The sequence below is a fragment of the Mycobacterium sp. SA01 genome (genome assembly GCF_041287105.1).
Taxonomy (GTDB): Bacteria; Actinomycetota; Actinomycetes; order Mycobacteriales; family Mycobacteriaceae; genus Mycobacterium.
The window spans coordinates 57,672-113,041 of the sequence record NZ_JBGGNO010000017.1 but is presented as its reverse complement, the minus strand read 5'-3'; the positions used below and the strand labels follow the sequence as shown (position 1 = coordinate 113,041).

At 68.1% G+C, this 55,370-nt stretch carries 58 protein-coding genes, 1 tRNA gene and 2 pseudogenes (2 of these 61 cut by a window edge); 25 read left to right on the top strand and 36 right to left on the bottom strand.

Annotated features, from left to right (window positions below):
• The 3 genes from AB4879_RS10620 to AB4879_RS10610 form a co-directional block, all read right to left on the bottom strand.
• A protein-coding gene (locus AB4879_RS10620; protein WP_370507559.1) for an SDR family NAD(P)-dependent oxidoreductase crosses the window boundary here: on the bottom strand, nt 1-462 show its 5' portion. It extends 249 nt beyond the left edge of the window; only the first 462 of its 711 coding nucleotides appear in the window; the start codon lies at nt 460-462; its stop codon lies off the left edge, out of view.
• Nucleotide 463: 1 nt separating this feature from the next.
• Nucleotides 464-1,297 (bottom strand): creatininase, encoded by an 834-nt coding sequence (locus AB4879_RS10615; RefSeq protein WP_370507558.1) that lies wholly within the window; start codon nt 1,295-1,297, stop codon nt 464-466.
• A gap of 106 nt (nt 1,298-1,403) precedes the next feature.
• A complete protein-coding gene (locus tag AB4879_RS10610; protein ID WP_370507557.1) occupies nt 1,404-2,375 on the bottom strand; it encodes a D-2-hydroxyacid dehydrogenase in 972 nt (323 codons plus the stop codon).
• Nucleotides 2,376-2,453: 78 nt separating this feature from the next.
• Between AB4879_RS10610 and AB4879_RS10605 the strand changes: the two genes are divergently transcribed.
• On the top strand, nt 2,454-3,200 hold the full coding sequence (locus tag AB4879_RS10605) for a class II aldolase/adducin family protein (protein ID WP_370507556.1): 747 nt from the start codon (nt 2,454-2,456) through the stop codon (nt 3,198-3,200).
• A gap of 3 nt (nt 3,201-3,203) precedes the next feature.
• Here the strand turns inward: AB4879_RS10605 and speB (AB4879_RS10600) are convergent, their stop codons facing one another.
• The 4 genes from speB (AB4879_RS10600) to AB4879_RS10585 are packed head-to-tail and all read right to left on the bottom strand — an operon-like array spanning nt 3,204 to nt 7,429.
• On the bottom strand, nt 3,204-4,154 hold the full coding sequence (speB, locus tag AB4879_RS10600) for an agmatinase (RefSeq protein WP_102808753.1): 951 nt from the start codon (nt 4,152-4,154) through the stop codon (nt 3,204-3,206).
• Nucleotides 4,154-5,248 carry an agmatinase gene (gene speB, locus AB4879_RS10595; protein WP_102808752.1) on the bottom strand — a complete coding sequence of 365 codons (1,095 nt, stop codon included), beginning with the start codon at nt 5,246-5,248 and terminating at the stop codon, nt 4,154-4,156. The genes speB (AB4879_RS10600) and speB (AB4879_RS10595) overlap by 1 nt, the downstream gene beginning before the upstream one ends.
• A 19-nt stretch (nt 5,249-5,267) precedes the next feature.
• Nucleotides 5,268-5,870 carry a TetR/AcrR family transcriptional regulator gene (locus AB4879_RS10590; RefSeq protein ID WP_102808751.1) on the bottom strand — a complete coding sequence of 201 codons (603 nt, stop codon included), beginning with the start codon at nt 5,868-5,870 and terminating at the stop codon, nt 5,268-5,270.
• Nucleotides 5,867-7,429 (bottom strand): ABC transporter substrate-binding protein, encoded by a 1,563-nt coding sequence (locus AB4879_RS10585; protein ID WP_370507555.1) that lies wholly within the window; start codon nt 7,427-7,429, stop codon nt 5,867-5,869. The genes AB4879_RS10590 and AB4879_RS10585 overlap by 4 nt, the downstream gene beginning before the upstream one ends.
• A 153-nt stretch (nt 7,430-7,582) precedes the next feature.
• Here AB4879_RS10585 and AB4879_RS10580 point away from each other — a divergent pair, with 153 nt between their 5' ends.
• Complete coding sequence (locus tag AB4879_RS10580; protein WP_370507554.1) at nt 7,583-8,377, top strand: SDR family NAD(P)-dependent oxidoreductase; 795 nt, start codon at nt 7,583-7,585, stop codon at nt 8,375-8,377.
• Here AB4879_RS10580 and AB4879_RS10575 read toward each other — a convergent pair.
• Both AB4879_RS10575 and AB4879_RS10570 read right to left on the bottom strand, forming a co-directional pair.
• Entirely contained in the window at nt 8,374-9,711 is a 1,338-nt protein-coding gene (locus AB4879_RS10575) for a HAMP domain-containing sensor histidine kinase (protein WP_102808748.1), read from the bottom strand. The genes AB4879_RS10580 and AB4879_RS10575 overlap by 4 nt on opposite strands.
• A gap of 7 nt (nt 9,712-9,718) precedes the next feature.
• Nucleotides 9,719-10,420: a response regulator transcription factor gene (locus tag AB4879_RS10570; RefSeq protein WP_036341235.1), complete on the bottom strand. Its 702-nt coding sequence runs from the start codon at nt 10,418-10,420 to the stop codon at nt 9,719-9,721.
• A 220-nt stretch (nt 10,421-10,640) separates the two neighbouring features.
• Between AB4879_RS10570 and AB4879_RS10565 the strand changes: the two genes are divergently transcribed.
• The 4 genes and pseudogenes from AB4879_RS10565 to AB4879_RS10550 form a co-directional block, all read left to right on the top strand.
• Nucleotides 10,641-12,578 carry an ABC transporter ATP-binding protein gene (locus AB4879_RS10565; RefSeq protein ID WP_370507553.1) on the top strand — a complete coding sequence of 646 codons (1,938 nt, stop codon included), beginning with the start codon at nt 10,641-10,643 and terminating at the stop codon, nt 12,576-12,578.
• Nucleotides 12,575-14,392 (top strand): ABC transporter ATP-binding protein, encoded by a 1,818-nt coding sequence (locus AB4879_RS10560; protein WP_370507552.1) that lies wholly within the window; start codon nt 12,575-12,577, stop codon nt 14,390-14,392. The genes AB4879_RS10565 and AB4879_RS10560 overlap by 4 nt, the downstream gene beginning before the upstream one ends.
• Nucleotides 14,389-15,396, top strand: a complete 1,008-nt coding sequence (locus AB4879_RS10555; RefSeq protein WP_370507551.1) for an alpha/beta hydrolase — start codon at nt 14,389-14,391, stop codon at nt 15,394-15,396. Before AB4879_RS10560 ends, AB4879_RS10555 begins: the two co-directional genes overlap by 4 nt.
• 33 nt (nt 15,397-15,429) lie before the next feature.
• A pseudogene (locus tag AB4879_RS10550) lies at nt 15,430-16,065 on the top strand (phosphoribosyltransferase); the annotation flags it as partial.
• A 53-nt stretch (nt 16,066-16,118) separates the two neighbouring features.
• Here the strand turns inward: AB4879_RS10550 and AB4879_RS10545 are convergent.
• Entirely contained in the window at nt 16,119-17,594 is a 1,476-nt protein-coding gene (locus AB4879_RS10545) for a carboxyl transferase domain-containing protein (protein WP_370507550.1), read from the bottom strand.
• Nucleotides 17,595-17,627: 33 nt separating this feature from the next.
• Here AB4879_RS10545 and AB4879_RS10540 point away from each other — a divergent pair, with 33 nt between their 5' ends.
• The 6 genes from AB4879_RS10540 to AB4879_RS10515 are packed head-to-tail and all read left to right on the top strand — an operon-like array spanning nt 17,628 to nt 24,131.
• On the top strand, nt 17,628-18,359 hold the full coding sequence (locus AB4879_RS10540; protein ID WP_102808743.1) for an enoyl-CoA hydratase: 732 nt from the start codon (nt 17,628-17,630) through the stop codon (nt 18,357-18,359).
• 1 nt (nt 18,360) lies between these two features.
• Entirely contained in the window at nt 18,361-19,467 is a 1,107-nt protein-coding gene (locus AB4879_RS10535; protein ID WP_370507549.1) for an MBL fold metallo-hydrolase, read from the top strand.
• An 18-nt stretch (nt 19,468-19,485) separates the two neighbouring features.
• Nucleotides 19,486-21,072, top strand: a complete 1,587-nt coding sequence (locus AB4879_RS10530; RefSeq protein ID WP_370507548.1) for a serine hydrolase — start codon at nt 19,486-19,488, stop codon at nt 21,070-21,072.
• Nucleotides 21,069-23,471 carry an HAD-IC family P-type ATPase gene (locus tag AB4879_RS10525; protein ID WP_370507547.1) on the top strand — a complete coding sequence of 801 codons (2,403 nt, stop codon included), beginning with the start codon at nt 21,069-21,071 and terminating at the stop codon, nt 23,469-23,471. The genes AB4879_RS10530 and AB4879_RS10525 overlap by 4 nt, the downstream gene beginning before the upstream one ends.
• Nucleotides 23,472-23,474: 3 nt before the next feature.
• A complete protein-coding gene (locus tag AB4879_RS10520) occupies nt 23,475-23,681 on the top strand; it encodes an antitoxin (protein ID WP_370507546.1) in 207 nt (68 codons plus the stop codon).
• A 3-nt stretch (nt 23,682-23,684) separates the two neighbouring features.
• Nucleotides 23,685-24,131, top strand: a complete 447-nt coding sequence (locus AB4879_RS10515) for an SRPBCC family protein (RefSeq protein ID WP_102808738.1) — start codon at nt 23,685-23,687, stop codon at nt 24,129-24,131.
• Between the two features lie 20 nt (nt 24,132-24,151).
• On the opposite strand, the gene AB4879_RS10510 is transcribed toward AB4879_RS10515, so the two are convergent.
• Complete coding sequence (locus tag AB4879_RS10510) at nt 24,152-24,532, bottom strand: hypothetical protein (protein WP_142391409.1); 381 nt, start codon at nt 24,530-24,532, stop codon at nt 24,152-24,154.
• Nucleotides 24,533-24,675: 143 nt separating this feature from the next.
• Here AB4879_RS10510 and AB4879_RS10505 point away from each other — a divergent pair, with 143 nt between their 5' ends.
• Nucleotides 24,676-24,900 (top strand): three-helix bundle dimerization domain-containing protein, encoded by a 225-nt coding sequence (locus AB4879_RS10505; RefSeq protein ID WP_232077486.1) that lies wholly within the window; start codon nt 24,676-24,678, stop codon nt 24,898-24,900.
• A gap of 1 nt (nt 24,901) precedes the next feature.
• On the opposite strand, the gene AB4879_RS10500 is transcribed toward AB4879_RS10505, so the two are convergent.
• Entirely contained in the window at nt 24,902-25,561 is a 660-nt protein-coding gene (locus tag AB4879_RS10500; RefSeq protein WP_370507545.1) for a response regulator, read from the bottom strand.
• Between the two features lie 90 nt (nt 25,562-25,651).
• Here AB4879_RS10500 and AB4879_RS10495 point away from each other — a divergent pair, with 90 nt between their 5' ends.
• Entirely contained in the window at nt 25,652-26,539 is an 888-nt protein-coding gene (locus AB4879_RS10495; RefSeq protein WP_370507544.1) for an amidohydrolase family protein, read from the top strand.
• Here AB4879_RS10495 and AB4879_RS10490 read toward each other — a convergent pair.
• On the bottom strand, nt 26,536-27,420 hold the full coding sequence (locus AB4879_RS10490) for a hypothetical protein (RefSeq protein WP_370507543.1): 885 nt from the start codon (nt 27,418-27,420) through the stop codon (nt 26,536-26,538). The genes AB4879_RS10495 and AB4879_RS10490 overlap by 4 nt on opposite strands.
• Before the next feature lie 17 nt (nt 27,421-27,437).
• Nucleotides 27,438-29,156 (bottom strand): NAD-binding protein, encoded by a 1,719-nt coding sequence (locus AB4879_RS10485; protein ID WP_370507542.1) that lies wholly within the window; start codon nt 29,154-29,156, stop codon nt 27,438-27,440.
• A 50-nt stretch (nt 29,157-29,206) separates the two neighbouring features.
• On the opposite strand from AB4879_RS10485, the gene AB4879_RS10480 reads away from it, so the two are divergent.
• Nucleotides 29,207-29,947, top strand: a complete 741-nt coding sequence (locus AB4879_RS10480) for a 3-keto-5-aminohexanoate cleavage protein (protein ID WP_370507880.1) — start codon at nt 29,207-29,209, stop codon at nt 29,945-29,947.
• On the opposite strand, the gene AB4879_RS10475 is transcribed toward AB4879_RS10480, so the two are convergent.
• Complete coding sequence (locus AB4879_RS10475) at nt 29,937-30,383, bottom strand: cupin domain-containing protein (protein ID WP_370507541.1); 447 nt, start codon at nt 30,381-30,383, stop codon at nt 29,937-29,939. The genes AB4879_RS10480 and AB4879_RS10475 overlap by 11 nt on opposite strands.
• 258 nt (nt 30,384-30,641) lie before the next feature.
• On the opposite strand from AB4879_RS10475, the pseudogene AB4879_RS10470 reads away from it, so the two are divergent.
• The 5 genes and pseudogenes from AB4879_RS10470 to AB4879_RS10450 form a co-directional block, all read left to right on the top strand.
• Nucleotides 30,642-30,995 (top strand): annotated as a pseudogene (locus tag AB4879_RS10470) (ATP-binding cassette domain-containing protein); the annotation flags it as partial.
• Nucleotides 30,987-32,114: an AAA family ATPase gene (locus AB4879_RS10465; protein WP_370507879.1), complete on the top strand. Its 1,128-nt coding sequence runs from the start codon at nt 30,987-30,989 to the stop codon at nt 32,112-32,114. The pseudogene AB4879_RS10470 and the gene AB4879_RS10465, both read left to right, overlap by 9 nt.
• A gap of 9 nt (nt 32,115-32,123) precedes the next feature.
• The gene (locus tag AB4879_RS10460; protein ID WP_370507540.1) at nt 32,124-32,546 is read left to right on the top strand and encodes a hypothetical protein; all 423 of its coding nucleotides are present in this window, start codon (nt 32,124-32,126) and stop codon (nt 32,544-32,546) included.
• Nucleotides 32,543-33,136, top strand: coding sequence for a GNAT family N-acetyltransferase (locus AB4879_RS10455; protein ID WP_370507539.1), 594 nt, complete (start codon nt 32,543-32,545; stop codon nt 33,134-33,136). The genes AB4879_RS10460 and AB4879_RS10455 overlap by 4 nt, the downstream gene beginning before the upstream one ends.
• 94 nt (nt 33,137-33,230) lie before the next feature.
• Nucleotides 33,231-34,514, top strand: a complete 1,284-nt coding sequence (locus AB4879_RS10450) for an EAL domain-containing protein (protein ID WP_370507538.1) — start codon at nt 33,231-33,233, stop codon at nt 34,512-34,514.
• 89 nt (nt 34,515-34,603) lie between these two features.
• Here the strand turns inward: AB4879_RS10450 and AB4879_RS10445 are convergent, their stop codons facing one another.
• Nucleotides 34,604-35,053, bottom strand: a complete 450-nt coding sequence (locus AB4879_RS10445) for an Hsp20/alpha crystallin family protein (protein ID WP_370507878.1) — start codon at nt 35,051-35,053, stop codon at nt 34,604-34,606.
• A gap of 155 nt (nt 35,054-35,208) precedes the next feature.
• Here AB4879_RS10445 and AB4879_RS10440 point away from each other — a divergent pair, with 155 nt between their 5' ends.
• The gene (locus tag AB4879_RS10440; protein WP_370507537.1) at nt 35,209-35,823 is read left to right on the top strand and encodes an LpqN/LpqT family lipoprotein; all 615 of its coding nucleotides are present in this window, start codon (nt 35,209-35,211) and stop codon (nt 35,821-35,823) included.
• Here AB4879_RS10440 and AB4879_RS10435 read toward each other — a convergent pair.
• The 3 genes from AB4879_RS10435 to AB4879_RS10425 form a co-directional block, all read right to left on the bottom strand.
• A complete protein-coding gene (locus tag AB4879_RS10435) occupies nt 35,816-36,703 on the bottom strand; it encodes a winged helix-turn-helix transcriptional regulator (RefSeq protein ID WP_370507877.1) in 888 nt (295 codons plus the stop codon). The two genes, AB4879_RS10440 and AB4879_RS10435, sit on opposite strands and share 8 nt — an antisense overlap.
• A gap of 68 nt (nt 36,704-36,771) precedes the next feature.
• A complete protein-coding gene (locus AB4879_RS10430) occupies nt 36,772-38,289 on the bottom strand; it encodes a carotenoid oxygenase family protein (protein ID WP_370507536.1) in 1,518 nt (505 codons plus the stop codon).
• Nucleotides 38,279-39,508 carry an acetyl-CoA acetyltransferase gene (locus tag AB4879_RS10425; protein ID WP_370507535.1) on the bottom strand — a complete coding sequence of 410 codons (1,230 nt, stop codon included), beginning with the start codon at nt 39,506-39,508 and terminating at the stop codon, nt 38,279-38,281. The genes AB4879_RS10430 and AB4879_RS10425 overlap by 11 nt, the downstream gene beginning before the upstream one ends.
• A gap of 228 nt (nt 39,509-39,736) precedes the next feature.
• On the opposite strand from AB4879_RS10425, the gene AB4879_RS10420 reads away from it, so the two are divergent.
• On the top strand, nt 39,737-40,420 hold the full coding sequence (locus AB4879_RS10420) for a GAF and ANTAR domain-containing protein (RefSeq protein ID WP_370507534.1): 684 nt from the start codon (nt 39,737-39,739) through the stop codon (nt 40,418-40,420).
• A gap of 123 nt (nt 40,421-40,543) precedes the next feature.
• Complete coding sequence (locus AB4879_RS10415) at nt 40,544-41,620, top strand: diguanylate cyclase domain-containing protein (RefSeq protein WP_370507533.1); 1,077 nt, start codon at nt 40,544-40,546, stop codon at nt 41,618-41,620.
• Nucleotides 41,621-41,630: 10 nt separating this feature from the next.
• On the opposite strand, the gene AB4879_RS10410 is transcribed toward AB4879_RS10415, so the two are convergent.
• From AB4879_RS10410 to AB4879_RS10395, 4 genes are all read right to left on the bottom strand, one after another.
• A tRNA-Arg gene (locus AB4879_RS10410) sits at nt 41,631-41,703 on the bottom strand.
• Between the two features lie 53 nt (nt 41,704-41,756).
• A complete protein-coding gene (locus AB4879_RS10405) occupies nt 41,757-41,867 on the bottom strand; it encodes a DUF3349 domain-containing protein (RefSeq protein WP_142391421.1) in 111 nt (36 codons plus the stop codon).
• On the bottom strand, nt 41,864-42,088 hold the full coding sequence (locus AB4879_RS10400) for a hypothetical protein (protein ID WP_102809132.1): 225 nt from the start codon (nt 42,086-42,088) through the stop codon (nt 41,864-41,866). Before AB4879_RS10400 ends, AB4879_RS10405 begins: the two co-directional genes overlap by 4 nt.
• A 106-nt stretch (nt 42,089-42,194) precedes the next feature.
• Nucleotides 42,195-43,028: an LLM class F420-dependent oxidoreductase gene (locus AB4879_RS10395; protein ID WP_370507532.1), complete on the bottom strand. Its 834-nt coding sequence runs from the start codon at nt 43,026-43,028 to the stop codon at nt 42,195-42,197.
• A 114-nt stretch (nt 43,029-43,142) separates the two neighbouring features.
• Here AB4879_RS10395 and AB4879_RS10390 point away from each other — a divergent pair, with 114 nt between their 5' ends.
• Nucleotides 43,143-44,237 carry a glutamate--cysteine ligase gene (locus AB4879_RS10390; protein ID WP_233209456.1) on the top strand — a complete coding sequence of 365 codons (1,095 nt, stop codon included), beginning with the start codon at nt 43,143-43,145 and terminating at the stop codon, nt 44,235-44,237.
• Here the strand turns inward: AB4879_RS10390 and AB4879_RS10385 are convergent.
• The 13 genes from AB4879_RS10385 to AB4879_RS10325 all read right to left on the bottom strand — a co-directional run bounded on the left by AB4879_RS10385 (nt 44,234) and on the right by AB4879_RS10325 (nt 55,201).
• Nucleotides 44,234-44,965 carry an anti-sigma factor domain-containing protein gene (locus AB4879_RS10385; protein WP_370507531.1) on the bottom strand — a complete coding sequence of 244 codons (732 nt, stop codon included), beginning with the start codon at nt 44,963-44,965 and terminating at the stop codon, nt 44,234-44,236. The genes AB4879_RS10390 and AB4879_RS10385 overlap by 4 nt on opposite strands.
• Nucleotides 44,962-45,531 carry a sigma-70 family RNA polymerase sigma factor gene (locus AB4879_RS10380; protein WP_370507530.1) on the bottom strand — a complete coding sequence of 190 codons (570 nt, stop codon included), beginning with the start codon at nt 45,529-45,531 and terminating at the stop codon, nt 44,962-44,964. The genes AB4879_RS10385 and AB4879_RS10380 overlap by 4 nt, the downstream gene beginning before the upstream one ends.
• Nucleotides 45,532-45,578: 47 nt before the next feature.
• Nucleotides 45,579-46,358: a DUF1365 family protein gene (locus AB4879_RS10375; protein WP_102809128.1), complete on the bottom strand. Its 780-nt coding sequence runs from the start codon at nt 46,356-46,358 to the stop codon at nt 45,579-45,581.
• 49 nt (nt 46,359-46,407) lie between these two features.
• Entirely contained in the window at nt 46,408-47,775 is a 1,368-nt protein-coding gene (locus tag AB4879_RS10370) for an aldehyde dehydrogenase family protein (protein ID WP_370507529.1), read from the bottom strand.
• A gap of 2 nt (nt 47,776-47,777) precedes the next feature.
• Entirely contained in the window at nt 47,778-48,869 is a 1,092-nt protein-coding gene (locus AB4879_RS10365) for a phenazine antibiotic biosynthesis protein (protein WP_370507528.1), read from the bottom strand.
• A 90-nt stretch (nt 48,870-48,959) separates the two neighbouring features.
• The gene (locus AB4879_RS10360) at nt 48,960-50,033 is read right to left on the bottom strand and encodes a poly-gamma-glutamate hydrolase family protein (protein WP_370507527.1); all 1,074 of its coding nucleotides are present in this window, start codon (nt 50,031-50,033) and stop codon (nt 48,960-48,962) included.
• A gap of 11 nt (nt 50,034-50,044) precedes the next feature.
• Complete coding sequence (locus AB4879_RS10355) at nt 50,045-51,268, bottom strand: Nramp family divalent metal transporter (RefSeq protein ID WP_370507876.1); 1,224 nt, start codon at nt 51,266-51,268, stop codon at nt 50,045-50,047.
• Between the two features lie 59 nt (nt 51,269-51,327).
• Complete coding sequence (locus AB4879_RS10350) at nt 51,328-51,570, bottom strand: hypothetical protein (RefSeq protein ID WP_370507526.1); 243 nt, start codon at nt 51,568-51,570, stop codon at nt 51,328-51,330.
• 30 nt (nt 51,571-51,600) lie between these two features.
• Entirely contained in the window at nt 51,601-51,927 is a 327-nt protein-coding gene (locus tag AB4879_RS10345) for a hypothetical protein (protein ID WP_199189998.1), read from the bottom strand.
• Nucleotides 51,928-51,965: 38 nt separating this feature from the next.
• Nucleotides 51,966-53,039, bottom strand: coding sequence for a diacylglycerol kinase (locus tag AB4879_RS10340; RefSeq protein WP_370507525.1), 1,074 nt, complete (start codon nt 53,037-53,039; stop codon nt 51,966-51,968).
• A 19-nt stretch (nt 53,040-53,058) separates the two neighbouring features.
• Nucleotides 53,059-53,850 carry an SDR family oxidoreductase gene (locus AB4879_RS10335; RefSeq protein WP_370507524.1) on the bottom strand — a complete coding sequence of 264 codons (792 nt, stop codon included), beginning with the start codon at nt 53,848-53,850 and terminating at the stop codon, nt 53,059-53,061.
• Nucleotides 53,851-53,989: 139 nt separating this feature from the next.
• Entirely contained in the window at nt 53,990-54,949 is a 960-nt protein-coding gene (locus tag AB4879_RS10330; RefSeq protein WP_370507523.1) for a Ku protein, read from the bottom strand.
• 36 nt (nt 54,950-54,985) lie between these two features.
• A complete protein-coding gene (locus AB4879_RS10325; RefSeq protein WP_370507875.1) occupies nt 54,986-55,201 on the bottom strand; it encodes a hypothetical protein in 216 nt (71 codons plus the stop codon).
• Nucleotides 55,202-55,245: 44 nt separating this feature from the next.
• Between AB4879_RS10325 and AB4879_RS10320 the strand changes: the two genes are divergently transcribed.
• Nucleotides 55,246-55,370, top strand: the beginning of a protein-coding gene (locus tag AB4879_RS10320) for an ATP-dependent DNA ligase (protein ID WP_370507522.1). 2,194 nt of this gene lie beyond the right edge of the window; the window shows 125 of its 2,319 coding nt (coding positions 1-125); the start codon lies at nt 55,246-55,248; the stop codon falls past the right edge of the window.

The following is a 55,370-nucleotide window of genomic DNA, read 5'->3' as shown; positions in this document are numbered from 1 at the left end:
CATGGCCGACTTCGCCGTCACGTACGGCACATGGTTCTCGTCGCCGAGCAGGGCCAGCTCCGAGGAGATCCCGACTATGGAGCCCCGTCGTCGCGCCCGCATCCGTGGCCCGACGGTCGCGATCACATTGGCGCAGCCGCCGAGCATCACCTCGAGGCTGCGGTGCCACAGGTCTTCGGTGACCTCCGCCAGCGGGACGTCGACGTCGAAACCCGCGCAGGCCACCGCGACGTCGATCGGGCCGAGATCAGACTCGACCGCGCAGACGAGTGCCTCGACGGCCCCGATGTCGGCGACGTCGGCCTCGTAGGCGATGCCGCCGATGTCGCCGGCGACCTGTTCGGCCTGGGCCGCGGAACCGAGATGGTCGATGGCCACCCGGTATCCGCGCGCGGCGAGCAGATACGCCGTGGCCCGGCCCATCCCGGTGGCGCCGCCGGTGACCAGGGCTGTGCCTGTCATGTCAGCTGTCCCGGTCGGCGGTCAGCAGCATCGCGTCGCGCTCGATCGGCTCGAACTCGGCGTCCAGGATGGACACGATGTGGTCGACGATCCGCTCGGCCAGCAACTCACCCTTGGCGGCAGTGGCCTGGGTCGCCGACGCGAGCACCCCGGTGGCGGTCGACATCGACTCCTCGATCGGCAGGACGTCCCACGGCACGTTTCTGGCCGGTGCGTCGTCGACGATGCGATCCATTCGCACGGTGGCGGGTCGGAGGTATTCGAACAGGGACGTCTCGATCACCGCGGCGTGTTCGAGCGCGAGGCCGGGAAAGCCGTCGGGGAACAGCACACCCAGGTCGGCCGCCCCGAACTCGGGCATCGCGTTCTCGACGACGACGATCTTCACGCCGGGGGAGCGGCCTGACACCAGGTAGGCCGGTTCGTAGACGAAGTTCGTGTTCTCGAAGTGCCAGTTGTACAACATGATTCGGCGGAATCCGGTGCGGATCAACTCGTCGAGCAGGTCTTCGATCATCGCGATGAAGGTGGTGGCGCGCAACGACAGCGTGCCGGGGAACTGCTGCCCGCCGCCGCTGGCCGGCCGGGACCGGTAGCCGAGCCGCAGTGCCGGGCCCACCACGAACGGACGTTTGGCCGCCGCCAGCCGAAGCAGCGTCTGTGGGATCACCCAGTCCGCGCTCACCGGCAGGTGCGGCCCGTGTTGTTCGGTGGAACCCACCGCGATGACGACCGGCGCGTCGGCGGCAGCGGCTGCCGCGATCTCGGGCCAGGTCATCCACTCGTATTCGGTGGTGCCCGCGCCGATGACGGGTCGCATCAGGTCGTCGATCATCGCTCACCTTTATTCATTCGGAGACGGACAATTGATAACACGACGGAGCGATACCGGCTGTTTCGATACATTATCGAAACAGCGGATTATCCCATCCGAAACACCGTCAGCCCCGCACGTATCCGACGCCCGGATCGACGATGTTGCGCAGCTCCTCGCCGCGCAGCCAGCGCCCGAGGTTGTCGACGAACACGTCCATCATGTCGATCTCGAACCCCACGTAATCGCCGGACATGTGGGGTGACACCAGGACGCCGGGCATCGACCACAGCGGCGAGTCCGCGGGCAGCGGCTCGACCTCGAACACGTCGAGCGCGGCCCCGGCGATGGCGCCCGTCCGCAACGCCTCGACGAGCTCGGCCTCGACCACGGTGGGTCCCCGCCCGACGTTGACCACGAAGCCGGCCGGCCCCAGCGCGGCCAGCACCTCCGCGTCGATCAGCCCGGTGGTGGCCGCGGTCAGCGGCACCGCGGCGACCAGGATGTCGACGTCGGCCGCCACCGCGCTCAGGTCGCCGGATCCGCGGATCGCGCCGAAGCGCGGGTCCTCACCCGAGGTGCGGCCGACCAGTGTCACCTCAACATCGAGCCTGCTCAGACGGTCGGCGATGGCTCGCCCGATCGAACCGCTGCCGATGACGGCGGCTCGCTTGCCGGCCAGCCGGCCGGTGGTGCGGTAGTGCCAGGTGTGCTCGCGCTGCAGCGCGAGCGTGTGCGGAAGGCCTTTGACGAAGCTGAGCACGGCGGCGAGCACCCACTCGGCAATCGAGGTGTCGAAGACGCCGCGCGAGCTGGTCAGCGTGACCTGGCTCTGGGCGAGCTCAGGGCAGATCAGCCGGTTGACCCCCACCGACGCGGCGTGCACCCAGCGCAGCCGGTCGGCGCCGCGCAACACCGGCGCCAGATCGGCGAAGCGGTGGTCCCACACGTACAGCACGTCGGCATCGGCGAGCTGTTCTGTAGTGGGTGTCCCGTGCACCTCGACGACGTCGACGTCGGGCGGGATCAGGGCGAGCGGCGGGGGTGGCAGCTCGGGGTCGGGTTCGGCGATGACCAGGACCAGCGGACGGCTCGACACACTCTGCTCCGTTCGGCTCACCGCGACGCCGGCGAACAATTTCGATATCGTATTTGGACACCATTGAACAGGACCATCGTGACTGACCCGAGCGATTTTCTCGACCCGTACGCCGGCGAACCGGTGATCACCGATCCCGTCGAATTGCGCGAGCACCGCAAGCGGCGTCTGGCGCTGGCGTACCGGGTGTTCGGCGCCATGGGCTGGGGTTCGCTGGGCGACGGCCACATCTCGGCTCGCGACCCGGAGCAGCCCGAGTCTTTCTGGCTCGGCCGCTACGGGGTGCCGTTCCGGTTCATGACCCCCGACGATCTGGTGCTGGTGCACGCCGACGGGACGGTCGACGGGGGCCAGATCAATGTGGCCGCCTACTACATCCACGCCCCGCTGCACGAGGCCCGCCCCGACGTCGTTGCCGCCGCGCATTGCCACACCCCTTACGGCACACCATTTTCCGCGGAAGTCACCAAGCTGACCCCGATCTCGCAGGAAGCCTGTGCGTTCTTCGACGATCACGAGATCTTCGACGACGAGGAGGTCAACATCGGCTCGACCGACGGGGGCAAGCGCATCGCCGCTGCCATCGGCGGCGCCCGGGCGGCGATTCTGCGCAACCACGGACTGCTGACCGTCGGCGGCAGCGTCGATGCGGCGGTCGGGTACTTCCTGATGATGGAGCGCAGCGCTGAGGTTCAGGTGAAGGCGCGCGACGCCAAGCCGATCGGGGCCGAGGCCGCCCGGCGGGTGCACGACATGTTCGACGAGGTCGCTGCCTGGCAGGTATTCCAGTGGGCGCAAAGAACTTACGTTCCAGACTTTGTTTGACGCTCAGCTGTTGGCGACGATCAGACTCAACAGATCGAAGACCACCGTCGCGGCGGCGATCGAGGTGATCTCGGCGTGGTCGTAGGCGGGTGCGACTTCCACGACATCCGCCCCGACCACGTTGATCCCGTTGAGACGGCGCAGCATTCGCAGGAGTTCGCGGGAGGTCAGCCCGCCGGATTCGGGAGTGCCGGTGCCGGGCGCGAAGGCGGGATCGAGGACATCGATGTCGATCGACAGGTACACCGGCAGGTCGTCGACACGCCGGGCGACGACGTCGACGGCAGTCTCGACGCCCATCACGTCGAGGTCGCCGGCCCGGATGATCCGGAATCCCATCCGGGCGTCGTCCTCGAGGTCCATCCGGTCATAGATCGGGCCGCGGATGCCGACGTGGATCGAGTGGTCCTCGATGAGCAGGCCCTCCTCGAACGCCCGGCGGAACGGGGTGCCGTGGGTGACCGGCGCCTTGAAGTAGGTGTCCCAGGTGTCGAGGTGGGCGTCGAAATGCACGAGTGCCAGCGGCCCGTGGACGGCGTGCAGCGCGCGAAGATTCGGCAGTGCGACGGTGTGGTCACCGCCGATCGCGACGAACCTGCGCTCCCGCCGGCCGATGATGTCGCGCATACCGTTCTCGATCTGCGTGCAGGCTTCCGCGATGTCGAACGGCGTGATCGTCACGTCTCCGGCGTCGACGATCTGCACCTCTTCCAGCGGGGCGACACCGAATTCGACGTGATAGCCGGGACGCAGGGTACGCGCCGCCTGGCGCACCGCCATCGGGCCGAACCGCGCCCCCGGCCGGTAGGAGGTGCCGCCGTCGAACGGCAGACCCACCACCGCGATGTCGTAGTCGGCCACCTCGCGGATGTCGGCGATCCGCGCGAAGGTGCCCTTGCCCGCGTAGCGGGGGACCTGGGTCGACGGCGTGGCGCCGACGGGTGTCTCGGACATCAGTGGTGGTGATGTGGTCGGGCCCCGCCGTCACCGCGGCGGCGAGCTTGCTCGCCCTCGGTGATCAGCCGGAGCTGTTCGTCCGCCTCGCGTCCGGCGAGCAGCGGTTGCATCGGATCCCAGGTGGTGCCGCTCGCCTTGTCCTTGCGGCGGCGGGCGATCGCGGAGATGACCTCCAGGACAACACGATTGCCGAGCAATGCGGTGATGTCGGCGTGGTCGTAGGGTGGCGCCACCTCCACCACGTCCACCCCGACGACGGGCAACTCGTAGCAGATGCGCCGAACGGCGTCGAGTAGTTCGCGGGCCGAGAAGCCGCCAGGCTCAGGTGTCCCCGTACCGGGGGCGTGGCCGGGATCGCACACGTCGATGTCGACGGAGATGAACACGCCCTCGCAGTCGGTGGTGGCGATCTCGAACGCCTCGGTCAGGCAGGGCTCCAGGCCCCGGGCGACGATCTCGGTCATCTCATAGGACCGCAGGCCGTTCGCGGCCATCCACTGCAGTACGGGCTCGTCTGGCCAGTATCCGCGCAATCCCAGCTGCAGGAACCGATCTCCCCGCAGCGCGCCGGATTCGATGAGCCTGCGCATCGGGGTGCCGTGGCCGACGAGAGAGCCGTTGAGAATGTCGCCGGTGTCGGCATGGGCGTCGAAATGGATCATCGAGACGTTGCCGAACCCGTAGTGGCGCGCGACCCCGGTATGGTCGGGCCAGGCGATGGTGTGGTCACCGCCGAGGACGATCGGAATCGCGCCTGCGGCGGTGATCTTGTAGACGTCCTCCTCGATCATCTTCACGGCCTGCTCGATGTCGCCGCTGTAGAGCATCACGTCGCCTGCGTCGTAGACGCGCAGGTCTTTGAGGCCGTCGACGCGCAGCGCGAGGCTGGGCCGGGAGCCGTCCTGCGGCAGGTAACACGCCTGGCGCAGCGCTGACGGGCCGAACCGGGCGCCGGAGCGGTAGCTGGTGCCGCCGTCCAGTGGGGCGCCGAGGATGACGATATCGGCGTCGGCATAACTGGATTCGTCGGTGAGGTCGCATCGGGGGACGCCGAGAAAGGTGATGTCCGGACCGAACAGGACGCCTGCCATAGGTGCTGCCTTTCGTTGCTCAGGTCTTGTGCAGTGCGATCACTGCAGTGAATACGTGGCGCAGGGTCGCCCGGATCCGGCGCTTGTCCACCGGGCCCAGCGGGCGGTAGAGGTTGTCGATCTCCAGGCCGGCCATCACCGCCATCACGGTGCGCGAGTCGAGTTCAGGTTGTCCCGAGCCGATGTCCCGGAAGAGCCTGCTGAGCGCGGGAATCATTGCCGCGTACCAGGCTTCGAACATCGGGCGCAGGCGCTCGTCGCGGCTGGCCTCGGTGACCAGTTCGTAGCGGGTGACGATCGCCCCGGGTGGCGAACTGAACCCGTCGATGATCATGTCGGCGACCAGATCGGCGAGCCGCTCGGCGGGCATGGACGGCTCGAGCCGCTCCGCGGTGGCGACGACCCGGTCGATCTCGCGGTCCGACAACTGGGCGAACGCCTGCGCGATCAGGTCGGACTTGTCGTCGAAGTAGTAGCTCAGCGCGCCCAGCGGGATCTGGGCCTGGTTGGCCACCAGGCGCATCGAGAGCCCGGCCAGGCCGACCTGTGCCATCACTTCGATTGCGGCGTCGATGATCTCGGTTCGGCGCGCCGCACCGCGAGCGGTGGTGCCAGCCGTCATCCCTGGTGCTTGAGGGTGGAGAAGTCGGTGTCCCACATCCAGGCCGGCTGGCTCTGCCACCCGGAGTAACCCTTGCGGGCGGCCACCGTGTTGTGCAGATCGGTCAGGTTGATCCAGCACAGCGAGTCGCGGTAGGCCTTGGCTGCCTCGACATACAGCGCCTGTGATTTCGCCGGGTCGGGTTCGGCGCTACCGGCGTCGAGGAGCTTGTCGGCCTCCGGCACCGAACAGCCCTGGATGTTCACCGGCGCGTTGGTGTACTGGTAGATGCGCGAGAAGGTATCGGGGTGCGCGGCATCAGGATTCCACGACTCCGCGAACAGGTCAGGGCGCTGGTCCGGGTTTTGGGGCAGTGCGAACAGCTGTGCCGACGGGAAGTCGCGGACCGTCGCCTTGAAGCCCGCGGTCTGCAGGATCACCTGGGTCTGGTTGGCCAGGTCCTGCAGGCTGCTGTCGCCGGACGGATAGCCGATCGAGACGTCACCGCCATTCTTGCCGAGTGCGGCCAGCTTCGACGGGTCGTAGACGTGCGTGTCGGGCACTGCCCCGTCCGGCATCATCCCGGTCGGGTAGAACTGCGTGGACGGCGATCCCTGCGCACCGAAAACCTGTGTGGTCAAGGCATTCTGGTCGAGTGCGGCGGACAGTGCCGCTCGGGCGTCCTTCGAGGCGAAGACCGCCGACGCCGGATTCACCATGACCATGGTCTTGATCAGCGCATTCTGCTGCAGCACCTCGGTGTCGGGACCGGTGGCCAGGGCTTCGTAATCACCTTTGGACAGCCCGTGCAGGATCATGTCGAGCTCGCCGTTGCCGAGCTGGAGCCGCTGTACCGCGGAAGCGGTCACCACCGGCATCTGCACCGAGGTGATCTCCGGCGCCGGGCCCCAGTAGTTCTTGTTCGCGCTCATCGTGTAGTGGCTGGCCTGCACGGCGTCGGTCAGCTCGTAGGGGCCGGTCCCGGCGGTGTGCGAGGCCAGCCACGCCGAGGCATGATCGCCGCCGCTGGCGTGCTGCGCGACGGCGGTCGGGCTGGTCATCAATGGGCCGTACGGGGACGCGAGGTAATCCAGAAAGGGCGCAACGGGTTTGGTGAGGGTGACCACGAAGGTGTGCGGGTCCGGCGTCTGCATGTCCTTGACGTCGGCGAGCATGTAGGCCGGACCGGCGTTCATGTCGATCCGTCGCTGGAAGCTGGCTTTGGCGGCCGCGGAGTCGAACGGGGTGCCGTCGGCGAATTTGACGCCGTCGCGCAGGGTGAAGGTATACGTCAGGCCGTCCGGGGTGACGTCCCACTTGGTGGCCAGCAAGGGCTCGATCTTCGTCGTCCCGGGGGCGTACTGGAGCAGCCCCTGGTAGGTCGAGGTCATGATCAGCAAGCCCTCGGGCTGGTAGAACGTGTCGGGGTCCAGCGGCGGCGGGTCGGACATCAGCGGAGTGCGCACCGTCGACGCCTCGGCGGCAGTGTTGTTGGGGCTGTTGGTCTTTCCTGAGCATGCCGTCCCGGCGAACAGCAGCGCGACGAGCGCCAGCGGTGCGATTCCCGACGTGAGTTTCATCGGGCAAGTCTCAGGTCGGCTGATTTCGACTGTGTGACATGACGGTTACCACCTTGTACGAACGTCCAAGTTTTGGACGTTCGACCTAGAAACGTGCGCGGTGACGCCCTAGTGTCGGCGTCGTACAGCTGAACTACAGAGGGAGTAAGCGCAATGCCCGCTACGCCAAGCGCGTTCGATCTGAGCGGTCAGGTGGCTCTGGTCACCGGATCGAGCAGTGAGCTCGGTATCGGCTTCGCCTCGGCGCGGCTGCTGGGTCAACTGGGGGCGGCGGTGATGGTGACCGGTACCACGGATCGGGTGCACCAGCGAGCCGAGGAGCTCGCCGCCGAGGGTATCCGGGCGCAGGCCCACATCGCCGACCTGTTCGACCGCGATGCGGCGGACGGTCTGGTCGAGGCCACCGAAGTCGCGTTCGGCAAGCTCGACATCCTGGTGAACAACGCCGGTCTGGCCTCGGTGAACAGCCCCGAGGAGCCGAATTCGCTGATGGTGATGACCGACGAGGAATGGTCACTTGCCTTGCGGCGCAATCTCGACAGTGCGTTCTTCGTCACCCGGGCGGCCTTGCCCGGAATGGTCGAACGCGGCTACGGCCGGGTGGTCCATGTCGGTTCGACGGCCGGCGTGCTGACCGCCTACACCGGCGACGTCGGATATCACACCGCGAAAGCCGCGATGCTGGGGATGACACGTTCGATGAGTGTCGACTACGCCAAGAACGGCATCACCGCCAACCTCGTGCTGCCCGGGTGGATCGCGACGGCCGCCCAGCTGCCATCGGAGGTCGCCGCCGGGAACGCGACCCCGATCGGACGCTCGGCCAGCGCCGACGAGGTGGCGGCCGGCGTCGCCTTCCTGGCCACCCCCGGGGCGTCCTACGTCACCGGCACCACCCTGATCATCGACGGTGGCAACGCGATCTGCGGGGCCACCCCGGCGACCTAGGAGGGTGCGGGCAGCCGCAGCGTCAGGCGCGCACCGCCGAGCGGACTGTCATCCAACACGGCTGTGCCGCCATGGATTTCGGCTTGCTGTGCAACCAAGGCCAGGCCGAGTCCGGACCCGGAGTGCGACGCTGTCGACCCGCGGGCGAAGCGTTCGAACACCGCCGTGCGTTCCGCCTCCGGGAGGCCGGAACCGTTGTCGTCGATCGCGATGTCCACGCCGTCGCGCGAGCTGACCGCCGAGAGCTGCACCCGCGTCGCGCCACCGTGTTTGACCGCGTTCGCGATCGCGTTGTCCACCGCCAGGCGAAGGCCGGCGGGCAGGCCGATGATGATGCACGTCGGTGACGGCACCAGCGTCACCTCGAGGTCGGGGTACACCCGCATGGCGTCGTGTGCGGCGCGGTCGAGCAGCTCGGTGATGTCGACCGGGACCTGGTCGGCTTCGGTCGAAAGTTCGCCCTGGGCAAGGCGTTCCAGCGCACCGAGGGTCGCCTCGATCCGGGTCTGGGTACGCACGACATCGCTGAGCACTTCCTCGCGCTGCTCGTCGGTCATGTCCAGGGTGGCCAGCACCTCGAGGTTGGTGCGCATCGCGGTCAGGGGTGTCCGCAGCTCGTGGGCCGACACCGCGGCGAAGTCCCGCGCCGAGGCGAGCGCCGCCTGCGTCCGGTCCTGTTCGGTCCAGATCCGTTCCAGCAGACCCTTGATCGCCTCGCCGATCTCCACCGCCTCGGTGGCGCCGCCGATCTCGACGTCGGGTGCCTTATCGCCGGCCTGGATCTCCCGGGTCTGGGCGGCCAGCCGCCGCAGCGGCCGCACCGCGAAGGTCGCCAGTGCCCAGCCCAGCAGCGCTGCGGCGCAGACGGCGAACACACAGATGATCAGCACCCGGCGGTGCAGATTGTTGGTGTCGGCGATGGTGTCGTCGAAGGTGGCGCCCACCTCCAGGCTGGTGGCCTCCGGGTAGGAGAGTTCGACAGTGCGCACCCGGTAGCGCACCCCGTCGACCTCGGCGGTGCCGTAGTCGGAGTTCAGCCGCGGCAACACGACATCGGAGTTGGACCGGACCTGATCGCCGCGACGGACGGTGATCACCACGTCCTGGTCGTTGGGTGACGGCGGGATCTGGTCGAGGCCGCGGGGCACGAACGGGACGGCGAAGCCCGCCGCCTCGTCGAGTCGTCGGTCGAGTCGCTCCAGGCGGTCGTTGGTGATCCCGACCCAGACGATCGCGCCGACGATCGTGACGACGATCGCCGCACCGATCGCCGTCGCGAACGCGACCCGGGTGCGAAGCGATGGCGTGCGGCGGAAGATGCGCGGCAGCGTCACGAGCCGGTCACTGGGTGCGCAACACGAAACCGACGCCGCGCACGGTGTGCAGCAGTCGGGGTGCGCCGCCCGCCTCGAGCTTGCGGCGCAGGTAACCGATGAAGACGTCCACCACATTGGTGTCGGCGGCGAAGTCGTAGCCCCACACCAGCTCGAGCAGTTGCGCGCGGGACAGCACCGCGGTCTTGTGCTCGGCGAGGACGGCCAGCAGGTCGAACTCGCGCTTGGTGAGGTCGACGTCGACGCCGTTGACCCTGGCGCGCCGGCCGGGGATGTCGACTTCGAGCGGGCCCACCTGGATCGTCTCGGAGGAGAACGTGGCGGTGGCGCCCCGGCGGCGCAGCAGTGCCTTGACCCTGGCCACCAGCTCGGCCAGCACGAACGGCTTGACCAGGTAGTCGTCCGCGCCGGCCTCCAAGCCGGCGACCCGGTCGTCGACCGAGCTGCGGGCCGAGAGCACGCAGACCGGCACGTCGTTGTCCATCGCGCGCAGGGCGGTCACCACGCTCACACCGTCCAGTACCGGCATGTTGATGTCGAGGATGATCGCGTCCGGTTTGGTTTCGGTGGCCGAGCGAAGGGCTTCGGCGCCGTCGACGGCGGTGGAGACCTCGAATCCGGAGAGCCGCAGACCGCGGTCGAGCGAGGCGAGCACGTCGGGATCGTCGTCGACCACCAGTACTCGGGGTGCGGCTGAACTACTGTCCATGGGCACTATCTTGCCTGATCGACGCCCGTATCAGTGGGAGGCCGACGCGACACGGTGACCTGCGCCGGAAGGGTTTGACCTCAATCGTTGTTGAGGTTCTAGCGTTGAAAAATCACGTCCGATAACCAATTGCACTCCCATGGGATCATCGAATGCAGGGGAGTCATGTCGGATGTGCCGCATAAGTTCGGCGGTGATCGGTGTCAAGGGAAATGGTGGGGTGGACGAGGTGACTTCCGAAATCGTGTCCGAACCGGCCATCGCCGCGCCGCGCACGTCCGGGCGGTCCGCCTCCGATCTGTTCCGGTTGCTGCCATATCTGATGCCGTACCGCGCGCGGTGGATCGCGATGCTCGTCATCGCGATCAGCAGCCTGGCGGCCACCGTAGCGATCCCGTTGATGACCAAAGCGGTGATCGACGGACCGGTCCGCCACCAGGACCAGCGGGGACTGTGGGTGGTCGGCGCCGCCGCGATGGCGGTCGGCGTCACCGAGGCGGTGCTGTGGTTCATCCGCCGCTGGCTGGTCTCGCGGGCCACCATGGGTGTCGAGGCCGACATCCGCAAGGACCTCTACGCCCGGCTACAGATCCTGCCGATGTCGTTTCACGGCCGCTGGCAATCGGGCCAGCTGCTGTCGCGAATCATGAACGACCTGAACGTGATTCGACGGTTGCTGTCGTTCGGTCTGGTGTTCCTGATCCTCAACATCCTGCAGATCACCGTCGTCACCATCATCCTGCTGGCGATGTACTGGCCGCTCGGTGTCGTGGTGCTGGTCTCGATCGCGCCGATCACCCTGATCGTGCTGCACTTCGAGCGCACCTTCACCCAACTGGCCCGGCAAGCCCAGGACCAGGCCGGCCATGTCGCCACCCACGTCGAGGAGTCGGCGCTGGGGCTGCGCGCGGTGAAGTCCTTCGGTCGCGAGGACTACGTCTACGACCGCTTCGACGCCCAAGCCAGCACGCTGTACGACACCCAGATCCAGAAGGTCGCGGTGTCGGCGAAGTTCTGGACGTTGCTGGAGGTCATCCCCAACCTCACGTTGATCGTGGTGCTCGGCTTCGGCGCGTATGCCGCCGGGCACGGCCTGGTCACCATGGGCACGCTGGTCGCGTTCATCACGATGATGCTGTCGCTGGTGTGGCCGATCGCGTCGCTGGGTTTCCTGCTGTCGATGACGCAGGAGGCGATGACGGCGGCCAACCGGATCGCCGAGATCTTCGATGCACCCCGAGAGATCACCGACGGTCCCCGCACTCATCCGCCGCGCGGCGGGCGGTTGGAATTGGACGATGTGGGGTTTCGGTTCGCTGACAGTGACACGTTCGCACTGCGGCATGTCACCGTGACCGTCGAACCGGGGGAGACGCTGGCGCTCGTCGGCGCCACAGGTTCGGGCAAGTCGGTGCTGGCCGGCCTGCTGCCGCGGCTCTACGACGTCACCGAAGGTGCGATCCGCATCGACGGCACCGACATCCGGGAGCTGTCGCTGGACGCGCTGCGCACCACCGTCGCCACCGCGTTCGAGGATCCGACGCTGTTCTCCATGTCGGTTGCCGAGAATCTCAAGCTGGGCCGCCCGGACGCCACCGAGGACGAGCTGCGCAGCGCTGTCGAGATCGCCGCCGCGCAATTCGTCTACGACCTGCCGTACGGTCTGCAGACCCGGATCGGGGAACAGGGCATGAGCCTGTCCGGCGGTCAGCGGCAACGGCTTTCGCTGGCCCGCGCCATCCTGGCCGCACCACGGGTCCTGGTGCTCGACGACACGCTGTCCGCGCTCGACGTGCACACCGAGGCTGTGGTCACCGAGGCTCTCGGGCGGGTGCTGGCCGGTGTCACGGCCGTCGTGGTCGCGCACCGCGCCTCGACGGTCCTGCTGGCCGACAAGGTCGCGCTGCTCGACACCGTCGACGGCGCGGGCACGATCACGCATATCGGCACCCACGCGGAACTGCTCGCCACCGTTCCGCGCTACCGCTTCCTGCTCGCCGCCGACGACGAGCTCGACGACGGGAGCGAGGTGCGCTGCGACTGGGAGGACGACGACGAGCGCCACCGGCTGGATCACGCCTATGAGGAGGCGTGCGAGCAGCGGGGCGCCACCCGGCGTACGTCCGACTACCTGGCGTCGGAGGGCCGGCAGCGATGACCGCCACCGAATGGCGGGGGCGGCTCGACGAGGAACCCGACGACCTGCCGATCGACGAGGCCACGCCGCGTAAACGTGAGGCCCGTGCGCTGCTGGGCTCGTTGCTCGCGCCGTTCAAGGCGACGGTCGCGCTGCTCGCGCTCGTCGTCGTGGTGGAAAACGCTGCGCGGCTGTCGGTTCCGCTTCTGGTCCAGCGCGGTATCGATCACGCCATCCCGCCGCTGCTTGCCGGTGGTCCGGCGCGCGAACTGATCATCGTCGTCGCGGTGCTCTGCGGTGTGGTGTGCGTGCAGGCGATCAGCCGGATGACGTTCCTGAAGCGCTCCGGCCGCATCGGCCAGAGTGTGCTGCTGGAGGTGCGCCGCCGGGTGTTCCGGCACTTCCAGCGCCTCGACGTGGCCTTCCACGACCGCTACACCTCCGGCCGGGTGGTCAGCCGGTTGACCAACGATGTCGACGCCATCCAGGACATGCTGGAGACCGGCTTCGACAGCCTGATCACCGCGGTGTTGACGTTGTTCGGCACCGCGATCCTGCTGGTCACCCTCGACGTGAAGCTGGGCCTGATGTGCCTGGCCGCCTTCCCGATCCTCGTGGCGCTGGTGTGGTGGTTCTCGACCGAGTCGGCCAAGACCTATCGCCGCGTGCGGGAGAGCGCCGCGCTGGTGATCGTGCAGTTCGTCGAGACGATGACGGGCATCAAAGCGGTCCAGGCCTACCGGCGCGGGCCGCGCAATCAGGAGATCTTCGATGACGTCGCCGACCGGTACCGCTTCGACAACGAACGGACCTTCCGGCTGCTGGCGATCTTCATGCCCGCGGTCAAGCTGGTCGGCAACCTGACCACCGGCGTGGTGTTGCTCTACGGCGGCTACCGGGTGCTGCACGGCGAGATGACGATCGGCACCCTTGCGGCGTTCCTGCTGTACCTGCGGATGTTCTTCGAGCCGATGCAGGAGATCTCGCAGTTCTTCAACACCTTTCAGTCGGCGTCCAGTGCGTTGGAGAAACTTGCCGGCGTGCTGGCCGAGAAGCCCGCGATAGCCGACCCGCCGGAGCCGGTGCACCTCGACCGGATCAACGGCGAAATCGCCTTCCGCGACGTGCAATTCAACTATGTACCGGCCCGGCCGGTGCTGCCCGGGCTGTCGCTGGTCGTGCCGGCCGGGCAGACCGTCGCGCTGGTCGGCACCACCGGTGCGGGTAAGACCACGATCGCCAAGCTGATCGCCCGGTTCTACGACCCGACCTCGGGTGCGGTCACCCTCGACGGTGTCGATCTGCGGGACTTCGCGCAAAGCGACCTGCGCCGCCACGTCGTGATGGTGACCCAGGAGAACTTCCTGTTCTCCGGGACCGTCGCCGACAACATCCGGTTCGGCCGCCCGTCGGCGTCGGACGCCGAGGTGCACGCCGCCGCGGTCGCGGTCGGGGCCGACGAGTTCATCGACGCGCTGCCCGACGGCTACGACACCGACGTCGCCACCCGCGGGGGGCGGCTGTCGGCCGGGCAGCGGCAGCTGATCGCGTTCGCTCGGGCGTTCCTCGCCGACCCCGCGGTGCTGATCCTCGACGAGGCGACGTCGTCGCTGGACATCCCCAGCGAGCGGCTGGTCCAGCGCGCGCTGCGGACCGTGCTGGCCGACCGGACGGCGCTGATCATCGCCCACCGGTTGTCGACCGTCGAAATCGCCGACCGGGTGTTGGTGCTGGAGCACGGGCGCATCGTCGAGGACGGACCGCCCAGTGAGCTGATCGACGCGGAAGGCCGCTACGCCGCGTTGCACCGAGCCTGGCTGGAATCGCTGGCGTGATCGCCCGAACCGCCAGCACGCCGCGGCATACGACGCACTATCTCGAAAGTGGACCCGCCGACGGCCCGTTGATGATCTTCCTGCACGGCTGGCCGAGCATCGGGCTGATCTGGCACGCCCAACTGGACGCGTTCGCCGCTGACGGGTGGCGCTGCGTCGCCCCTGATCTGCGGGGCTACGGGGGCTCATCGGCGCCTGCGGCCACCGACGCCTATGCCATGGAAGAGATTGTTGCCGACATGGTGGAATTGCACGATCACCTCGGTGGTGACGCGGCGATCTGGGTCGGCCACGACTGGGGAAGCATCGTGGCGGGCGCGCTGACCGCGCACGAACCCGAGCGGAGCCGCGGAGTCGTGTTGACATCGTGGGCGTACTTCCCGGACGCGAACAGTCTGGCCACCCTGGTACCGCTCGTTGATCGGGAGATCTACCCGGTCGAGCAGTACCCCGACGGTCAATGGGACTACTACCGTTACTACACAACGCATTTCGAGGCGGCGGTCGCCGATCTGGACGCAGACCACGCGGCCACGTTGGCCTCGGTGTACCGGCGCGGCAGCCCTGACGCGATCGGAAAGGTTTCGCCGACGGCGGTGGTCACCCGTAACGGGGGACGTTTCGGGTCCGCGCACCGCGCCCCGCCGACGGCCGCCGACCCGGCGCTGTGGCCACCTGACGATTTCGACGTGCTGGTCCAGGCATTCGAAGCGCACGGGTTCCGCGGACCGTGCGCCTGGTACACCAACGACGAGGCCAACATCGCCTATGCCCGTAGGGCACCCGACGGCGGCCGACTGTCGCAACCGGTGCTGTTCGTCAACGGCGAGTGGGATCCCATCTGCAGCATCACCGGCAATCGCCAGGGCGACCCGATGCGGGCCGCGTGCTCGGACCTCACGGTGACGAATCTGACCGGCGGACACTGGCTGCCGGTGGAATGCAAGGACGAGCTCACCGAAACCATTCGGCCCTGGCTCCGGAGCAAGGATCTCGGACTCTAGCCTGATCACGCCCGCGCGCCGATACTCGACGGTATGCAGCGCTACGCCGATCGGGCAGAAGCGGGCCGTCGGCTCGCCACATGTCTGACGGCGTACCGCGGGCGCGACGTCCTGGTGTTGGGGCTGCCCCGCGGCGGCGTGCCGGTGGCCTTCGAGGTCGCCAAGGCCCTGGCCGCCCCGCTCGACGTGCTGGTCGTGCGCAAGCTCGGTGTGCCCGGCCAGCCCGAGTTGGCCTTCGGTGCGATCGGTGAGGACGGCGTGCGGGTGATCAACGAGTCGGTGCTGCGGCACGTGGTGATCAGCGACGCCGAGATCGGCGAGGTGGAGGCCGAGCAGCGCACCGAGCTGGCCCGCCGCGTCGCGCGCTACCGGGGCGGCCGGACTCCGCAGCCGCTGGCCGGGCGGGTGGTGCTGATCGTCGACGACGGCTTCGCCACCGGCTCCACCGCGCGGGCGGCGTGCCTGGTGGCTCGCGCGCGAGGCGCGGCGAAGGTGGTGTTGGCCGCCCCGATCGGCGCGCCGGACACCGTCGCCGAGCTGCGTTCCTACGCCGACGACGTGGTATGTCCCTGCGCACCAAGGTATTTCAGCGCTGTCGGGCAGGGCTACGACGACTTCCGGCAGACCTCCGACGAGCAGGTGACCGCGTTGTTGGACTGCGCCGAACGTTGACATCGCACCGAGAGCGATGATTCGGCGAGAAGTTCGCTCTCCGTGCGATGTCAGCACGACTCGAGGCCGATTCGCCGGTACCGCGCAAGCCGGGCGGCGTACCGCTGCTCTGCGGGGGTCTCGCGCAGATCATGGATCTCGCGTGCGATCGCCACGGACAGTCGGCGCGCGAACTCCACCGGCTCGTCGGCGGCGTCCGGATGCTCGGGCACGATCGCGTCGACGATGCCGTTGCGCAGCAGGTCCAGCGACCGGACACCCTGTGCCGCAGCCAGTTCCGGGGCATGGTCGGTGTCGCGGAAGACGATGGCGCTGGCACCTTCCGGCGGCAGCGGGGCCAGCCAGCCGTGCTGGGCGGCCAGCACCCGGTCCGCGGGCACCATCGCCAGCGCGGGGCCGCCGCTGCCCTGGCCGAGCAGCACCGACACCGTCGGGGTGTCCAGCATGACCAGATCCGACAGGCAGCGGGCGATCTCACCGGCCAGCCCGTCCTGTTCGGCCTCCGCCGACAGCGCGGGCCCGGCGGTGTCGATCACCAGCACCAGCGGCAGCCGCAGCCCAGCGGCCAGCGCCATGCCGCGGCGGGCTTCCCGCAGCGCTGCCGGGCCGACCACACCGCCCACCACGCGTTGCTGGCCGACGACGACGGCAGGCTGATCACCGAACCGGGCCAGTGCCAGTGCCGTGGTGGCCGCATCGCCGTGCGTGCCGGACAGCAGCACCCGGTCCGTCGCGCCTTCGCGCAGCAGCCAGCTCACCCCCGGCCGGTCCGGTCGCCGTGATGCGACGACGGACTCCCACGCCGGGACATCCGGGATCGGCTCGTCGGGCAGCGCCGCCGGCGAGGAGCCAGGGGCGTCGGTGATGACCTTCAGGGCACGGTTCAACGTCGGGCGCAGCGCTTCGATGCCGACGACCGCGTCAATGACGCCGTGCCGCAACAGGTTCTCCGCGGTCTGCACGCCGGCGGGGAACGGTTCGCCGTAGAGCTGCTCGTACACCCGGGGCCCGAGAAATCCGATCAGCGCACCGGGCTGCGCGGCGGTGATGTGGCCCAATGAACCCCAGGATGCGAACACCCCGCCGGTCGTCGGGTGCCGCAGATACACCAGGTACGGCAGATGGGCGCGCTTGTGCGCAGTGACGGCCGCGGCGATCTTCACCATCTGGAGGAACGCGACGGTGCCCTCCTGCATGCGGGTGCCACCCGAACTCGGTGACGCCAGCAGCGGCAGCTTCTCGGCGGTCGCGCGTTCGATCGCCGCTGTGACGCGTTCGGCGGCGGCCACCCCGATGGATCCGGCCAGGAAGTCGAACTCGCAGGCCACCACCGCAACCCGACGGCCGTAGATCGTGCCTTCGCCGGTCAGCACCGCCTCGTCGAAGCCGCTCTTGGTGCGCGCTTGCTCCAGCTCAGCGGCGTACGCGTCGTCGGCTCCGACATCCAGCGGCGCACTGTCCCAGCTCCGGAAGGAACCAGGGTCCAGCGCGGCGTCGCGTAGTTCGGCAGCCCCGATCCGGGTCACGTGACGACATTATCGGGCCAGTACCCTCGAACCATGATCGGTATCAACCGCGTGGGGGATGTGACCACCATCGAGCTGCAGCGTCCGGAACGACGCAACGCGCTCAACTCCGAACTCGTCGACACGCTGCGGGAAACGGTGGAGAAGGCCGCTGCCGAGGACGTCCGCGTGATCGTGCTGACCGGCCAGGGCACCGTATTTTGTGCGGGCGCAGATCTGTCCGGAGACGTGTTCGCCGCCGATTTCCCCGACAAGGCCATCGCGCTGAACAAGGCGATCGACGCCGCGCCGATGCCGGTGATCGCCGCGATCAACGGGCCCGCGATCGGCGCGGGCGTGCAACTGGCCATGATCTGTGACCTGCGCGTGGTGGCCCCCGGTGCCTACTTCCAGTTCCCGATCGCGAAGTACGGTCTGGCGCTGGATAACTGGAGCGTACGGCGACTGTCCTCGCTGGCCGGTTACGGGCGGGCCCGCGGCATGCTGCTGGGCGCGGAAAAGCTGGACGCCGACACCGCGTTGATGACCGGAATGGCCAACCGGCTCGGCGACCTGGCCGACGCGCAGGCCTGGGCACAGGAGATCGCCGGGCTGGCGCCACTGTCGCTGCAGGCGTCCAAGCGGGTGCTCAACGACGACGGTGCATACGAGGAACAGTGGCCCACCCACAAGGAACTGTTCGACAAGGCGTGGGGCAGTCAGGACGTCATCGAGGCCCAGGTGGCGCGCATCGAGAAGCGCGCCGCCGAGTTCAAGGGGGCCTGACTTGTTGAGGGCCGCTCTTCGGCTGGCCGCCGGCACCGCATCGCTGGCCGGCGGCGGGTGGCTGCTGCGTGCCCTCAACGACGCCCCCGCCTCGCTGGGGGCCGGGCCCGCCGACATCCGGCCGGTCGCCGACGCCTCGCCCAACTACCGCGAGGGAGTGTTCCACAACCTGGAGCCCGCCTCCGCGCTGCGGCTGGACTCCGAGGAAAGCCGCCTCGTGCTGTTCGACATGTTGTCCAGCCGCTCGGCCAGCCGCCCCGACGGCACCGTGCCGCTGGTCACCCCGGCGGCCACCGAGTCCGAACCGCTGGCGGTCAGCTGGCTGGGCCATTCGACGGCGCTGCTGGAGATCGACGGCTACCGGGTGCTCACCGACCCGGTGTGGAGTGAGCGCTGCTCGCCCTCGCGCACCGTCGGGCCCCAGCGGCTGCACCCGGTGCCCGCCCCGCTGGAGGCGCTACCCGCGCTGGATGCGGTCGTGATCAGCCACGACCACTACGACCATCTCGACATGGACACCGTGCTCGGGCTGGTCCGCACCCAGCGGGCGCCGTTCGTCGTGCCGCTCGGCGTCGGCGCTCACCTGCGCCAGTGGCGTGTCCCGCCGGAGCGCATCATCGAACTCGACTGGAACGCCGACGTCCGCGTCGGGGACCTCACCCTGGTGTGCACGCCCGCGCGGCACTTCTCCGGCCGGTTCCTGTCCCGCAACACCACGCTGTGGGCGTCGTGGGCGATCATCGGCCCGCAGCACCGCGCCTACTTCGGCGGCGACACCGGGTACACCCGCAGCTTTGCCGACATCGGCGCCCAGCACGGCCCCTTCGACCTCACGTTGATGCCGATCGGGGCGTACAACAAGTCCTGGCCGGACATCCACATGAACCCGGAGGAGGCGGTGCGCGCCCACCGCGATGTCACCGACGCCGGGCTGCTGGTCCCGATCCACTGGTGCACGTTCCGGCTGGCTCCCCATCCGTGGGCCGAGCCGGTCGAGCGCATGCTGGCGGCCGCCGACGATGCCGGCGTACAGGCGGCGGTGCCGAGACCCGGTGGCCGGGTCGTCGCGGGCGCGGCGGAAGCAATAGACAAGTGGTGGCAACTGTGAGCCACTACGGTGCAACCCATGACCGCTCTGGCAGCACGCGCCGCGATCGTCGCCCTGGTCGCCGCGCTCACCGCGTGTAGCGGCCCGGCATCCAAGCCCGAGGCGCGCCCGTCGCTGTCCGACCAGCCACCGCCGCTGGTGCCCGCCATGGCGCTGCCGGACAACGCCGTTGACAACGCCGTCGCCAAACTCGACGGGATCGCCGCCGACCTGATGAAGTCCGCGGGCATCCCCGGGATGGCGGTTGCGGTGGTGCACGGCGGTAAAACCGTGTACGCCAAGGGCTTTGGCGTCAAGGACGGCACCCGGACCGCCGACGACCCCGCCAACAAGGTCGATCCGGACACGGTGTTCCAGCTCGCGTCGGTGTCCAAACCGATCGGTGCCACCGTGGTCGCCCATCAGGTCAGCCAGAACGCCATCGGCTGGAACACCCCGGTGATCGACAAGCTGCCGTGGTTCGCGCTGTCGGACCCGGCCGCCACCCGGATGGTCACCGTGGGCGACCTGTATTCGCACCGCTCCGGATTGCCCGACCACGCCGGGGATCAGCTGGAGGACCTCGGCTACGACCGGCGCTACATCCTGGAACGCCTGCGCCAGCTTCCACTGGCGCCGTTCCGAATCTCCTACGCATACACAAACTTCGGGTTGACCGCAGCCGCCGAGGCGGTGGCGGTGGCGGCCGGCAAGTCCTGGGAGGACCTCAGCGACGAGGTGCTCTACCGGCCGCTGGGCATGGCGTCGACCAGCTCCCGGTTCGCCGACTACGAGGCCAGGGCGGACAAGGCGGTCGGGCATATCCGGATCGACGGGGCCTACAAGCCGCTCTACAAGCGCGACGCCGACCCCGAAGCGCCCGCCGGTGGGGTGAGTTCCTCGGTGAACGACCTCACCCACTGGCTGACGATGATGCTGGCCGACGGAAAGTACAACGGCCGGCAGATCGTCGACCCCGCCGCGCTGCTGCCCGCGGTGTCCCCGCAGATCGTGTCGAACCCGCCGACGGAGCCGGCGATGCGCTCCGGCTTCTACGGGTACGGGTTCAACGTCGGTACCACGTCCGCGGCCCGGGTGCAGCTGAGCCATTCCGGGGCGTTCGACCTCGGCGCCGCAACCAACTTCGTGATCATCCCGTCGGCCGACGTCGCGATCGTCGCGCTGACCAACGCCACCCCGACGGGCATCCCGGAGACGCTGACCGCCGAATTCGCCGACCTTGTCCAGTTCGGCGAGGTGCGACAGGACTGGCGCGCGCTGTACGCGCATGCGTTCGCCGACATGGACAAGCCGTTCGGCACGCTGGCAGGCAAGACACCGCCGGCCAACCCGGCCCCGGCCCAGCCCGCCGCCAGGTATGCCGGCACCTATCGCAATGACTACTGGGGTGCGGCCGTGGTCGCCGAAAAGGACGGCAAGCTCACGCTGTCGCTGGGGCCGCGGCCGGACACCCTCGAACTCAGCCACTGGGACGGCGACGTCTTCACGTTCACGTTCCCCTCCGAGAACTTCCCGCCCGGAAGCATTTCCACGGCGACCTTCGACGGCGACAAGCTGACCCTCGAGTACTACGACGAGGACAAGATGGGAACCTTTACCCGATGACCGCCGCCGTCGCGGCAGGCCTGTCCGCAGACGACGTCGCTGCCCGGATCGCCGCCGGCCAGACCAACGACGTCCCCACCCGCGCCTCGCGCAGTGTCGCGGAGGTGGTGCGGGCCAACGTGTTCACCCGCATCAACGCCATCCTCGGGGTGCTGCTGCTGATCGTGCTGTCCACCGGGTCGCTGATCAACGGGATGTTCGGGCTGCTGATCATCGCCAACAGCGGCATCGGCATCATCCAGGAACTGCGCGCCAAGAAAACGCTGGACAACCTCGCCATCGTCGGACAGGCCAGACCCACCGTGCGCCGCCAGACGGGCACAAAACCGTTGCCGCCCAACGAGGTGGTGCTCGACGACATCATCGAACTCGGCCCGGGAGACCAGATCGTCGTCGACGGCGAACTGCTCGAGGCCGCCAACCTCGAGGTCGACGAGTCGCTGCTCACCGGCGAGGCGGACCCGATCGCCAAACACACCGGCGACACCGTCATGTCGGGCAGCTTCGTGGTCGCCGGCACCGGCGCCTACCGCGCCACCAAGGTCGGCCGGGAAGCCTACGCCGCCAAGCTCGCCGAGGAGGCCAGCAAGTTCACCCTGGTCAAATCCGAACTGCGCAGCGGCATCAACAAGATCCTTCAGTTCATCACCTACCTGCTGTGGCCCACCGGGCTGCTGGTCATCTACACCCAGCTGTTCACGACGGACGTGGGCTGGCGGGAGTCGGTGCTGCGGATGGTCGGTGCCCTGGTGCCGATGGTTCCCGAAGGCCTGGTGCTGATGACGTCGATCGCGTTCGCGGTCGGGGTTATCCGGTTGGGGCGCAGGCAATGTCTGGTGCAGGAACTGCCCGCCATCGAAGGGCTGGCCCGCGTCGACGTGGTCTGCGCGGACAAGACCGGCACCCTGACCGAGAACGGCATGCGGCTGGCCGAGGTCACCGCGCTGAGCCAGGACGACCAGCGGGTGGCCGACGTGCTGGCCGCACTGGCCGCCGACGACCCCAAGCCCAACGCCAGTATGCAGGCGATCGCCGAGGCCTATCCGCACGCGCCGGGCTGGACCGCAACGGCCGCAGCCCCGTTCAAGTCCGCCACGAAGTGGAGCGGGGTGTCCTACGCCGAGCAGGGGAACTGGCTGATCGGTGCCCCTGACGTCCTGCTGGACCCTGACTCGCCGGCCGCCGCGCAGGCCGAGGAGATCGGCGCGCGCGGCATGCGGGTACTACTGCTCGGCGCCAGCAACCTGCCCGTGGACAGTCCGGATGCGCCCGGGCAGCTCACCCCGGTGGCGCTGGTGGTGCTCGAGCAGCGGGTCCGCCCAGACGCCCGGGATACGCTGGAATACTTTGCCTCGCAGCATGTCTCGGTCAAGGTGATCTCGGGCGACAACGCGGTGTCGGTGGCGGCGGTGGCCGGGGCGCTGGGCCTGCACGGCGAGACGATGGACGCCCGCCGGCTGCCGACGGACACCGACGCCCTGGCCGAAACGATGGCCACCTACACCACGTTCGGCCGGGTGCGCCCCGACCAGAAACGGGCCATGGTGCACGCCCTGCAGTCGCGCGACCACACCGTCGCGATGACCGGCGACGGCGTCAACGACGTGCTGGCGCTCAAGGATGCCGACATCGGGGTGGCGATGGGATCGGGCTCCCCGGCGTCGCGCGCGGTGGCGCAGATCGTGCTGCTGGACAACAAATTCGCCACCCTGCCCTACGTGGTCGGCGAGGGTCGGCGCGTCATCGGGAACATCGAGCGGGTCTCCAACCTGTTCCTCACCAAGACCGTCTACTCGGTCCTGCTCGCCCTGCTGGTGGGATTGGCCGGGTTGTCCCACAAGCTGTTCGGCACGCCCTCGCTGCTCTACCCGTTCCAGCCGATCCACGTGACGATCGCGGCGTGGTTCACCATCGGCATCCCGGCCTTCATCCTGTCCCTGGCGCCCAACAACGAACGGGCCCACACCGGGTTCGTCCGGCGCGTGATGACCTCGGCACTGCCGTCCGGGGTGGTGATCGGCGTCATGACCTACGCGTCCTACCTGATCGCCAATCACAAGACCGACGCGACGGTGACCGAGCAGACCCAGGCCTCGACCGCCGCGCTGATCACCCTGCTGATGGGGGCGGTCTGGGTGCTCGCGGTGGTCGCCCGGCCCTACCAGTGGTGGCGGGTGGCACTGGTGGCCGCCTCCGGACTGGCCTATGTGGTGATCTTCGCCATACCGGCGGCGCGTAAGGCGTTCATGCTCGACCCGTCCAATCTGGAGATCACCTCGACAGGTCTGGCTATGGGTTTGCTCGCCGCCGGTCTGGTCGAGGTGGCCTGGTGGGTGCAGGGCCGGGTGCTGGGCGAACGGCGGATGTTGTGGCGGACCGAGCCCGCGGTGCAAGATTGACCGATGGGATTCCTCGACAAAGCCCTCGGCAAGACCAAGGAAGTCTTGGGTGAGAATGCCGACAAGGTGGGCCAGGCCATCGACAAGGCCGGCGACATCATCGACCAGAAGACGCAGGGCAAGTACTCCGGCACCGTCGACAAGGTGCAGGATGCCGCCAAGAACTACGTCGACTCCAACCGCACCGACAAGGGCGACGAACCAAGCTGACCTATGGCGAAACTCTCTGTATCCGTAGACGTTCCATTACCGCCCGAGCAGGCGTGGCAGCACGCTTCCGACCTCTCGCGCTACAAGGACTGGCTGACCATCCACCGGGTGTGGCGCTCGAAGCTGCCCGAGACGCTCGAAAAGGGCACCGTCGTGGAATCCATCGTCGAGGTCAAGGGCATGCCCAACCGGGTGAAGTGGGAGATCGTCCACTTCAAGGCGCCGGAGGCCATGACGCTCAACGGCGCCGGTGTGGGCGGGGTCAAGGTCAAGCTGATCGGCAAGGTGCGGGCGAACGACAAGGACGCCAGCACCTCGGTGGTGACCATGGACGTGCACCTGGGCGGCGCGGCACTGTTCGGCCCGATCGGCATGGTCGTGGCCGGCGCGCTGAAGGGCGACATCAAGGAGTCGCTGAACCGCTTTGTGGCCGTCTTTGCTCCGTCGTAGCCTTCGCGTCCGTCCGAGCGCTAGTTCCTGATGACCCGGTGCGGGGTCGGGTAGGGATGCACGCGTGGCGCGCTCTGGCGGGCGGCGCCCAGGCCGGGGATGCGCCGGGCCTGCTCGCCGCGAGCGGTCTCCGTGACCAGGAACCGGCACTCCAGCCCGGTGATCAGATCCTGCACCGAGCGACGCTCGCGTTCGGCAGCGCGGATCATGCCGCGAATACGCCGCGCCTGCGTCTGCTCACCGCGCCGCTGGTAACGCTCGAGCGCCAAGCCGTAGGTGGCGAGGTCAGCGTCGAGTTGCTCGCACTGGGCCAACAGCATCTCCCGGAGATGTTCGGCCTGAAGGCGATTCGCGGACTCGGGCGTCTGGTCGCCCGCGTCCACATTGCTCGGTGAGGTCACGGCCGAACTGTATCCGACCGGATGACGGCGCGCGCACCGGGTGGAACGACACAACTGTCACCGCTCGCTGTTCATCAACCCGCTATCAACCCGCCATCCGCCGTGGTGCCGATAGTTGCGCAAACCGCGTATTTCGTCCGATGATGTCCGGCGTGGAACGTGCTGAAGAGCAGCGCCAGATCGATCAGGTGGTCAGCCGCCTGACCGAATCGTTCCCGTATGTGCCGGACCACATCATCACCGAGACGGTGGACAGTACCTACCGCCGGTTCGACGACGCCAGGATCCGGGAATTCGTGCCGCTGTTCGTCGAACGCTCCTGCCGCGCGACGTTCGTCCTGCAACCCGCCGTCGAGATCTCCGTCTGACCTAGGGCGCGATCACCGGGCCGGGCTCGTGGCGGCCCAGATTCTCGGCGGCGAACAGCGCCGCCTGGGTGCGCCCGGCGAAGCCGAGCTTGAGCAGCAGCCGCGACACATAGTTCTTCACGGTCTTCTCGGCCAGGAACATCCGCTGGCCGATCTCCCGGTTGGTCAGGCCCTCGCCCAACAGCTGCAGCAGGGTGCGTTCGGTGGACGACAAATCCCGCAACCGCTCGTCCTGCTCGGTGTCCCGGCGCAGGCGTGACATCAGGGCGGCCGCGGCGCGGTTGTCCAACAACGACTTTCCACTTCCGACGGTCTTGATCGCCTCGGCCAGGGCCATCCCGCGGATGTCCTTGACCACGTAGCCGCTGGCGCCGGCCAGGATCGCGTCGAGCATGGACTGCTCGTCGGTGAACGCCGTCAGGATGAGGCAGCGCAGGTCGTCGTTGGCGGCCAGCAGATCCCGGCACAGATCGATCCCGCTGCCGTCGGGCAGCCGGACGTCGAGCACCGCGACATCGGGCGCGGCGGCCGGGATACGGGCCAGTGCCTCAGCCACGGTCGCAGCCTCGCCGACCACCGTCAGTTCGGCATCGGCGCCGAGAAGGTCCGCCAAACCGCGGCGCACGACTTCGTGGTCGTCGACCAGGAACACCTTGAGCACACAGCAGTGAAGCCCGGGAGGGTTACCGGCCGGTAGGGACTTTGGTCCTGAAATCCACGGAGGAGCGCCGAGCTCTCCTAGACTGCGTCGGTGACGGTCAGGTACGAACCCGCGATCGACCTCTCGGCAGTGGACGCCATCGACTTCCACACCCATGTCGAGGTCGACTCGAGCGGCCACTGCGCCTACGACGACGAGCTGGCCGAGGCCACCGGCCGGTACTTCAAGCTCGGTGCCGACTACTTCACCCGCGTCGACGACCTCGCCGCGCACTACCGCCAGCACAACACCGCCGCGGTGGTGTTCACCATCGACGCCCACACGGTGTCGGGGCGCCGGCCCAACTCGGTCGAGGAGCTGATCGAGGGGACGGTGCGCAATAACGACGTCCTGATCCCGTTCGGGTCCGTCGACCCATGGGATTCCGACGCGGTGCGGCGGGTGGCCGAGCTGACCGGCGACTATGGGGTCAAGGGCTTCAAGTTCCACCCCAGCCTGCAGGGCTTCGAACCCAACGATCGCCGGTGCTATCCGATCTACGAGGCGATCGCCGCTGCGGGCGTGCCCGCACTGTTTCACACCGGCCAGACCGGACTGGGGTCGGCGCTGCCCGGCGGGCACGGAATCAAGCTGCGCTACTCCGATCCGATGCTGCTCGACGACGTCGCCGCCGACTTCCCCGAGCTCACCGTCGTGATGGCCCACCCGGCGGTGCCGTGGGTCGACTCGCAGATCGCGATCGCGTCGCACAAAGCCAACGTGTACATCGACCTGTCCGGGTGGTCGCCCAAATACTTCCCGCCGCAACTCGTTTCGGCCCTGAAGCGGCAGCTCGGCACCAAGGCCCTGTTCGGCACCGATCACCCCTACATCGCGCTGGACCGCTGGCGGCAGGACTTCGAGGCGCTCGGCATCGACCCCGCGGTGGCGCGCAAGATCCTCAAGGAGAACGCCCTACGCGTGCTGCGACTGGCCTAGGCGATCTGGGAATCGACCACCATCTTCGAAGGTGCGTTGCGTTCCCACAGCACCGCACCCACGCAGGCCGTCAGCACCCAGCCGGTGCCCACCGCGCCGCACCAGATCAGCAGGGCCATCGCCACGCCGATCGGGCCGAACCCATCCCAGTCGTGCAGCAGCGAGGGGAATACCAGGCGGGAGCCCAGCGGGATCACGACGCCGTCGATGACCACGCCGGCCAGGCCGGCCAGGGCCAGCGGACGCAAGCCCCGGCCGCCGTCGCGCACCAGCAGGGCCGGGGTGAGCGACCAGAACAGCCACACCGGCAACAGTCCCACGACGAACAACAGTGCGCGGGGGAGACCGTGGTGGTGATGGCCGAACATGATCCGCTCCCGCACCGCGATGGTGACGAGATACAACGCGAACCATGCTGTGCCGCGCAGTAACCGGGTCATCACGCTGTACTGCTCGCGGCGCCAGGCCTTGCCGAAGATCGTCGCGACCGAGGCCGCCATCGGGATGCCCCAGACGAGGAAGCTCGCGACCCCGATCAACGTCCAATCCGCCCGCAGCCCCGCCGAATTGCCGAACGCTTCCCGCAACCGGTCGGACAGCGGATGTTCGAGGCCGAACTGGCGGGTGAAGATGGTGCCGGGACTGGCGTTGTCGGCGAACCCGTGTAGGTAGCTGAAGCCGATGATCATCAACGGAATGACCGTGGTGAACAGCTGGGTGGACACCACGGCTCCCTGGGTGCCGCCGTCGATGTCGTTGTACCGCGCAACCAGCGCCGTGATCGGGCTCAGGCGGCGGGACTCCGCGAGGCGCCGGTAGCGCTCCTCGAGGCGGCGACGGATGTCGTCGCGCCTCGTCACCTGCTCACCCGACTGCGTCATGAGCAGAGGGTAGGTGATCAACCTGTCTGTATCGGCCCGTTGATCGTCCCCGGGTGCGACGCCTGTTGCCCCTTGCGCAGGGTGGCGATCAACTCGCGGTAGGGGCCGACGAGGTAGGCGGTGTCGCCGGCGATCAGCTGGGTGTCGCGGCGCGGATGCAGCCGCAGCGGGGTCTCCGCCCGCGCGATGGCGATGACCCGGGTCTGGGTCGACAGCTCGAACATCCGGATGCCGTCCAGTTCGCTGCCGGGCTGAACCTGCACCGCACCCACCATGAACGACCGCTGCCCGACCGAGAACGTCCCCAGCACATCGAGGCCCATCGCTTCACCGATGAACCACGGCGTGGCCAGGTCGACGGTCGAACGGACGTACTCGAACTGGAACCGCGTGCCGACCGCCGATCCGAGCGCCCGGTCGTAGATCCGCAGCACGATCGGAACGTCAGGGCGCTGGATCTCGGGAAGTGCTCGCGGACCGAGCATCTCGCGCACCACGATGCCCGTCTCGATGTTGACCACGTCGTCCTGGGTGAGCACCGCGACCGCGCGGGCGTCGTCGATACGGGCGGCCTCCAGCGTCTGGCGCAAGGTGGCGTCACCGAAGATCACCGGCACACCCAGTTCGGCCGCGGCAGACAGGTAGCGGTTGTCCTCGTCGCGTTCGATCACGGCCACGTCGTGCCCGGCCGCTTTGAGCACCGCCGCCACCCCGATCCCGAACGACCCGAGGCCCACCACCACGATGTGGCGCTGCAGGTGACGCACCTTCTGCTTACTGGCGGCCTGCGAAATACGATGCGAGAGAAGCACATCGGCCACGAACGCGACCACGATGGCGGTGGTGGCGACGCCGGCGAACATCATCACGACGCCCCACAAGCGCAGCCAGTCGGGTTGATCGAGGAAGTTGAAGTCGCCGTACCCGACGGTCGCGATGGTCTCCGCGGAGAAGTACAGCGCGTCGATCCAATCCATCCCTGGCTGCTTATAGGCGAAGCGCAACATGATCGTCGAGCCGACCAGCAAGGTGGCGGACACCGCGAGCGCGCGGTAGAACATCGGGTTCAAGTCGTCGGCGAACGCCCGGACCGCGTCGGAGATCCGGACGAACAGCGGCCGCGCCCGCGGCGACGCCGGTATCGGCTTGGCGACTTCGATACCCCGGTCGGCGAGTTCGTCGACGGTGCCGATCATCGCCGTCCAGTCACCCGCGCGAACCTGTATGTCGCGGCCCGGACACGCGATGACCTCGCCGGGATTGTCCGATCCTTCGCCGCGGATCACCGCGACCGGGGCGAGGTCGCCGAAGATCTCCCGCAGGCTGCCGTCCTGGCGCGCGGTGGCCCCGGTGACGACGAAGTCCACCCCGGCCACCGAGATGGTGTGGGTGGTCCGCTTCAACAGCGCTTCGACCACTGACGGCGCTGCCAGGTCGGCGACGTCGAGGATGGCGCCGGGCCCGTTCCCGTCGGCCATGGCCTCACGCAGTACCGCATTCGACAGCCGAGCCACGATGCGCGCCCTCGGGTTGGCCTGCCGTGCGAGCAGCGCGATCTCCAGATTGAGCGCATCGTCGTCGTCAGCGCAGATCACCGCATCGGCGGTGGCGATCCCGGCGCCCTCGAGATCCTCAGGTGCCTGCGAGATCGCGACACCGACCCCGGCATTGTTCAGCTCGTCGATGATCCGCAACCCGAGCGCGTCGTCACCGCAGACGATGGTGTGGCCCCGCATAGGGGAACGCTACTTCGGAAAGTCTCGCCATGGCGGGTGAGAATGACGTCATGGCCTCCGTACCCCCTGCCCCCTACGTCAAAGCCTGCATCAACGGCGCTCGCACCCCCGACCAGCACGCCGGACTCCCGGTGTCGCCGCAGCAACTGGCCGCCGCCGCCGTTGCCGCGCACACTGCCGGAGCCATGGCGGTGCATCTGCACCCCAAGACCGCCGACGGGGTCGACTCGCTCGAACCGGAGACGGTGGGCGCGGCGGTCAGCGCTGTCCGGCACGCGGTGCCGGGGCTGCCGCTGGGAGTGACGACAGGATTCTGGGCGCTGCCCGATCCGCAGCGCCGGTTGCGCGCCGTCGAGTCCTGGACCGTGCTGCCGGACTTCGCCTCCGTCAACTGGCATGAGCCCGGCGCCCAGGATCTGGCGGAGCTGCTGCTGAGCCGGGGCATCGGGGTGGAGGCGGGCATCTTTCATGCCGACGCCGCCGAATCCTGGGCGAGTTCGCCCCTGGCCCCGCACTGCCTTCGGGTGATGGTGGAACTCCCGGCCGACGGGGACACCGCGACCGCCGACGACCTGCTGGCGAGGATCCGGCGGGCCGAGTCGCCGGCGCCGGCGTTGTTGCACGGCCTGGACGACAGCTGCTGGCCGCTGCTGGCCCACGCGGGACTGCGCGGCGTGCAGACCCGCATCGGGCTGGAAGACACCGTGACGCTGCCGGACGGGTCACCGGCCCCGGGCAACGCCGAACTCGTCGCCGCCGCGTTCGACGTGCTGCGGAGCGTCAGTCGGTAGGTGGGGCCAATGCGAAGTCGGCGAAGTCGAAGCCCGGCACCACCACACAGCTGACCAACGTCGGCTCGTCGTCGCGCGGACGGGCGCGCTGCCAGTGGCCGGGCGGCACCAGTACCTGCGGCTGTTCACCGGCGACGATATCGGGGCCCAGCAGAACCGTTGTGGCGCTGTCCTTTTCCGGACCGATATCGAGCAGCAGCGGGCTGCCGCGGTGATAGAACCACAATTCGGCGCTGCGCACCGTGTGCCAGGCGGACTGCTGGCCGGGCAGCAGCACGAAGTAGATCGCGGTACCGGCGTTACGCGGTCCGTTGTAGTCCGGCGGCAGGGCGGATTCGCCGATAATCAGGTCACTGCGCCAGGTCTCGCGGAAGAAGCCACCTTCGGGATGGGGTCCCAGCTCGAGCTCGCGAACCCAGTCGGGGAGATCCGTCATGGGCACAGCGTAGGGATAAATCGGTTGCCGGCGTCGGTGTTGGGCCATTACCGTGGCGCCCGTTGACGTCTTCTGAAGTCTTTCGTCCAGTGAGGAGGGTCCCCGTCGTGGATCACAGCGCAGCTCACCTGCTCGCCGACCACCACTGGGAGACCCATGCCTACCGACTTCGCCATCACACTGATCGACCTCGACTTCGCCTGGCCGGACGGAACCGTCGCGCTTGACGGCCTGAGCGCCACTCTGCCCGCCGGCCGCACCGGCCTGGTCGGCGCCAACGGCAGCGGCAAGTCGACGCTGCTGCGGCTGATCGCCGGTGACCTCACTCCGACGGCGGGCCGGATCCGCACCGGCGGTGACGTCGCCTACCTGCCGCAGACGCTGACGCTCGACGTCGCCGTGTCGATCGCCGACGTACTCGGTGTCGGAGCGCAACTGGCCGCGCTGCGGGCGATCGAATCCGGCTCGGCGACCGAACGCGACTTCGAGGTGATCGGCGAGGACTGGGACGTCGCGGACCGGGCCGCCGAGTTGCTGGGCGTCATCGGCATGGGGCCTGACGATCTGGACCGGACCGTCGGGCAGCTCTCCGGCGGGGAGGCGATGTTGTTGGCGGTCACCGCACTTCGGCTGCAGGCCGCGGCGATCACGCTGCTCGACGAACCGACGAACAACCTCGACCGTGACGCCAGGGCCAGGTTGTTCGACCTGATCGCGGACTGGCCGGGAACGCTGGTGATCGTCAGTCATGATGTCGCGCTGCTGAACCGGATGGACCACACCGCCGAGTTGCACAACCACCGGCTCACCTCCTTCGGCGGTCCCTACCGCGAATTCCGCGCCCAGCTGGACACCGAGCAGGCCGCGGCGGCGCAGGCGGTATCCGCCGCCGAGCAGAGCGTGCGCGCGCAGAAGCGTCAGCGCGCCGCCGCCGAGACCAAGCTTGCACGTCGAAATCGCAAGGCGCATAAGGATTATGCCAACAAGCGCGCACCGAAGATCGTGATGAACAATTGGGCCTCGTCCGCCGAGGTGGCGGCGGGCAAATTACGCACCGGGCTCGACGCCTCGGCGGCCGAGGCCGCCGACGCGCTGCAGGCGGCCGAAGCGAGGCTGCGCAGCGACGAGCACATTCGCGTCGACCTGCCCGATCCCGATGTGCCGGCCAGCCGCCGGATCGCCGAATTACCGGGTGTACGTGGTCCATTGGTGGTGATGGGTCCGGAGCGTATCGCCGTCGTCGGCCGCAACGGCATCGGCAAGACCCGGCTGCTGGAGGGTCTGATCGCCGGCACCGCGGGTCGCGTGCTGACCGACCGGATCGGCTACCTGCCGCAGCGCATCGACGGCCTGGACGAGCAGGCCAGCGTCCTGGACAACGTGCGTGCCGGGGCGCCAGACGCCGACACCGCCCTGGTGCGCACTCGGCTGGCCCGGTTCCTGCTGCGTGGTGACTCGGTGTACCGGCCGGTGGCGGCCCTGTCCGGCGGAGAACGCTTCCGGGTGGCGCTGGCGCGGTTGCTGCTGGCCGATCCGCCGCCGCAGCTGATCGTGCTCGACGAGCCGACGAACAATCTCGACCTGGCCAGCGTGGACCAGCTGGTCGACGCGCTGCGCGCCTACCGCGGCGCGGTGATCGTGGTCAGCCACGACGACGAGTTCTTGTCCCGGCTGGATCTGGACCGGACGTTGTCGATGCGGCACCCCGGCGTGTTGGATGCGGCGGGTTAGGGTCGGACCATGGCACACCTGCGCGCGGGCTGGTTCGTCGCGCTCTGCGCGGCGGTCCTGGCCGTCAGCGCCTGGCTGCCGTGGTTGACGACCTCGGTCGCGGGCGGTGGCCGGGCCAGCGCCATCGGCGGCACCGTCGGCAGCATCGTGCTGCCGCCACGATTCGGCGCCGGTCAGTTGATCGTGCTGCTGGCCTCGGCGCTGATCGTCACCGGTGCGATGGTGGCGCGCAACCTGTCCCCGCGCCTGGCCGCCGCGGCGGCGTTGGTGATCTCGATGCTGCTCGGCGTGCTGACCTACTGGTACTACCACCTCAACGTCAGCGGATCGGTGTCGGCGGCGTACGGCTTCTACATCGGGGCGGTGTGCGCGGCGGGCGCAGTGATCTGCTCGGTGTGGGCGTTGATCACCGCATTGGTGCGCCGCAGATGAGCCGATTCGTCGAACCGGTCACTTTGACCGGCGCGCAATGGGTTTCCCTCGAGCCGCTGCACGAATCCCACGTTCCCGAGATCGCCGCCGCCGCGGCCGACGTCGGCGAGTTGTGGTTCACCAGCGCGCCGACGCCGGAGACCGCCGCGGCGTGGGTGAGCCGGATGCGGGCGATGCAGGACGCCGACGAAGGCGTGACCTATGTGATCCGCAGACGCACCGACGGGGTGGTCGTCGGCTCGTCGAGTCTGTTCCACGTCGACGCCGCCAACCGCAGGCTCGAGATCGGCCACACCTGGCACTCGGCGGCGGCGCGGCGGACCGGGGTCAACACCGAGGCGAAACTGGTGCTGCTCACCCATGCGTTCGACGAACTCGGTTGCGTTGCGGTGGAATTCCGCACCCACTTTTTCAATCAGGTCAGCAGGGCGGCGATCGAGCGCCTCGGCGCCAAGCTCGACGGCGTGCTGCGCAGCCATCAACTGCTGCCCGACGGATCCCGCCGGGACACCGTGGTCTACTCCATCCTGGACATCGAATGGCCTGCGGTGCGCAACAACCTGACGTTCCGGCTCAGCCGCCATTCTTGACGGATATCACCCGTCCACCCAGTACTGTCGTGCATGGACTGAGAAATACGCCTCACGGCGCCATGGCCTCCAGCGGCGCGGAGATGGGGGTGCTGTGGAGCGACTGGTTCGGGCACTGACCGCCTCGATGGACCCGGCGCAGTTGGTCGGTCGTGTCGCCGAACAGGTGAGCGCGTTCATGCATGCCGCCGACGGCGCCGCCGTCACGCTGCTCCGCGGCTCTGATGACGCGTACGTGACCGTGTCCGCGCACGGCGTGCTCGCGGCGACGACGGGTTTCGTGGTGCCCAGGGACACCAGTTTTCAGGGCCTTGCGGCACGGGAAAACCATCCGATGTTGATCCACGATGCGCTGATCGACGATCGGCTGTCGGCACGCGTCCGCGCGACCAACAAGCAGTGGGGCACCCGGTCATGGGCGGTGATTCCGCTGAAGTACAACGGCGACCCGATCGGTTCACTGCTGCTGGCGGCCACCACCGTCGGTGCATTCACTGACTCCGACGTCGACGCGCTACTGGCGATCAGCGAGTTCGTTTCGGCCCTCGTCGGCGCCCAGCTGCAACTGTCGGAGCTGTTGACTCAGGTGATGACCGACGGCGACGAGCGGGGGCAACGCGCGCTCACGGCGCGGTTCGTCGCCTCGGTGATGGTTCCCGAAGCGGTGGAGACCGCGAGTCTGCAAGAACGGCTCGACGCAGTTCTGGCTCAGCCGGATGCGCTCCGGGCGGTCTTCCAGCCCATCGTCCGTCTGGAAGACGGCACCACCGCCGCCTACGAGGGGCTGATGAGGTTTCCCGAGTCATCGGATCTGACGCCGATGCACTGGTTCGGCGCTGCCCGGCGACTCGGCCGCGGCGTCGACCTGGAATATGCCGCGCTGTGCACGATCTTGAAGGCGGCGCATCCGATCCCCGATGACTGTCCGGTAGCCGTCAACCTGAGTCCGAGCGCGGCGCTGGAGCCGGCGATTCACGACACGCTCGCGGCCCAGGACCGGGCGTTGATCGTCGAGATCACCGAGCACGAGCCATTTCCCGCTGATCTCGAGTCCGGTTTGAAACCGTTGCGGGACCGCGGCGTATCGATCGCGGTCGACGATGCCGGCGCCGGATACGCCAACTTCACCCAGTTGTTGCGGCTACGTCCCGACATCATCAAGATCGACGGAGAGTTGATCGCCGGCATCGACGACGATCCGGTCAAGCGGGCAATGGCGACGGCACTGAAATCCCTTGCCTCCGAATTACGGGCGAAGACAGTGGCCGAGGCGATCGAGACGCCGAGCCAGCTCGAGACGCTGATCGGCCTCGGCATCGAATACGGCCAGGGGTTCTATCTCGGCCGACCCTCAGATGTCCTCGATCTCGCCGGCTGAACCATGATGTGCCGCCAGAATACGACGTGTCCGTGCTCAGCCGCCGAAGCTGGCGGCTGAGCACGGAACGTCACGGAATCGGTTGGGCCTCAGCCCGCTTCGATGGTCGTCGGCTCGATCGGCTTGTTTTCGCCGGAGCGAGTGACCTCGATGCGGCGTGGCTTGGCGCGCTCGGCCAGCGGGATCGTCACCGTCAGAACACCGTTCTCGTAGGTGGCCGAGATCTTGGCGGTGTCGATACCTTCGCCGAGTGCCAACTGGCGACGGTAGGTGCCGAAGAACCGCTCGCTGGTCAGCCACTGCACCGAGTCCTCGGAGCGGGCCGAGCGGTGCGCCGTCAGCGTGAGCGTGCCGTTGTCGACGTTGACGTCGATCGAACCGGGATCCACACCGGGAAGGTCGGCGGTCAGGACGTAATGGTCCTCGACCTTGTAGAGGTCCATCGGCATGAATCGGGGGCTGCGATCGGTTCCGGTTTGGCTGGGCAGCAGTCCCCGGGTCATGGCTTCAAGTTCATTGAACGGATCGAAGCGGAGCACAGTACTCACCTCCTGCATCGCTGAACGCAAGCCCACCACCCTGGCGGGCAGCTTTACTGTGCACGGCCAGATTAGCACTCGATGGTGGCGAGTGCTAATACTTTCCGACCGGATTTTCCCCCGCCACCGGTAGGCTGGGCCGGGCTTTCGAAGGGATGACTTTGCGCAAGGCGACGGGAATTGTGTCGGCCGTACTGGCGGCCGCACTGGCGGTGACGATCACGGGCTGTTCCGACGACAACAAGCCGGTCGCGGCCAAATGCGCCGAGGTGTCGGCGCCGCTCGTCGACGTCCCCACCCGAACCGACCAGGAGCCGAGGCTACGGCTGCCGCAGCCACAGGGCTGGGAACGCACCGACAAATTGGACTCCGAATCCATCCGGTTCGCCATCCGCAACCCGGCGCTGGCCGAGGACGGATTCACGCCGAACGCGGTCGTCACCCTGCAGAAGGTGGCCGCCAAGGAGGGCAACGCCCAGCAGATCCTCGACATTCAGAACAAGCAGCTGGTGGCGCGGTTGAAGGTGACGGACCTCAAGACCAGTTCGGCGACGATCTGCGGGTCGACGGCCCAGTCCACGACGTACACCGCCCCGGCGATGGGCAAGATCCCGGCCCGCACCGCGACCTCGCTGGCGGTGGTCTTCAACGACGGTGACGTGAACTACGTCAGCACATTGACCGTGCAGACGATTAAGCCCGACAACCCCACGTACGCAGCCGATTCGGCGATGATCCTCAAGGGATTCCAGATAATCCCGGCTAAATAGCGACGGTGCCGACCTCGGCCCCGGTGAGCCGTTCGGTGCACCGGTCGCAGGCCAGTTCACCGGTGAACTCGGCCCCGCAGTCGTGGTGGGTCATCACCACGGCCGGACCCTCTGGCGCCTGGAACCACCATTGCGCCCACTGCAGTGCGGCGGTCAACACCGGGAAGAACGCCCGACCCTTGTCGGTCAGCAGGTAGGCGGCCCGCTCCGGTCCGGACCGGTCCGCAGGCGACGTGGTGAACACGCCAAGGGCGCAGAACGTCTGGAGCCGTTCGGCCAGCAGGCTGGGCGGGGCCCCGAGCTGGGTCTGGAAATCGGTGAAGCGGGAGGTGCCGAGAAATGCCGCCACCAAAAGCGCTGCGGCCCAACGATTGCCGAAGACGCTCATGGTCTCGGGGAACAGCCCGGCCTGGCGCGCGCTGCCGTCCGATTCCGAGCGGCGCCGCGTCGAGGCGGCCGGCGCGGACCGGGCCCAGTCGCCACTCGGTCCGAGGGCCAACTCCACCTCGGATCCGGTGACGACGGCGTGACAGGTGTTGCAGCGCAACAACGGTGCGAAATCCGACCCGCACGGCGCGTGGCGCATCGCGGGCAAGGTCTCCCGATGTTCGGTGACCCAGTTGCGTTCCCACTCCCAGATCGCCAGCATCGTCGGCCACAGTGAGCGACCGCGGCCGGTGATCAGGTACTCGGTGCGCGCCCGGGTCGAGGCATGCACCTTGCGGGTCAGCAGGCAGTCGCCGACCAGTGTGCGGAGCCGGTTGGTCAGCACCGAGTTCGAGATCGGCAGCCGCGACATGAACTGGCTGTAGCGGCTGGCGCCGAGCAGCGCCTGCTGGATGATCAACAGGTTCCACTCGTCGCCGAGCAGCCCCAGCATCCGCCCGATGGCGTTGGGACTGTCAGGCGCCAAGACGGTGGGCGTCTCGGCGGAATGCACTGCGGTCACTACAAACCGATCGCATCGGCCGCCGATTCGGCGGTATGCCACCGGCGCAGCGCGGAGCCGGCCACCCAGGTGGAGTGGGTGCCACTCGAGATCCGTTCGGGCAGTTTGAGCTTGCACACCGGGCCGTCGGCCAGCCGAGCCGCGTCGAAGACCAGGCAGTAGGAGGCGTCTGCGGTCATATCGGTGGTCAGGGTGACCAGGTAGCCGTCGTCCTCGCCCCGGCTGCCGACGCGGGGCGCCATCGCGGTTTCGCTGCCGTAGACCCCGTCATCGAAGGAATAGCGTTCCTCGGCGCCGGTGCGGACGTCGTGACGGACCAGGCCGTCGAACAGGAACCAGCCCGGCTTGCCGCTGGCCGCCCAGGTGTAGCGGTACGGCTCGCCGAGGTGGCCGGTGTTGATCATGCCGAACTCGGTGATGCTGTCCGACAACGGTTCTTCGGTGAGTCCGCCGGTGACGAGGTTGAGCCGCCAGCGGTGTAGCCGGGCCTGCATGCGGTCCAGCGCGAGGAACCGGAACGCCCGCTGCCACTTGGTGCCGGTACCGTTGTCGGTCGGCTCGGGATCGCCCTGGAAGAAGCCGTCCAGCACGATCTCGTCGCCGTCCTCGTAGGCGTTGACGAAGTGCAGCACAAACGTCGGGTCGGCCTCGAACCACTGGATCTGGCTACTCGTGCCTCGCCGGGGCAGCACCGCGAACCGCGACGGTATGTCGCGGTGGAACCGGGCCATGTGCACGTCGCGCTGCAGCAGCTCCGGATCCCAGAACAGCGGGAAGTCGTTGAGGATCACGTAGTTTCGGGTGAACGCCATGTCGTGCGGTAGCCGCGGGCCGGGCAGCGGCACGTCGGTGTAGTGCACCAGGTCGTTGTTGGCGTCGACGACGCCGTAGTGCATGTACGGCGCATTCTTGGAGTAATTGAAGAACAGCATCTCGTCGGTGCGGTCGTCGACCTTCGGATGGGCTGAGACACCCCAGTCGCCCGGGAACCCACCGTTGAATGTCTCCTTGCCGAGCGTCTCGGCGGAGTACGGGTCCACGCGGTACAGGTCTCCGCACTGATAGAAGCTCGTCAGCGCGGTGCCGCGGTGCACTACGACGTCGGTGCTGGAGGCGTCCTTCATCAGGGTGCGTGCGCCCCAGCCGTAGTCGACCTTCGCCAGCGACAACGGTTCGGCCAGGCCGGGCCAGAGCGGACCGCCCGCGGCGTTCTCCGCCTCGAACCCGTCGGTGCGGATGAACCGGTTGCGGTAGAACGCTTTTCCGTCGCGGAAGCCGACGATGTGCAGCATGCCGTCACCATCGAAGGGGTGATACGCCTTCAGCGCCGGGTGCAGCGGGTTCTCGGTGTTGCGCAGGTACACCCCGTCCAGGTCGGTGGGGATCTCGCCGTCGACGATGGTGAGGTCGTCGTCGCGCCACTCCGTGGTCTGCGGCCGCCAGGGGCCGGTGCGGTAGGGGTGGTCGTCGTCCTCGGGTAGCGTCGACAGGAACTTGCCGACGATCTCAGTGTCCATCGTCTGCCGATCTGATCACGAAACTGACTGTGGTTGCGGTACTTCCGCCGAAATTGAGCGTGCCGAAGCGGCGCGCGCCGTCAACCTGGTAGCCGCCGGCGAGATCGCTGACCTGTTTGGCGGCGTCGAGCATCATCCGGATGCCGGACGCGCCCACCGGGTGGCCGCCACCGATCAGACCGCCGCTGGGGTTGATCGGAAGCCGGCCGCCGATCTCGATCTCGCCGTTCTCGATCGCCTTCCAGGACTCGCCCGGCCCGGTCAGGCCGATGTGGTCGATGGCCAGGTACTCACTGGGGGTGAAGCAGTCGTGCACCTCGATGCCGTCGAGATCGTCGAGGCCGACGCCGGCGCGGCCGAACGCGTCGTGCACGGCACCCCGAACATGGGGCAGTACATAGGGGTTGGCCGCGTCGCGGTCGAGCTTCTGTTGCAGCCCCAAGCCGACGGTGCGGTGACCCCAGCCCTCGATCAGCCCGATTGGGCGCACGCCGGGGTGGTCGCGCAGGAAGTCGTCGTTGACCAGGACGACGCCCGCGCCGCCGTCGGTCATCTGGCTGCAGTCGTAGCGGCGGATCCGGCCCTCGGTGGGCGGGTTGACCGCGTCGTCGCTGCCGCCGGTGACCAGATCGGGGACCGCCCAGTCGCGGGTCTGGGCGTTGGGGTTGCGCTTGGCGTTGGCGAAATTCAGCGCCGCGATCGCGTGCAAGTGGGCGTCGTCGAGGCCGAAGCGACGGTCGTATTCGTCGGCGACGCGGGAGAACATCGACGGCCACACGTACGTGGCGTCCCCGGCCTCATGGCCGGTCCATGCGGCGGCGCCGAGGTGGGCGGCCGCGACGTCGCCGGGCACCGTCTTCTCGAGCTCAACGCCGACCACCAGTGCGGTGCGGTAGTTGCCGGCCCGCAGATCGGCCATCGCCGCCAGGGCGGCGACGCTACCGGAGGCGCACGCCGCCTCGTGCCGGGTCGCGGGGGTGTCCCACAGTCCGTCGTGGACGGTGGCGGGCATCGCGCCGAGGTGACCCTGGCGGGCGAACATCTCGCCGAACGCATTGGCGACGTGCACGACGTCGATGTCCGCGGCGTCGATCATCGCCGCGGACAGAGTCAGGTCGACGACCTCGGCGGTGAGATCGGCGAAATCGCGGCTCTCCCGCGTGAGGTTGCGGGCGAAGTCGCTCTGATAGCCGCCAAGAATCCAGACATTGCTCGCCACAGCGCCGAAATTACTACAGCTAAGAGAGTGCCGGGCCGGATTGCGCAGAGCACGCGATAACGAGGGGCGGCCCCGTCGGCTCGCGGTCTGAACCGACAGGACCTCGCGGACGTGGGTGTCGACCACCGCGTCCGCTTGCTGCGCAGCATGCCCTCGTTGAGAATCCGCAAACGTCTCGATTTGCCAGGCGCGTTCGTCAATCCGGCAATCGTGAGTAAGACTTGCCTCATGTCTGTGCCCAACCACGATCTTGCGCTGCGGATGGCGGAGTTGGCCCGAGCGACCGCGCCGCCCCGCAATGTCGACGAGGTACTGGCCGGGGTGACTGCCGCGGCGACGGAGATGATTCCCGGGACCGACACCTGTGGCGTGCTGCTGATCGGCAAGGGCGGCAAGTTCGAGTCCCTGTTCGGGACGTCGGAATTGATCTACCAACTCGACGCACTGCAGGAGGCCTGCGGGGAAGGACCGTGCATCCAGGCCGCCGTCGACGAGCTGATCGTGCGCACCGACGACTTCACCACCGAGCGGCGCTGGCCGAAGTACAGCGCCGCGGTCACCGAACTCGGGGTGCGCAGCGGCTTGTCGTTCAAGCTGTACACCGGAAAAACCACCGCGGGCGCATTGAATCTGTTCGGCATGCAGCCGCACGCCTTCGACGGGCAGTCCGAGGCGATCGGGTCGGTGCTGGCCGCTCACGCCGCGTCAGCGATTCTGGCCAGCAAGCACGGAGAGCAACTCGAGTCCGCGCTGACCACCCGCGACGTCATCGGGCAGGCCAAGGGCGTGATCATGGAACGGTTCAACGTCGACGCCATGCGCGCGTTCGAGATGCTGCGCGAGCTGTCGCAGACCTCCAACACCAGGTTGGTCGACATCGCGAATCGGGTAATCGCGACCAGGGGCACGTAGTCGGCACGAGCGTCCCCGAACCGGCGGTATCGTTGGTCCGAAGTTCTTGGTGCTCGTGGGGGTCGCTCAATGGTGAGGGATGCGCTCAGGCGTTGGTGGCAGCAATCGACCCATTACGAATGGTTGAGCGGCTACCTCGCTGACCGTGGTATGCGCGGTCCGGCGCGCGCGCTGATGGCATTCCTTGCGGTATCGATGGTCGCGTGTCTGGTGGGCATGCTGCATTCGCCGGACGGTCCGGTCGGAACCGTCCCCAGAGCGATGACGTGGCTGGCCATTGGCGGCGGGGTGGTCGGGGCTGCCCTTTTCACGGCCAAGTGGCCGACGCGGCGTGAGTCGCTGGTGTTCGTGTTGATCACCAACGCGTCGATGGCGTTGGCCTGCGTGGCCAATCCGAGTCCACTGCACTCCCTGGTCGGCTGTATTTCGTTCGCGACGATCGGCGCCTACATCGCGTTCTTCCACACCACCCTCCTGGTGCTGTACAACTTCTCGGTCGCAGCCACCGTGGCCACCTGGGGTGCGGTGCGCATGGCCGCGAACGGGCAGCTGATCATCGCCGGCGTGGACTGGTGGCTGATCATCCAGGTCAATATCGCCTTGCCGCTGGCCATCCAGATCCTGGTGAACGCGCTCGGCGTCGATCTTCTTCGCGCCGAACGTGATCCGCTGACCGGCTTACTCAACCGGCGACTTTTCCACACTCAGACGTTTGGGCTGATCGAGTCGGGACGTCATGCCGACGCTCACCTGGCGGTGGCCCTGATCGATCTGGACAAGTTCAAGTCGGTCAACGACCGCTACGGCCACGCCGCAGGCGACGAGGCGCTGGTGCATGTCGCCCGTGCCATCGAGGATGCTGCCGGCGCCGAGGCGGTGGTCGCCCGCAGCGGAGGCGAGGAGTTCGTGGTCGCGACCGCGTTGCCCAGCGCGGACTGCAACGAGTTGGCGCAACGGATCTGCACCGCGATCGCGGAGTCGCCGGCCGGTGTCACCGCCAGCGTCGGGACCACCGCGGTCCGGTTGTCCGACACCTACGGTGACCACAAGGTGCTCATCGACCGGCTGGTCGGCAACGCCGACTGGGCGATGTACCGAGCCAAGCGCGCCGGCGGCAACGGCTGCCGGCACCAGAACACCGACCCGATCGACCGGCGTCGACCGGACGTCGGCGGCGACGCCAGCCAGTCGATCGCCTAGCGGCAGAGAGTGCCCCCGGCAGGATTCGAACCTGCGACACCGGCTTTAGGAGAGCCGTGCTCTATCCCCTGAGCTACGGGGGCGCAACGGCTGGCAGCTTACCGCCTGACGGCAACGCGCCCGTCATTCCAGCGGGTCAGCGCACCGCCCCGCGGCGCGCGTACAGCGCAACCAGGGCGCTGTGGCCCTGCGTCGGGGCGGCCTTGGGATAGTCCTGGCGAACCCAGGCGACGAACCGGCGAATCATGATCGTCGGCCTCCCGCCAGCAGCGCACCCCACTCGAAGCGCGCAACGGCCGTCGCATTGCTGTCGGCCTCGGGTTCGACGTTTTGGGCCAGCCGGACCAGAGCCTGGGCCACCCGCCTACCGTCCAGGCGATACCGTCGCGACACCTGGTCGATCTCACCGCAGGCCGCATCCACCGAGCAGCGCCTCAAACCCACCAGCACGCCCTCGGCGTGCTGCATTCTCCCGTCGTCAAACCCGTCGTGTCCCGTCGAATAGCTCGGTATTACCGCCATGCTGCGCCTCCAATCGTGGAGCCATAGCCAGTCCGACGGCCTCGCAAACCCGTCAGCGCAGTTCCGCTATGACTTTCGCGAAATACTCAGCGTGGTAGTCCTGCACGGTGAAGTAGGTGATGCCGTAGTCGTCGCGCCGTGCCCGCAGGGTGTCGGCGATGTCCCGCGGCGTTCCCGTCAGCACGGTCGGCAGCGCCAGCAGTTGCTCCTCGGTGGCGTCTGGGGCGTACCCGCGGGTCAGTGCCAGGTCCGGGATGCCCGACGAATCCGTCGGCACACCGGTGATCGCGATGTTCAGCTCAAGGTCGGCGAACCGGTCGCCGGCCGCATCCCGCACGAATTCGATGCGCTCGGCCAGCGGGTCATGGCCGGGGTACTCCGGCACCCCGCCCCCGGTCAGGCCGATGATGTCGGCGTGCTGGGCGGCGATACGCAGCACCCGGTCGCCGTTACCCGCGATCAGGATCGGGATCGTCGGCGCGGTCTGCTTGAGGTACTGCGTGGTGTGCCGCAGATGATCGACCCGCTCACCGGCGCTCGGATACGGCATCTCGGCGGCCTCGAACTCTTCACGCACGTACCCGGTGCCCAAGCCGAGGTCGAGCCGGCCCTCACTGAGGACGTCGACGGCGACGGCGTCGCGAGCCAGTAGCGCCGGCTTGTAGAACGCCGCATTGATCACGAACGTCCCCACCCGCATGGTCTTGGCAGCCCCGGCCGCGGCCACCATGGTGGGGAACGGCGCGGGCACCCCGAAGCGGCCGAGATGGTCCGGGACATGCAGGACGTCGAAGCCCAGATCTTCGAACCTGCGCACGGTTTCGCGCAGCCGCTGTGCCGACTTGACCGACCGCACACCGATGCCGAAGCGAAAGTCTTTGACCATCCCGGCATGCTATGGCCGGGTTCACCGCGATCGACAGCGTCGGTCTCGGTATGTGGCACGGTTGACCTGCGATTCGGGTTTGGCCACCCGGTGGCGTGGGCATGTCTGTGCTTCGTGAATCCGCCCAGCGTCGGCGTGGAGGAGGAATTCCTCCTCGTCGATCCCAGCACCGGTGAACCGGTCGCCCGCAACACCCAGGTCGCCGAGTACGCGGCCGAACGCGGGGTCGACCTGCAACTGGAGCTGACGTCCTGTCAGGTCGAAACCGCCACCGAGGTGGCGCAGACGAGTTCGCAACTGCGCCAACAGATCAACGAGCTCCGGGCGGTCGCAGCCGAGTCCGCCGAGAAGGCGGGCGCACGACTGCTGGCCGTCGGCCTGCCGCCCACGGTGCCACACAGCTTTCCGCTGACCGACACCCCGCGCTACCGGAAGATCGGTGAGCGGTTCGGCATGATCGCCCACGAGCAAGGCATCTGCGGATGCCATGTCCACGTCGAGGTGCCCGACCGCGATGCGGCTATCGCCGTCAGCAATTGGCTGCGTCCGTGGCTGCCGATGCTGCTGGCTTTGACCGCGAACTCGGCGATCTACCGCAACGCCGACAGTGGCCATGCCAGTTGGCGCAGCGTGCTGTGGGGCCGCTGGCCCAGCGCAGGGCCGCCGCCGCACTTCGATTCCGCCGAGCACTACGACGCGATCGTCGCGCTGATGAATGACTCGGGCGCCATGCTCGACGAGGGCATGGTCTATTGGGATGTGCGGCCGTCCGAGAAGTTCCCGACGGTCGAGATCCGGGTCGCCGACGTCCCGGCCACCTCGGCCGAGACCGTGCTGCTGGCGACACTGAGCCGGGCCGCGGTGATGACGGCGCTCGCGGCCGACCGCGGCGGCGAGAAGGCGCCCAAGGTCGACGACCACATCCTGCGCGCCGCCTATTGGAAGGCCGCGCACGACGGGTTGGACGGCCAGACCATCGACGTGATCGAGGGGTGGGCTACCGCCCCGACGTCACGGGTGCTGGGCGAGTGGCTGGGCCTGCTCCAGCCGGCACTGGACGAACTCGGTGACAGCGAATGGGTGCACGCCGAGCTGGGCCGCCTGCTGCGGGACGGGAACGGGGCGATGCGGCAGCGTGCCGCATGGCGGGAACGGCACGAGATCGCCGACGTCATCGCCGTCGCCGCCGAAGCGACGCTGGAACGCTAGACCAGCGGAAGTTCGGCCACGACCTGGCCCGTCGGCTGGGTGGAGCCGGTGCCGGGTTCGACGGTGAATTTCAGTGCCGTGGAGCCGCCGAGATCCGGCAGCACCGCCGTCGTCGACGGTGTCACCGCGTTGTCGTCCATCGTCCCGGCGGATGTGGCGCCGCTGTTGCCGACCAGCCACATCTGATACACCGTGCCCGGCGCCGGTTTCGGCACGTCGTTCATCACCAGCACGCCGGCGTTCTTCTCGCGGGAGAACACCACCGTCGCGGTGCCACCACCCGGGATCGCACCGGAGACGGTGTGCACGTCTGGCGCGCCGAAGACCTGCTGAGCGGTCGACACTTTCGCCGGTGCCGGGCGCAGCGCGATGCCGACGCCGACGGCGCCCAGGCCGATCACCAGCGCCGCCGCCACCGCCAACACCGGGCCCCGCCAGCGATTGCCCGTCGAATCAGGTTGAGCCACAGGCAGACTGCGCACGTTGTCATCGGCCACCGCGGACAACAGGCGGCGCCGCAGGTCGGCGGGCGGTTCACTGGCGCTGACCGCCGAGACGACGGCCATGGTCTCGCGGACGGCCCGCACCTCGTCGTAGAAGGCGTCGGCTTCGGGCCGCGCCAGCTGTGCCAGGCGGTCCTCGATCTCGTCACGCTCAGCGTTGGACACCGCATGCAGCGCATACGGCACCGCCAACTCCAGCAGGTCGGTTTCGTGTGGTTCAGTCATCGCACACCCAAACAATTACGCAGGCCACGAAGCGCATCGCGCATTCGGGACTTCACCGTAGCCAGGTTGGCGGCCAACCGCTCCGACACCTGCACGTAAGTCATTCCTTGGTAATAGGCCAGTTCGATGCACTCGCGCTGTACGTCGGTGAGCCCGTCCAGGCAGGCGGTCACCTGTCGCCGCTCGTCCTCGGTGATCACCGCGTCGGCGACGTGGTCCAGCGGCGGCTCGACACTGGCCGCGCCATACCTGGACTCGCGCTGCGTGGCGGCCTGCTCGGAGCGCACCCGGTCCACGGCGCGGCGGTGCGCCAGTGTCAGCAGCCACGCGACCGCGCTGCCCGAGGCAGGGTCGTAGCTTTCCGCGGTCCGCCACACCTGCAGGTAGACGTCCTGGGTCGTCTCTTCGCTGTAGCCCTGGTCCCGCAGTACGCGGGTGACCAGTCCGTACACCCGCGCGCGGGTGGCGTCGTAAAAGGAGGCAAAGGCATCGGCGTCGCGCTGAGCCACTCGGCGCAGAAGTGCGTCGAGTTCAGCGGCCGCGGTTGTCAACGCGGCCATCCACATGTTGCTGGCATCGTCGCGTAGCCTAACGGCCCCTCCGGCCGCACATGTCACGATGGCATCCACGAACATTTCTGCGCGGTCCAACCCGGACGGACGGCCACGGTGTGCGGCGAGCGTTCCAGCTGCTCGGCCGGTCGCGGCATCGCCGGGACACCGCGCAGCCGCAGCACGAAGTCGTGGACCCGCATACTCAGCGCGGTCATCTGCGGAGCGAGCGGCGCCGTCACCTGCAGTCGCAGGATCTCTGCGACAGTGGCCGGACGACGAGTGCCACGGACGGTGGCGACCACGGCGGCCTCGTGGTCGCGGAACAGCGACATCCGCAGGTCCACTTCCTCGTCGGGCAAGGGCGCGCGGATCACGTACTGGCCGCCCGACCCGTCGAAAGGGGTGGCGTACTCACCCGGTGGCAGCAGGTAGGCATGCCGACGCCCGCCGTGCTGCATCTCGGCGAGCACACAGCGCAGGACGCCCTGGGCGTCGTGACACCAGAACAGGCTCAGCGGGTTGCAGGCCCGGCCCAGCACGCGCGGCAGCAGCAGTGCGGTGATCCGGCCACCCGGCAGGTGGACGCCGTGGTCGGCCAGAACGGCGTCGACCCGCTGACGCAGGGTGTCGTCGGGCGCCCCGTGGAAGTGGTCGGCACCCTCGAAGCGGGCGAAAGGCTGCAGCCACCGGGGCAGCCGCGGCAGGTCGTCGATGTCGACGTACCAGCTGTAGCTGCAGCGCTCGGTGTGGTGGTGCACCGGTGACCTGCGTAGTTGCGTGATGCGGGTCCGGTACAGCGCGGTCGTCGGGCGGCCTGTGAGGGTGCTTGTCGGTTCCACATCCGGTATTCGGAGCACCCGAAGGCTTGGATGGGTGCGGCCCCGGTGATCATCCGCGGCGGACGAACCCCTTCGTGCGCATCAGGAAATCGGCCAGGAAACCGTCGTGGGGCAGCCCGGTCGCCGTGTAGTAGGTGGGCACCGGGCCGCGGTAGACGTTGGCGATCGTGGGCTCCTCGAGCAGTGCGGTCACCAGGCTGTCGTCCTCGGTGAACGCGCCGACCACCAGTGAGTTGCGCAGCACTGCGACGCCGGCAGCACGTGCCCATGGGGCGACCCAGACGCAGGGGAACGGCAGCTCGGTGCCGAGCTTCGCGGGATCCGGGCCGGCAAGCAGGTGCACGGCCGGGCGCAGCGCTGCCCGGCCGTCACCGAGGTCAGCCACGATCTGGTCGGCGCCGAGCAGGGCGACGGTGCCCGCCGCCCGCGTGGCGACACGTCTCGCGATGGCCTCGGCACCCGCCAGCGGCTGGGTGGGCAGGACCGCGCGCTCGTCGTCGGCGGGCAGCGCGTCGATGGTGCGCAGCCGCTGCGCGATCGCTGCGGCGATCCCCGCCGCGTCACCCTCGACCAGCACGGCGGTGGTGTTGACACACGCCATGCCGCCCAGCCGGGCGATCGAGTCGACGATGACGTCCAGGCGCGCGCGCCAGTCCTGCTCGGCCGTCAGCACGATCTTGGTGCGGCCCGGACCGTTGACGAAGACCGTCGGGTCGCTGCCGTACTTGGCGACCACGTCATCGCCGCCGTACACCAGGGCGAGGTCGGCGGAGCTGATGATCTCGTCGGCTCCGGCGTGATCGGTGGGAAGGTAGGTGACGTCGCCGTCGCGGAATCCGTTGTTCCGCAACGCGGTGACGAGCCGGTGCGCGGTGAACGGCTCACGACGCGACGGCCGGATCGCCACCCGGTACCCCAACGCGAGGGCCTGCGGCCACAGCCCATGGACGCCGGGCGCATTGCCGGAGGCGTGCACCCCGAACACCTCACCGCGCCGAGACCAGATCGCGCCGGCCTGCCCGGGTTGGACCGCCGCCCAATCCGGAACCGCACCGACCGGCCGGGCCGGCCGCACCGAGTCGAACGCGACGCCGACGGCCTCGCTCACCTCGATGGCCTGGGTACGCGCCACCGCGATCGGCAGCCCCGAAACCCGGCTTGCCAGTTGCACATACGACTCGAAGTCCAGCCCGGCAACCGTCGAGTCGACGAAAGCCGCGCCGGCCCTGGCCAGCGCGACACGTCGCAGGTCGGCGGGCAGTGGCGTGGTCGTGCGCTGCGCCGCGATGGTCCGCGCGATGTACAGCGGCGGGGCCAGGCTCAGTTCGGCGACCGGCACGCCGGCGGTGTCGGTGATGATTTCGCGCCTGCGGGAACGGTATTCGCCGTTCGGTACCAGACCGGGCAGGTCGATCACGATCAGTACACGCCCTCGATCACGGTCTCGCCGTCGAGGGTGGCGACGGGTGCGATCTCGGCGACCGAGTCGCCGACGTGGCCGTCGGGTCCGGGCAGTCTGATTGCCGTGTCCCGCTCGAGATTGTTGGGAATGAACATGCCTTTGCTGATGTGGTTCATCACCACCTGGCCGCGTTCGCCGTAGCCGACCTGCTCGCCGGTGTCCGGATCGACCACCCGGAAAACAACGTAGGGGCTGCGCGGGTCGAACACGAATTGCTCACCACTGGTTCGAGTTTGGGCCTGCGACAGGATCATCGTGCTGCCGAACACCATCGCGATCTCGCTGGCCGGGAACACGTCACGCAACACGTCGAGGGTGTCGGGATCCACGTGCGCACCGCTGAGCATGATGAAGCGAACCGTGTCACCGACCAGCCGGGTGAGGGTGTCGTCACGCGCGATCGCGTCCAGCAGTGGGGGCGTGGTGTGCAGGTTGACGATGTGCTGGCTGCGCAGAACATGACCGGCTTGTTCGAGCAGGTGGCTCAGGTAGGCCGACATCTCGGCCGCGGCGCCACGCGCGACGAGTTTCTTGACCCAGCGGGGGTCGAGATCGACCGTGTGACAGATCGAACCGAGCCGAGCGGACACCGCCCTGGAGAAGTAGCCGACGCCGTGCGGGCCGCTGGGCATGAGGCACAGGAAGCCGCCACCGGGGACGAACCCGGCGGAAGAGAAATCGTCGGTCTGCCAGTTGACCACCTGCGCCACCCAGTCGGGCAGCTGCGCTGTGCGTTTGGGTGCGCCTGTCGTGCCACCGGATTCGAAGATGAGCGGGACCGGGGCGGGTGTGCCGTAGCCGCGCGGGATCAGGTCGTGCGCCGGGACGTCGCGTAATTCATTGACCAGATTCGGGAACCGGTGCAGGTCGGCGAAAGTCCGGACGTCGGTGAGCGGATCGAAGTCCAGGCGCTGTGCGGTGCGCAGCCAGTACGGGGAGCCGGTGTCGGCGCCGAAGTGCCAGGCCATCGCCGCGCGCAGATATGCGTCCGGTTCCGGCGGTGGGGTCTCGCGGGGCAGGTCCAGCAGCGAGAAGTCGACGTCGGCCACACGGTGGATCCTCGCGTAACGCCGGGTCGATATGCGGCGGACGGGGGCGTCGTTAACCGATTCGACTGCTGGAGTTCGTATTCCGGACGGTTAGAGCGTCCAGGCGTGCGCTGCGGCGACCAGGCCTTGCACCAATGCGGAGGTGGCGGGGGACAGGCCGTCGGCATTCGGCGGCTGACTACGCGGGCTGATGCCGCGCACTCGCGTCGGCAATTCCAGCTGCGTGCCGCCGCCGCTGACCCGGTTGACCGGGTTGTTCGGGTGCAGGCCGCGCAGTTCGGCGGGGATCGCGCCGAGGTCGGTGACGATGCGGTAGCCCGGCAGCTCGATGTGAGCGGCCAGATGGTCGGCCAGTTCCCGATTGCCGCCACCGGCCAGCAGCTCGGTGCTGCGGCCGATGCGCCCGTATCCGTGCAGGGAGACCGCCACCTCGACGTGGTCGAGAAACGCGGCAAGACGGTCTGATTCGGCGCCCAGATAGCGTGCCGACGGCAGGTGATGCGGGTAGTCCTTCGGGTGGCGCAGCAGATACAGCGACGCCCCGGCGGCGTCGGCGGCTCGTTCGGCGATGACGTCGGTCATCTGTTCCAGGCCGCCGCCGTGGATCGCCAGGAACCCGAACCGCGACCGCAGCCGGCTCACCTCGACGACCGACGGATCGGCAAGCAGTTCCGAAAGCGATTGTGGTCCAGTCTTGTTCGACGCCAGCGGTCGCGGCCAGTGTGCGGGGTCCCAACGGCGCAGGAAGTCGACCCACCGCTGCGGCAGACCGTGGTGCTGCGCGCCGTCGATGATGCGTTCCAGATAACCCGGCCGGGGCGGGCCGGGTTCGGTGCGGTGATCGATGTACACCCACGCCGGAGCGGGCCCGTCGGCGGTCTGCACGGTCAGCCGGTCGCGGCGGTACCGCACCGGCACCCCTTCGGCGCTGTCCAGGGTGGCGAGATCGTGGTCGGTCAGCCACCACAGCACCCCGTGCACCTCGCTGCCCGCGAAGGGCTCGACGGTCGCGACGCCGCGCTCGTTGATCAGCCAGTCGTGGTCGGCCAGGGTCGCAGGCCGGGGGTCGGCGGCCCCGGGACAGCGCCGGGCCATCTGCTGCACGCAGAGGTTGGACCCGTAGGCGAAGTACGGGTGTCGGCGGAGCCGGGGGGTCGGCGACATCGAGCCGAGTTTCAGTGCGCGAAGGTCAGATAGATCAGTACCACGTTCAGCAGCGTAATCACCGCCGCGACCGCCCAGCCGAACGCCGTGGTCACCCGGCTGTTCACGTCGGCTCCCATCAGGGTGGACTTGCTGGTCAGCCGGATCAGCGGCACCAGCGCGAACGGGATCCCGAACGACAGCACCACCTGGGAGATGACCAGCGCGCGGCTGGGATCGATGCCCGTGCCCAGCACCACCAGCGCCGGGATCAGCGTGACGAGCCTGCGCACCAGCAGCGGGAACGTCTTGCGCAGCAGCCCCTGCATGATCATCGCCCCGGCGTACGCACCGACCGACGTCGACGCCAGCCCCGAGGCCAGCAGCCCGATCGCGAAGAGCAGTGCTACTCCTGGCCCCAGCGCGTCGCGGACGGCCGCGTGCGCCCCTTCGATCGAGTCGGTGTCATCGCGGCCCTGCAGGTTGGTCGCCGCGATTAACAGCATCGACATGTTGACCGCCCCCGCGACCAGCATGGCGATGCTGACGTCCCACCGCGTGATCCGCAGCAGCCGGGCGCGCGGGGCGCCAGCCTCGGGGTGTCCGTGCCGGTCGCGGGCGAGGCCGGAATGCAGGTAGACCGCGTGCGGCATCACGGTGGCGCCGAGCATCGCGGTGGCCAGCAGCACGCTCTCCGGGCCGTCGAACCGGGGCAGCAGGCCGCCCACCACCTCGGCGGCCGGCGGCGTCCGAACGAAGAGGCTGGACAGGAAGCCGATCGCGATCACCAGCAGCAGGCCGGTGATCACCCGCTCGAACACCCGCTGGCCCCGGCGGTCCTGCACGGCCAGCAGTATCAGCGACACCACTCCGGTGATGACCCCGCCGACCAGGAACGGCAGGCCGAACAGCAGTCGCAGCGCGATGGCACCGCCGACCACCTCGGCGACGTCGGTGGCGATCGCCACCAGCTCGGCTTGCAGCCAGTACCCGACCCGGGTCGGTGTGCGGGTGTGGTCCCGAACGGCTTCGGGCAAGGTGCGCCCGGTGACCAGACCGAGTTTGGCGGACAGGTACTGGACCAGTCCGGCCATCACGTTGGCCATGACGATCACCCACACCAGCAGATACCCGAACTGGGCGCCGGCGCTGATGTTGGCCGCGACATTGCCCGGATCGACGTAGGCGATCGCCGCGACAAAGGCGGGGCCGAGCAGATACCAGCCCGCAGTGCGGGCCCGCGTCACCTGTGCCAACCGCCGAGCTTTCTCTCCGGTCACTCAAACTGAAAAGTTAGGGTAACCGAAAAGGTTGGTCACAAACCGATGAAAATCCCGCCCAGCCCAATACCGAAGCCGCCGTAGCCCCAGCCGGCCAGCGGGTTCTGCAGGGCCGGGTTGGGCGAGGTGACAATCGCGGCATGGCCCGGCGTCTCGCAGACCGTCGTGCTCGGGCCGGTGTCGGTGCACTGTGCCGGGCGGGCGGCCGCCGGGACGGCCAGCACCACGCTCGCGACCGCAATCAGTAGGGGAGCGCCAAGAACGATCTTGGTACGCATGGTGGCCTCCTTCGTGGCCGTGCTTCGAAGTCAGCGGCCTCCGCCGCCGTGGCCTCCGCCGCCGCCGTTGTCGGCGGGGCCGGGGCCACCGAAGATCAGTGCGGGACCGTAGAACTCGTCACCCCAGGGGTAGGCGAAATCCTCCGGAACTTCCGGGGTGGAATTGAGCTCGACGTTGCCGGGCGTGGCGCACTCCGTGTTCTGGCCGCCGATGACGGTGCTGCCGCCGGTGTCGACACAGGTGGGGAGCGTCGGGTTGATCAGCGTGGTGTCGGCGACCGCCACCGGCGCGAGCGCACCGGCGGCCGCTCCGGCCGCGATGATGATCGGAAACACATAGCGGAGCCTTTGCCGCATGGACATCTCCTCCTGACCCTTCGTGGCATTTTCCCTACCTAGGGAGCGTACAGCCCTTTGCCAGTGACGAGCGGCAAGTCGATCGTGGTCCGAATGCCTGCCGGTGCGGCCACCACTGCGGGAATGGCGTTGACGAGTCGCATGGCGGTGGCCACCAGTCCGGCGTGGTTGTGGTCGCCGTTCGGCGATCCCAGGCACACGTCCACCGCATACGACGGTTCGCCGGTGATCTCGATGCGGTAGTTGCCGCCGGGCTGAGCCGGCTGCGGCCACTCCGGATACAGGTCCTCGCGCAGTCGGGTGACGTGTTCGACGACGATCACCGGAGCGCCGCCGACCAAGCCGATCACCTCGAAGCGCAGTCCCGCCGCGGTGCCTTTCGCGATCGTGCCTGCCGCGATCTCGATGTCCTCCGGTGCGGGCTCGCGGACATACATGTCCTCGATGCCGTCCAGTTCGAGTCCGAGCCCGGCAGCGATCTGGCGGATCACCGAACCCCAGGCCAGGCTCAGCACGCCGGGCTGCAGCAGCATCGGGATGTCGTCGAGCGGCTTGCCGAAGCCCATCACGTCGAACATCACGGTGGCGCTGTCGTAGGTGGCGTAGTCGAGGATCTCCATGCACCGGATCTGCTCGATGCTCTGGCAGGTGCCGGCCAGCGCCAGCGGCAGCAGGTCGTTGGCGAAGCCGGGGTCGATGCCGTTGACAAACAGGCTCGAATTACCTTGCTGGGCAGCATCTTCCAGCGGCTTGATCATCTCCTCGGGAATCACCTCCCACGGCCACTGCAGGAACACCGGGCCGCTGCCGACCACGTTGACGCCGGCCGCCAGGATGCGACGGTAGTCCTCGAGCGCCTCGGGCAGCCGGTTGTCGGCCAGCGCGTTGTAGACCACACAATCCGGCTTGGCGGCCAGGATCTCGTCGAGGTCGGTGGTGGCGGCGACGCCGGTGGCCTGGGAGAGCCCGGCCAGTTCGGCGGCGTCCTTGCCGGCCTTGGAGTCCGAGGAAACCCAGACCCCGGTGAGTTCGAACTCCGGATTGCTGATCAATCCTTTGAGCGCGTGGATACCGACATTGCCGGTGCCGACTTGTGCGACGCGAATGGGCATGGTGCTCCTCAGGTCGGATCTACAGGTCTGGAATGGGAAGGTCGAGGTTCGGCACGATGAGGCCACCGTCGACCTCGATCATCTTGCCGGTCAGATAACTGGCGGCCGGCGACGCGAGATAGACCGCGGCCGCGGCGATATCGAGCGGATCGCCGAGCCGTTTCATCGGCGTCGCTTTCTCCATCGGGTCGCGCAGTGCGTCGTTGGAGGCGACGATCTCCAGCGCCGACGTCAGGATCGAGCCCGGCGCGATCGCGTTGACCCGGATCTTCGGGGACAGGTCCAGCGACGTGAGCCGGGTGTAGTGCGCGAGGGCGGCCTTGGCCGTGCTGTAGGCGGCGAATCCGCGCCCGGCCAGCCGGCCCATCGTCGAGGTGATGTTGATGATGTTGCCGCCGCCGGAGTGCTCGATCATCAGCGGCACGGCGGCCAGCGTGAGGGCGTGCGCGGTGAGGACATTGAACGTGAACGCGTCCTTCATGTCCTTGACGCTGGTGTTGAGTAGCGCATTGGGCATGGTGCCGCCGACGTTGTTGACGACGATGTCGAGCTTGCCGAACGCCTCCACGGCCTTGCCGGCCAACTCGCCGGTGGTCTCGGGGTGCGAGAGGTCGCCGACGACGATGTGGGCGCGACGGCCCACTGCCTCGATCTGCTTGGCCACCGACTCCAATTCGGACTGGGTGCGCGAGCCGATGACGACGTCGGCGCCGACTTCGGCGAATGCGACGGCGATCGCCGCCCCCAGGCCGCGGCCCGCGCCGGTGACCACTGCAACTTGACCGTCAAGTCTGAACTTGTCGAGTATCACGTGTCTCTCTTCCCTTGTCGGCGAACACCGTAACAAGACCGCTTCGGTTGATGACGCTCCTTTCGGAACGTAACTGAAACACGTTCTACTTTGGTGCCGAGTTCGAAGAATCGGCAGAAAAATTCACATCCTGAACGGGTCAGGACTTCTTGGCGGCTTTCTTGGCGGGCGCCTTCTTCGCGGCGGTTTTCTTGGCGGGTGCCTTCTTCGCGCTGCCTGATGTCGCCGGCCGAGCGGCTCCGGCGGCTTTCTTCGCGGGAGCCTTCTTGGCCTCGCCGTCGTCGCCGCCGTCGTCGTCACCGGACCCACCGCGGCGACGTTTGACGCTGGCCTCCAGCTTGGCCAGCAGATCGGAGACGTCCTCGGTCTCGTCGAGTTCGGCGGGCTGGTCCTCGGTGGTGAACGCCTCTCCACCTTCGAGCTTGGCGGTGACGAGTTCCCGAAGCTGCTCCTGATAGGTGTCGCGGAACTCGTCGGGGCGGAAGTCGTCGGCCATCGACTCGACGACCTGGCCGGCCATCTTCAATTCGGCCGGTTTGATCTCGACCTCCTTGTCGAGCACCGGGAAGTCGGGGTCGCGGATCTCGTCGGGCCAGAGCAGCGTGTGGATGACCATCACATCGCGCTTGGAGAAATCCTTGACCCGCAGTGCCGCCAGCCGCGTCTTGCTGCGCAGCGCGAAATGCACGATGGCAACCCGGTCGGTATCGGCAAGCGTTTTGGCCAGCAGCACATAGGACTTCGACGATTTCCCGTCGGGCTCCAGGAAATAACTGCGGTCGTACATCAGTGGGTCGATCTCACTGGCGGGCACGAACTCCACCACTTCGATCTCGTGGCTGCGTTCCTCGGGCAGTGTGGCGATGTCCTCGTCGGTGATCACCACGGTCTGGCCGTCGTCGGATTCGAAGGCCTTGGCGATGTCGCGGTACTCGACGACCTCACCGCACACTTCGCAGACGCGCTTGTAGCGGATGCGGCCGTTGTCCTTGGCGTGCACCTGATGGAACTTCAGATCGTGGTCTTCGGTGGCGCTGTACACCTTGACAGGGACGTTCACCAGACCGAATGCGATCGAGCCTTTCCAGATGGAACGCATCTGTCCAGTATGCCGGGCCGATCGCCGATACCGAGGCTAGATGGCGGGTTCGTCCAGCGGCGTCAGCCCGAGCGGGGTATCGGGGTTGGCGCCCGGCGCACCGCTCATGTAGCCCTGCTCGGGGGCGTACTGGCAGTTGTTGTTCATCGGGGTCTGATCACCCGAGCAGTACGGCACGTGATCCTCCGGATCGGCAGCCGCCTGCGGAGCACCGACCAATGCGGGCAGCACCAGAAAAGCGGCAGCCAGCATTTTGATCACTAGTCCACGGTAACAGCGGGTAATACCGTGGGATGGTGAATGACGTGTGGCCGCCGGGGGCGACGCGAGGACCGCGCGTGGTGCTCACCAACGCCGACAAGGTGCTCTACCCGGCCACCGGCACCACCAAGGCCGACGTGTTCGGCTATTACACGACCAT

What these genes read in the sequence shown, in the direction of transcription:
- AB4879_RS10520 (WP_370507546.1), top strand. Translation starts at nt 23,475, where the DNA reads ATGGGATTCCTCGACAAAGCCCTCGGCAAGACCAAGGAAGTCTTGGGT.
- AB4879_RS10360 (WP_370507527.1), bottom strand. Translation starts at nt 50,033, where the DNA reads ATGTCGCCGACCCCCCGGCTCCGCCGACACCCGTACTTCGCCTACGGG.
- AB4879_RS10490 (WP_370507543.1), bottom strand. Translation starts at nt 27,420, where the DNA reads ATGACGCAGTCGGGTGAGCAGGTGACGAGGCGCGACGACATCCGTCGC.
- AB4879_RS10440 (WP_370507537.1), top strand. Translation starts at nt 35,209, where the DNA reads ATGACTTTGCGCAAGGCGACGGGAATTGTGTCGGCCGTACTGGCGGCC.
- AB4879_RS10480 (WP_370507880.1), top strand. Translation starts at nt 29,207, where the DNA reads ATGGCCTCCGTACCCCCTGCCCCCTACGTCAAAGCCTGCATCAACGGC.
- AB4879_RS10460 (WP_370507540.1), top strand. Translation starts at nt 32,124, where the DNA reads ATGGCACACCTGCGCGCGGGCTGGTTCGTCGCGCTCTGCGCGGCGGTC.
- AB4879_RS10395 (WP_370507532.1), bottom strand. Translation starts at nt 43,028, where the DNA reads ATGGTCAAAGACTTTCGCTTCGGCATCGGTGTGCGGTCGGTCAAGTCG.
- AB4879_RS10475 (WP_370507541.1), bottom strand. Translation starts at nt 30,383, where the DNA reads ATGACGGATCTCCCCGACTGGGTTCGCGAGCTCGAGCTGGGACCCCAT.
- AB4879_RS10505 (WP_232077486.1), top strand. Translation starts at nt 24,676, where the DNA reads ATGTCCGGCGTGGAACGTGCTGAAGAGCAGCGCCAGATCGATCAGGTG.
- AB4879_RS10345 (WP_199189998.1), bottom strand. Translation starts at nt 51,927, where the DNA reads ATGCGGCAAAGGCTCCGCTATGTGTTTCCGATCATCATCGCGGCCGGA.
- AB4879_RS10430 (WP_370507536.1), bottom strand. Translation starts at nt 38,289, where the DNA reads ATGGACACTGAGATCGTCGGCAAGTTCCTGTCGACGCTACCCGAGGAC.
- AB4879_RS10325 (WP_370507875.1), bottom strand. Translation starts at nt 55,201, where the DNA reads ATGCTGGCTGCCGCTTTTCTGGTGCTGCCCGCATTGGTCGGTGCTCCG.
- AB4879_RS10340 (WP_370507525.1), bottom strand. Translation starts at nt 53,039, where the DNA reads ATGCCCATTCGCGTCGCACAAGTCGGCACCGGCAATGTCGGTATCCAC.
- AB4879_RS10530 (WP_370507548.1), top strand. Translation starts at nt 19,486, where the DNA reads ATGACCGCTCTGGCAGCACGCGCCGCGATCGTCGCCCTGGTCGCCGCG.
- AB4879_RS10400 (WP_102809132.1), bottom strand. Translation starts at nt 42,088, where the DNA reads ATGCAGCACGCCGAGGGCGTGCTGGTGGGTTTGAGGCGCTGCTCGGTG.
- AB4879_RS10525 (WP_370507547.1), top strand. Translation starts at nt 21,069, where the DNA reads ATGACCGCCGCCGTCGCGGCAGGCCTGTCCGCAGACGACGTCGCTGCC.
- AB4879_RS10570 (WP_036341235.1), bottom strand. Translation starts at nt 10,420, where the DNA reads ATGGACAGTAGTTCAGCCGCACCCCGAGTACTGGTGGTCGACGACGAT.
- AB4879_RS10455 (WP_370507539.1), top strand. Translation starts at nt 32,543, where the DNA reads ATGAGCCGATTCGTCGAACCGGTCACTTTGACCGGCGCGCAATGGGTT.
- AB4879_RS10385 (WP_370507531.1), bottom strand. Translation starts at nt 44,965, where the DNA reads ATGACTGAACCACACGAAACCGACCTGCTGGAGTTGGCGGTGCCGTAT.
- AB4879_RS10350 (WP_370507526.1), bottom strand. Translation starts at nt 51,570, where the DNA reads ATGCGTACCAAGATCGTTCTTGGCGCTCCCCTACTGATTGCGGTCGCG.
- AB4879_RS10465 (WP_370507879.1), top strand. Translation starts at nt 30,987, where the DNA reads ATGTTGTTGGCGGTCACCGCACTTCGGCTGCAGGCCGCGGCGATCACG.
- AB4879_RS10380 (WP_370507530.1), bottom strand. Translation starts at nt 45,531, where the DNA reads ATGTGGATGGCCGCGTTGACAACCGCGGCCGCTGAACTCGACGCACTT.
- AB4879_RS10615 (WP_370507558.1), bottom strand. Translation starts at nt 1,297, where the DNA reads ATGATCGACGACCTGATGCGACCCGTCATCGGCGCGGGCACCACCGAA.
- AB4879_RS10515 (WP_102808738.1), top strand. Translation starts at nt 23,685, where the DNA reads ATGGCGAAACTCTCTGTATCCGTAGACGTTCCATTACCGCCCGAGCAG.
- AB4879_RS10540 (WP_102808743.1), top strand. Translation starts at nt 17,628, where the DNA reads ATGATCGGTATCAACCGCGTGGGGGATGTGACCACCATCGAGCTGCAG.
- AB4879_RS10405 (WP_142391421.1), bottom strand. Translation starts at nt 41,867, where the DNA reads ATGATTCGCCGGTTCGTCGCCTGGGTTCGCCAGGACTATCCCAAGGCC.
- speB (WP_102808753.1), bottom strand. Translation starts at nt 4,154, where the DNA reads ATGTCCGAGACACCCGTCGGCGCCACGCCGTCGACCCAGGTCCCCCGC.
- AB4879_RS10585 (WP_370507555.1), bottom strand. Translation starts at nt 7,429, where the DNA reads ATGAAACTCACGTCGGGAATCGCACCGCTGGCGCTCGTCGCGCTGCTG.
- AB4879_RS10560 (WP_370507552.1), top strand. Translation starts at nt 12,575, where the DNA reads ATGACCGCCACCGAATGGCGGGGGCGGCTCGACGAGGAACCCGACGAC.
- AB4879_RS10485 (WP_370507542.1), bottom strand. Translation starts at nt 29,156, where the DNA reads ATGCGGGGCCACACCATCGTCTGCGGTGACGACGCGCTCGGGTTGCGG.
- AB4879_RS10330 (WP_370507523.1), bottom strand. Translation starts at nt 54,949, where the DNA reads ATGCGTTCCATCTGGAAAGGCTCGATCGCATTCGGTCTGGTGAACGTC.
- AB4879_RS10580 (WP_370507554.1), top strand. Translation starts at nt 7,583, where the DNA reads ATGCCCGCTACGCCAAGCGCGTTCGATCTGAGCGGTCAGGTGGCTCTG.
- AB4879_RS10420 (WP_370507534.1), top strand. Translation starts at nt 39,737, where the DNA reads ATGTCTGTGCCCAACCACGATCTTGCGCTGCGGATGGCGGAGTTGGCC.
- AB4879_RS10435 (WP_370507877.1), bottom strand. Translation starts at nt 36,703, where the DNA reads ATGCTGGGGCTGCTCGGCGACGAGTGGAACCTGTTGATCATCCAGCAG.
- speB (WP_102808752.1), bottom strand. Translation starts at nt 5,248, where the DNA reads ATGGCAGGCGTCCTGTTCGGTCCGGACATCACCTTTCTCGGCGTCCCC.
- AB4879_RS10590 (WP_102808751.1), bottom strand. Translation starts at nt 5,870, where the DNA reads ATGACGGCTGGCACCACCGCTCGCGGTGCGGCGCGCCGAACCGAGATC.